This window comes from Pseudomonas rhodesiae (assembly GCF_007858255.1).
In the GTDB taxonomy this organism is placed as follows: domain Bacteria; phylum Pseudomonadota; class Gammaproteobacteria; order Pseudomonadales; family Pseudomonadaceae; genus Aquipseudomonas; species Aquipseudomonas rhodesiae.
Genome location: NZ_VFEU01000019.1, coordinates 1 through 56294, shown reverse-complemented (window position 1 = coordinate 56294; position 56294 = coordinate 1). Strand labels below are relative to the sequence as shown.

Sequence of the window (56294 nt, the reverse complement as noted above, 5' to 3'; positions counted from 1 at the left end):
AAGTCCACCACCATCCGCTGCCTCAACCGCCTGGAAGAACACCAGCAGGGCCGCATCGTGGTCGATGGCGTGGAGCTGACCAACGACCTCAAGCAGATCGAAGCAATCCGCCGCGAAGTCGGCATGGTGTTCCAGCACTTCAACCTGTTCCCGCACCTGACCATCCTGCAGAACTGCACGCTGGCGCCGATGTGGGTGCGCAAGATGCCCAAGCGCAAGGCCGAAGAAATCGCCATGCACTACCTGGAGCGCGTGCGCATCCCGGAGCAGGCCCACAAGTTTCCGGGGCAACTGTCCGGCGGCCAGCAACAGCGTGTGGCGATTGCCCGGGCACTGTGCATGAAACCGAAAATCATGCTGTTCGATGAGCCGACTTCGGCACTGGACCCAGAGATGGTGAAAGAAGTACTCGACACCATGATCGGCCTGGCCGAAGACGGCATGACCATGCTCTGCGTAACCCACGAAATGGGCTTTGCCCGCACCGTGGCCAACCGCGTGATCTTCATGGACAAAGGCGAAATCGTGGAACAAGCGGCACCGAATGACTTCTTCGACAACCCGCAGAATGATCGGACCAAGTTGTTCTTGAGCCAGATTCTGCATTGATCCTGCGGTAATGCTTGAAGATAAACCCGGCCTTGGCGCCGGGTTTATTTTTGCCTGTCGACCGTGTCAGGACGCCTGAGCTGAAAGCTGTTGCGCGTCTTTGGCGATGAGCAGCCGGTTAAGATCTTCGCCAACGTTGAGCGTCTCTATCTCCGCCAACAGGTGGGGATGTTTATCCAACAAGCGCATCAGGATGAGTAATGGCTCAGGTGGAAACACCTCGGCCCTTTCGTACCGGGAAAATGCGTTGTGGCCGCGGCCAATCAACAGCCTCACAGCCTCCTTTTGGGTCAGATGTAATTTGCGCCGAATTCGCTTTATTTCGGCGGCAATGACTTTTCGCGCATCGACCAACAGTTGATCACTGGCAGTGGAATAACGCTCTGCACTGTCGGTGTCCATATCGAACTCCCTTTCATGGCAGACCTGGCATTCCCAGCCGGCGATATCAGGAATCTTGCGCAGCATGCCGCGGGTATTGATCGTGAAGGTGCGACCTTCGAAATGCTGCATGCCTTCAGCAGCGCCGCAGTTCACGCATTGTCGGGTTTTCATAAAGCTTTCTCCTTGAAGGAGATTACCGGCGGCCCACCGCTTGGACGGTAGGTCACTTTGATGTAAATCTCCGTGCCGTAAATCTTGATCAGATAGACGTCCTGCCATATCCGATGGTCTGCGTATGTCGTCATTGACTTGTACAACATTCGAGCTTCCAGAGCGCAAACGGCAAGTCGCATCTGACCGAGGCTCAACTCCAGCTGCCGCCCTCCCTCTCGGGCGCTGGCGGTGAAAGCGCGCGCACCTAGCCGGATGACCTCTTCCTTGACTTGAGCCAAATCGTAATGAGGTGTGTGCTTTTCCATAAGACACCTAAGTTGATAATTACCCTTTAAGGGTAATTTTACCAATCGAAAATTTTGCTTCGTTTTCCGCCCATTCACCCTAGTGCGTTGCCTTTGTAGGTGAGTCCTAATAGGCTGTAGGAAAATTCATCCTATGATTGGACGAAAGCGCAAAATCCATGACAGACATCGCCCCACTGATTAAACGCTCGCTGGTCGACCAGGCTCTTGAACAGTTGCGCCTGCGCATCGCTCAGGGCGTATGGGCTGTCGGCGAGCGCTTGCCCACCGAGCCGGAGTTGTCCGCCGAGCTGGGGATCAGCCGCAATACCGTGCGTGAAGCCATGCGGGTGCTGGCGTTTTCCGGGTTGATTGAGATCCGCCAGGGAGACGGCAGTTATCTGCGCTCGATGACTGATCCCTTGGGGGCGATGCGTGCGTTGTCCCACTGCACCTTGGCGCAGGCGCAGGAGACCCGGCAGATCCTCGAAGTGGAGGCCATTGGTCTTGCGGCGCAACGCCGTACCGAGCAAGACCTTCAGGGGTTGCATCAAGCCCTGCGCACCAGCGCCGCGCTGTATCACGGTGACCTGGAGGCCTATATCCACGCCGACCTGGTGTTCCACACCCGTCTGGTGGATGCCGCCCACAACCCGGCGTTGAGCGAGTTGTACCAGTATTTTTCCGCCATCGTCGGCGCCCAGTTGCGCCAGACCCTCAGTGTTTCACCACGCCGCCAGGCGGTGTTCGACCTGCACAGCGCCTTGCTTGAAGCGGTGGAGCAGCAAGACCCGGAACGCGCCAAATCCCTCTGCCGACAGTTGATCCATGAACCCTGAAGCCCAACGCACACCCGAACTCGAAGAACTGCTGATCGATGCCGAGGCCGATGACGACGAGGTCCAGCACACCCCGCCGCAGGTCAGCCGCCCGTGGCTGTTGCTGCTGGGCCTGGTGCTGGTGGCGTTGAACCTGCGCCCGGCGTTGTCGAGCATGGCGCCGTTGCTCAGCGATGTGTCGGCCAGCCTGGGCTTGTCGGCGGCCAAGGCCGGTTTGCTGACCACTTTGCCCGTGCTGTGCCTGGGGCTGTTTGCGCCATTGGCGCCGATTCTGGCGCGGCGATTCGGCGCCGAGCGCGTGGTGCTGGGGATCGTGCTGACACTGGCCGGTGGCATCATTCTGCGCAGTGCATTCGGTGAGGTCGGGCTGTTTGCCGGCAGCCTGATTGCCGGGGCGAGCATCGGCATTATCGGCGTGTTGCTGCCGGGCATCGTCAAGCGTGATTTCGCTCGCCAGGCCGGGGCCATGACCGGCGTGTACACCATGGCGTTGTGCCTGGGCGCCGCGCTGGCGGCGGGGGCGACAGTGCCGCTGAGCCATGTGTTCGGCGACCGCTGGAGCATGGGCCTGGGCTTCTGGATGGTGCCGGCGGTGGTGGCGGCGTTGGTGTGGTGGCCGCAGGTCGGGCAACGACACGGCGCCCATCGCGTCGCGTATCAGGTCAAAGGCTTGCTACGCGATCCGTTGGCCTGGCAGGTGACCTTGTACATGGGCCTGCAATCGTCCTTGGCGTACATCGTGTTTGGCTGGCTGCCGTCGATTCTGATCAGCCGCGGCCTCAGCGCAACCGAGGCCGGGCTGGCGCTGTCCGGCTCGATTATCCTGCAATTGATCAGTTCGCTGGCCGCGCCCTGGTTGGCCACTCGTGGTCGCGACCAGCGCCTGGCGATCGTGGTGGTGATGCTGCTGACCCTCGGCGGGTTGTTCGGTTGCCTCTATGCGCCGCTGGACGGTCTGTGGGGCTGGGCGATCCTGCTCGGCCTGGGCCAGGGCGGCACCTTCAGCCTGGCGTTGACCTTGATTGTGCTGCGCTCGCGGGATGCCCACGTCGCCGCGAACCTGTCGAGCATGGCTCAGGGTTTCGGCTATACCCTGGCGTCCCTCGGCCCGTTTGCGGTCGGCCTGGTGCACGACTGGACCGGCGGCTGGAGCGCTATCGGCTGGATTTTCGCGGTGATCGGCCTGGGCGCGATCATTGCCGGCCTGGGCGCAGGGCGTGCGCGTTATGTGCAGGTCACCAGCGAGAAACGCTAGAGATAGATCACTTCCAGAGTCGCCGAGCCGTCGAGCAGGGTGTCGGTGCTCAGGTCCAGGTTCTGCCGTGCGTCGATCACCGCTTGGACCTTGACCGTGCTGATCAGCTCCTGGATCGCCGAAGGCCCGGCGGTGCTGCCCTGCCTGGCGGTAAAGCCCAGGTAGCTATTGGCGCCGATATCGATGGGGTTGAGGTTGGCGGTGCGCCAGGCCAGGCCGCCGGTGGTGGACTCGGTGCCGTACACCGTCACGGTGCTGTCCACCAGCGTGTTGCGGGGGTCGAAGGTCATCGAGTAAAGCCCAAGCCGGTTGCCGCTGTTGTCCAGTCCTAGCCCGTAGTAAATCTCGCTGTTGACCGTTGCGGTGCCCTCGCGATTGTCGCGCATGCGCAGCGCAAAACGACTTGGCGCCGTGCAGGCGATGCTCACTTGCAGGTGTTTGGTCGGCAGCCGCGTGCTGGTCTCCAGGTTCAGATCCTGCTGGGACATCTTGCCGTAGTCGATCAGCCCGCCGCCGGACAACTGAGGGTCGCAGGCGGTGGGCGTGACCACGCCTTTGACCGTCAGATCGACGCTGGAGGCGGCCTGGGTGTGGGCCGTGGCGGTCAATAACAGCAGGCTGTAAAAAACGATGGGATAAGCGTTCATGGCGTCAATTCCAGAAGTTAGAGGTAGATGATTTCGAGGGTGCCGGAGCCGTTGATCTGCACCACCTGACGCAGATCCAGGGATTGGGTCGGCGCCAGGTAAGCCTTGATGCGTAACGTGCCGCTCAGGTGCTGGATCGCTACCGGGCCTTGGGTGCTGCCCGCCAGGTGGGTGAAGCCCATATAGCTGTTGGCGGCGATGGGGATCTGCCGCGCACTGGCGCTGCTCCAGGCGGCGCCGTTGCTGGTGGAGTCGGTGCGATACAGCGCGCCGTAGGCATCGGCGGAAAAGTCCTCCGGGTCGATGTTTACGTAGAAGCGGCCGATCTTGTTCTGGCTGCCGTCGCGGTCCAGGCCGTAGGCGGTCTCGTCGGTGCCGCCGGTGGCCGAGCCTTCACGGTTGTCGTGCATGCGCAAGGCGAAGGGCACGGGCGCGTCGCAACTGACGGTCATTTGCAGGGTGCGGGTGGGCAACGGGGTTTCGTTTGTGACGCTCAGGTCCTTGGCCAGCAAGGTGCCGTAATCCACCAGGCCGCCGTTGGACAACTGCGGCGTGCACGCCACCGGCGCGAAGTGCGCGCGCAGGGTCAGTTCACGGTAACGACCGCTGCGCTGGGCCTCGAACGTCCCGTTGACCTCCCAGGTGGTGGCGTCCCGCACGTAGGTTGCGGCCCTGTCCGCCCAGGCGCTGAGGCTCAGTTGCAGGGAAAAGTTTTTGCCCTGTACCACCGCGCCGCCTTGCACGGGTGCCACCAGGTGGCCAGTGCGCCATGTCAAGCGCGGGCCAACCACGGCTGGCGGTTGCCCGGCCACGGGCATCAAGCCCAACTCCACCGACCGACCATCCACTACGCCGTCACTGAGTTCGAGCGCGTAGCTGCCGTGTTCGGTGAATTGCAGACGTTCGGCACTGGCGGCGAGGGCGCGATAGAACACACTCAGGTCCTGCGCTTGCGGGCACGCAAGGGTCAGGCGCAAGCGGCGCTCGCCGAGCAGGCGCTGGGGTGCGCTGTCGGTTTGCGCCAGGCGGTTCATCAGGCCCAGGTCCAGCAGCGATTCGCTGAGGGTCAACTGGCACTCGTCGTTGGCCAACGCGTTGGCTGTGGCGCCGACAATGAGCAGCGATGCGGCCGTCAACTGCCGCAGCAGGCGAATAGGGGGCATGGTTACGGTCCTCATGATGGGGTACAGCGCGCGAGTGCGGTTTCGAAATACACCTCGGGATCGCCCTCATCCGGCAGCTCGAACTGCAAGCGACAACGGCTCAAACCGGGGGCACTGACCCACAGGCTGGACGAGGCCAGCACATTGGGCAGAAATACCTGGCCGCCGTCCTGAACCAAGGTCACGAACTCGCCGTTGGCGGTGCTGACACTGGCGCCGCGAGGCAGCAACACGCCCTGTTCAGTGCGGGCGGTGAGCAGCACGCGACGGGTCAGGCTCACGCCGAACTCCACGCGGTCCACGGCGCCGCGTCCAGCCGCGAGCATCGCCAGGCCGTTATTGATATCGGCATTGCGCGGCAGCGAACGGGTTTGCACTTCCACCGGGCTGCGGCCATAGGGGCTGATCTGGGGGACCACGGCCTGGCCTTGCCAGTCGGTCCAGACCGGGCCGCTGGGGGTGCTGAGCTTGATGCCGCTGATGTCGCCCACCGAAACCAAGGCAAAGGTGTCACGCACCGGATAGGGTGACAACGTGACCCCGCCGCCATGCACCACCACGCCACCGCGAGCGCTGCCCTGATAGCTCGAACGCTCGGCATCGGAGCGGCTGTAACTGACGTCCAACTGGCTGTAGCGGGGCAGGGCCGAAAGGCCGAGGGTGGTTTCCACTTGTTGGTCGCGGGTGTCGTGTTCGGCGCTGACGCGGTAGCTCAGTTGGTCGTCGATCTGCTCGTTCACCCCCACGCCGGTACGGTGCTCGCCCCCTGAATTGCGCACCCAGGCCCGCACGCGCCGGTTATCCCCCAAGGGCAGGCTGACGTTGAAGTAGAACGCGTTGTCCTGCTGTTGGCGCCCGCCCATCTGCCACTCGGCACTGGCCGATAACGATACGCCGCTGACGCTGGTGCCCCAGGACACCAAGCCCCGGCTGCTGCTGTCGCCGTCGAAGTTGCTGGAGCGCGACACCCCGGCACTGAATGCACCCAGCCACGGATGCGCCCAGCCCAGGCTGGCGCTTTGTTGGTCGCGATAGCGCGAGCGGCGCTGCTGGGTGGTTTCGGCCTCGTAGGTGGCCTCCTCCAGTTCGCGATAACCCGGCGTGCGCCAGGCGTTGGCCACGCTGAACGACCATTGATCGTTCAGGCGCTGGGACCACGACAGGTCGGTCTGCACCCCGCGCACCTGATCCCGTGCATGCGTGTCGGCCACTTGGCTGGCCAGTTGTACCTGGCTGTCCAACCCCGGCAACCAGCCCAGGCTCACACCGGCGGCGCGGTATTCACTGGCGGCCAGCACGCCGCTGCCCAGCGACAGTTGCGGGTGTACGGCACCGGTCCAACCGGCGCTGACCACCCAGGGATCGTCTCCCTGGGCATCGCCGATGTTGCGCACGCGCCCCGCCGACACCGAGTAACCCGGCGCCGGCAACCCCAGGCCAAGCATGGCGGCCGGAACGGTAAAGCGCCGTTCGCCACCGTTGCTTTCCTTGACCGTCACCTCGACGTCGGAGCGCGAGTTCAGGCGCCGCACGCCCGTCAAGGAAAACGGCCCGGCGGGAACTACCGTGGAGTGAATCAACGTGCCGTTCTGGCGCACTTCGACTTGGGCCGGGCTGTTGGCGATACCGTCGATGGTCGCGCCCTGACTCTGCTCTTGCAGCGCCTGCTCGGTCAGGACCTGCACGCCGGTGATCTGCGCGCCGGGCAATACCGGGTTGTACAGATTGACCTGCCCCGCCTGCAGCACCGCCTGGTGGCTGGCAAAGGTGCGCTGGGCATAGGCCTCCAGGTGCGTACTGCGCGAGAGGCCGTCCTGCCAGGTCTGCACCTGACGGCTGCGTACGATCCAGTCGCCGGCATTGAAGCCGACTTCGGTGTTGGCCGAGCCGAAGCGGCTGTCGCTGTCGCCGAAGCGGTTATAGAACCCGGTCAGGTCGTAATTGAGCAGGCCGGCCACGCCACCGGTTTCATAGCCCGAGACATCCTGTTGTAGCGGGCGCAGCGCCTCGGTCGGCACCACCAACGCCACCGTAAGCGTGGCTGGGTCCGGTTCCACCAGGCTTTGGGGATACTGTGCGAGAAAGTCGTGGCAGGGACCGTTGTCGTCAGGTAGGCGCAGGTTGGCGGCGTCCAACAAGGCACGGTCGAAGCACAAGGCACCTTGTTGATCGAAGTTGACGTCAAGCCGACCGCGGTGCTGGCCGTTGACCCGCAGGCTGACGGCATGCCGCCCTGCGGCAAAGCGCGGAGCTTCCAGCAGCAGGCTGGCCAGGTGCGGGTCAATCCCGCGTTGCCGCAGGGTGGTGGCATCGAAGCCTTGGCGTGCATCGGCGCTGGCGGCCAAGGGTGCCAGCGTACAGGCCAGCAGCAGCGTGATAGTGACGGGCACAGTGGCGCCGTCACGGTAACTCAATACTGTTTTCACAAAGGGCACTCGAATGATGGACGCTGGAGCGTCCTGGTGACGGTCATCGAGCCGTCACTTCGATGCAGGCGGTAACCGCCTGGGGTTGTTCGTCAGGTAATCGGTGCTTCGTAGGCCGCCACGGCAAAGCCGTACACCGTGGCCGGTTGCAGCCGGACCTTGGTGGCCGGACCACCGCTGGCCGGCACACTCAGGGTTTCCCCCGGCAGCACATAGGTGCGCGGCAACATCGCCTTGCCGTCGCCGGGCAGCAGCCGCAGCTCCTGGGCCAGGCGCACCACATAAGGGCTGGTATTGCGCACCTGCAACGTATTGCCGTGCTGTGACCACGTCAGCTCAGTCCAAGGTGTGCGATTGGGCGCCAAGCCCTTGGGATGAATGATCACCGGCAGGTTCTGGCGCACCGTCACACCCACCCGGGCATGCCCGGCTTGCGTGGCGGGGCGGCCCTGGGGCATGCCTTCGAAAATCGCGCGTTTGAGGCGCTGGGTGAGCAGCGGTTGCTGGCTTTGCAGGATGAAGCGCACCAGTTGCGATTTGGACGGCTCCACCCGCGACAGCGGCGGCGTGACCACCAGCAAGGGTTCGGTGTCTTCGGGGATGTCTTGCAACGTGACATGCAGCAGCGCCAGTTGGCTGTCGGTGTTGGTGACCGACACGGCGGCTTCGCCCTCGGCTTCGTGAACGATCACCACGGAGGTGTCCGGGACCATGCCGTCAGCCCGTGCGCCCGTGCCGCCGAGCAGCAGCGCCAGGGCCATAAGGCAGGTTGCGGGGTTGAGCACTGTGGTCATGAGAGGGTTTCCATAGAAGTCAGAGGTAGCGCAGGTCCAACACCACGGAGCCATCGAGCGGCACTGCCTGATCCAGGGTCAGGTACTGGGTCGCGTTGATGGACGTGTCGATCTGGAGTTGGGCGCTTAACTGGCCGATGAAATCGGGCTGGCGATCCCCAACCGGGGCAAAGCCGATATAGGTTTTGGGCCAGGCTTCGGACGCCGGGCGCCAGGTTTCGCCGCTGTCATCGGAGGCCAGCACTTGCAAGGCTTGGGCGTCCCCCACCGGGTTGCGATATGACAGGGCCACCGAGCCCAGGCGCTCGGCCGGGGCATGGATATTTCGGCCCAGGCCATAGAGCACATCAGGGTCCAGGGAGGATTGCGCTCGGTTGTCGAGCCCCACCAGGGCGAACAGCATCGGCCGGCCGCACTGCACATGCAGTTGCAGTACGCGACTGGGCAGCTCGGTGACCACGTCGTCGCTGAGGGTATGGGAAAGAATTTTGCCGTGGTCGATCACGCCTTCGTCGGACAGCGTCACCAGGCAGGCGTCCGGGGTCAGCCGACCGGTCACGGTGACGTCCACCTTCGATGCGGCGTGGGCCGCAGCGGCGCTGGTCAGCCAAAACACGATCACCGCAGTGCAGGGGTAGGTGTTCATCGATTGCGCCATTGGCCGAGGCAAGCTCGGCAGATCCGAAAAAAAGCCCATGCCGCACGCGTCAGCCAGGCATGGGCACCCAGGGTTACAGGTACTTCACTTCAAGCGTGGCGGAGCCGTCGATGGTGACCTCGTTGCTCAGGTCCAGGCCATCGGTACGGGCGATCACGGTTTGCACTTCCAGATCCGTGACCAGTTCCTTGACCGAGGCCGGCTGGCTAGGGTCGGCCATGGTAGCGATCGAAACGTACAGGCCGGCGTCCCAGGCGTTATCGCCGTACCAGGTATTGCCGCCATCGCCGGAGACAATCGACTGCATCTGCGCGCCATCGGCGACCGGGTTGCGCACGGTCAGCAGAAACCAACCCAGTTTCTGCGTGCCGTTTATCAGGCCCAGGCCGTAATTGGCGGGAGAGGCCGATGAGCCGGCACGGTTGTCGACGGAATGCAGGGCAAATTGAATCGGTGCATCGCAGACGACCGCCATGGTCATGGTGTGGGTGCCGATCAGCGTTGGGTTGTCCGGGCGCAGGTCCTTGGCGGAAATCTTGCCGTGATCGATGACGCCGCCCCGGGTCAGGCTCGGCGTGCAGGCGCTGGGTACGATCAGGCCCTTGACGGTCAAGTCGACCGTGGACGCCGCATAAGTGGCGGCAGAGCCGAGCAACAACAGGCCGGTGGCGAGGGGAGTGAGCAGGCTTTTCATCGGGAGCGAGTTCCTTTCGAGTCAATGGGCAGTTAGAGGTAGTTGAGTTGTACGGTGACGTGACCGTCGATGGGCACCTCATCGATCAGCGTCAACTCGTCTGCGGGGGCAACCCGCGTGAATAATCTGAGATCGGCGTTAAAGTCCTTCACCGCAATGGGCGCCAGTTGGCCGGAATCGCTGGCGACCGCACTTTTGAATGCGTAGCTCAGGATGTCGCTGGGGCTCCAGGTCACACCGTCGCTGGATATCACCATCCTCACCACGGCGCCATCGGCCACGGGGTTGCGCACGCGGAAGGCCACGCCGCCGAGTTTTTCGTCATGGGGCGTCATGCCCAGGCCATGCCAGTGTCTGGGGCTGGCGGAAGTACCGGCGCGGTTGTCGATGGTATTTAAGGTAAAAAACGTCGGCCCCTCACACATCACGCTCAGGTGCAGGGACTGGCCCGGCAAAGAGGTGTAGTGATCCGAGTTAAGGTCCTTGGCGGTCATTTTTCCGAAGTCGATTTCGCTGCCGCCGGACATCAATGGCGCACACGCGCTGGGGGTGATGCTGCCCTTGACGGCGAGGTCGGTGGAGCTGGCGGCGAACGCCGGCGGTACACACAGCAGTGTCAGCAGGAGCCGGTAAGCAAAGGCTTTCATGGGCACAGAGTCCTTTCGGGAGAGGTCAACGCAGTGTTGAGTGGGTTACAGGTACTTCAGCTCCAGCGTGGCGGAGCCGTCCAATGCCACGTCGTTGGTCAGAGTCAGGTCGTTTGCCGGGGCAATCGCGGTGTTGAAGACGAACTCTGCGGCGGCATTTTGCAGGGGATGGGGGAGCCAGCCGATTTGGGCGTCGAGGCTGCCGAAAGCCACCAGCATGCCGGGGATGATCGCCTCGTCCTCATCCACGGGCGACCATCGGTCCGTCGTGTACTGCCCCAACAACGTCGACGGAATATCCGCCACAGGATTGCGCAGCGACAGGAAATAACGGCCCAGTTTCTCCGTGGTGCCGTCCACCAGCCCCAAGCCATAAGCCCCGGAGCGGGTCGAGGTGCCTACCCGGTTGTCGACGGGGTGGATGGCAAAGAGCGTCGGCGCTTCGCAACTCACCGTCAGTTGCAGGGTTTTGACTTCCAGCACGGTGTGGTTGTCGGGGGTCAGGTCCTTAGCCGAGATTTTTCCAAAGTCCACGGCCCCAGGCAGGCTGGGCGTGCAGGCGCTGGGGGTGATGGTGCCCTTGACGGTCAGCTCCACGGAGCTGGCTGCAAACGCGGATGAGGCACTGGCGAGCAAGAGGGCGGCACCCACCAGGTTTAACGACGTGTTCATTTCAGGTTGTTCCAATACAAAGTCGGTGGTTGGCAAGCATGTCGGTTTCCAGGCGCCGCGGTGCGGTCGTCCGTTCCCAGTGATCGGGGTGGGGTGCAATCTAGCGACGGGGCACAGGAGGGGGAATACAACTATTACGAGAATGATCGAGCGGCGGACGTGTGTCGGATGCTTGTCGGAATAGGTTTGTCGAATATGTAGGAAAGTTGGTTTTTTCGTAGTTTTTGCATCGTCATGACGCCACCCATGGAGATAGCGTGACGTCGCGATAAGTAGTCATGTGAGTGTTTCGACTCTGTTTGCCTGGCTGCTACGTCAGCGCTGTCGGTTTGTTGCGAATGCCGCGCGCTGCAAAAACGACCGCAACCATGAGGTGACCATGGAGACTGACGTATCTTCGGACGCAGTGCTTTCCCGTGAATTGACACCTTCGACCGAGCCGCCCCGCCATTGGCGGCACCTGAAGGTCCTGGTGGTGGAAGACCATGCGACATACCGCGTCTTGATGGGGTGGCTATTGAAAAAACTCGGCTTGGGCCACCAACTGGCAAAAGACGGGCAGCACGGTTTGGCGGCCCTGGCCGAGACCCCGTTCGACCTGGTGATAAGCGATTGCCAGATGCCGCAGATGGACGGCTACACCATGAGCCGCGCGATTCGCCTGCGCGAACATGCCAACGCACAGCGGCGGGTGCCGATCATTGCCCTGACCGGCAACCTGGTGCATGACGACCCACAGCGTTGTCGAGAAGCTGGCATGGACGCCTGGCTGGTCAAGCCGTTGACCCTTGAACAACTGCATGGGGTGTTGGCGTGCTGGTTACCGGGGCCGTCCGATGTGGTGCCGGTGCTGCCCAAGACCACGGGCTGGCCGACCCGTGCGGGTCTGATCGAAGCCTTCGGGGATGCGCGGGTTGTCGACCAGATGCTCGTCAGCCTGCTGCGCGAAGCGCGGGAAGACACCCTGATGCTCGACCATGCACGCAAAATCCGCGACGCGTCGTTGACCGCCGAAAGCCTGCACCGCCTGGTGGGTAGCCTGGCTTTTCTGGGCATGGCCGAGCTGGAGCTACGCGGCATGAGCCTGATCGAGCGGGTGCATGCCGAGGGCGTGGTGTTGAATGAGGCGCACCTGGACGCCTTCCAGGCCGACCTACGTGCTTACCTCACTTACTTGGGCTCATTGTGATGCCCGCAGACATTTGTAGGGAAAGGGAAGGCTGTGTTGAGGGTAATAGCTGTAGGTATTTTCTTTTTATTTTGTAGGCCCAAAAGCGGCGGCTATCAAACATTGATCGTGAGGAAAAACGCCGAGACTTCTGCGGTTGTTGAGGGATGGCGGCGGGGGTATTTTGCGCGGAATCTAGTGGCCATCATCTGTGGGTATTTATGCTTCGCGTAATCATTGCTGACGATCATCCCATCGTACGCATCGGGCAGAGAGTGGTGATCGAGGCGAATGGACGGTGCAAAGTGGTGGGCGAGGCCGACGGTCCCGATCAACTGCTGCGTGTGCTGGCGACCACACCCTGCGATGTGCTGGTGACCGATTTCGCCATGCCTGGTGGCCAGCAGGCGGACGGCTACGGTTTGTTGAGCCTGCTGCACCGCCAGTACCCGACGTTGCCGGTGATCCTGGTGACCATGTTTGCCAATATCGCCACGTTGCGAGCCTCCTTTGCCCACGGCGCGCGGGCTATCGTGGCCAAAAGTGCGTCGGCCAAGGAGCTGCCGCTGGCGATCAAGACCGTAAGCGCGGGCCAGACCTTTGTCAGTGAATGCCTGCGGGCCCAGCTGGTGGAAGCCGGGCCGGGTGACCAATCGCGACAGCCGCAATTGTCCGAAAAAGAGCGTGAGGTGGTACGCATGCTGGCCAGCGGCATGACCGTCAGCCAGATCGCGGCGCGGGTCAATCGCAGTGTGTCCACCATCAGCAAGCAGAAGAGCACTGCCATGAACCGGCTGTGCATTTCCACCGACGTAGACCTCTTCGCCTATGCCCGCAGTTGCGGCATGGTGCCCTGAGGCGGGCTATTGGCGCGGTGAATGTCAGTAGCCTTGGCGGCGCGGGCGGCTTATCGTGCGGCTATCTTTTTTGCCGTCGACGGAGCCTGCCCATGAGTGATGCCCACAACGCCCTGATCACCGAGTTCTATCGCGCGTTCCAACGCCTGGACGCCGACGCCATGAGCGCCTGCTACAGCGACGACGTGATCTTCAGCGACCCGGCGTTCGGTGAGCTGCGCGGTCGGGACGTCGGCGATATGTGGCGCATGCTCACCACCCGCGCCAAGGACTTCTCGCTGACCTTCGACCAAGTGCGCAGCGACGACACCCGCGGCAGCGCCCATTGGGTGGCGACCTACCTGTTCAGCGCCACCGGCAACACAGTGGTCAATGATATCCAGGCGCGTTTTGTGTTCCGTGACGGCAAGATCTGCGAGCACCACGACCACTTCGATCTGTGGCGTTGGTCGCGTCAGGCCCTGGGCACCAAAGGTCTGTTGCTGGGCTGGACGCCGCTGGTGAAAAACGCCGTACGCGCCCAGGCACGCAAAGGTCTCAAGGCATTCCAGGCCAGTCGTTGATAAGCTGGGCGCTCTTCTGGTTGACCGACTCGATCCGTGACGACTCTCACCGACCCCAAACCCTGGTTCGTTTACCTGGTGCGCGCCGCCAACGGCGCGCTGTATTGCGGCATCAGCAATGACCCGATGCGCCGCTTCGCTCAGCATCAAAGCGGCAAGGGCGCGCGGTTTTTCCAGTCCAGCCCGGCGGTGGCGCTGGTGTACACCGAGCAATGTGCAAGCAAAGGCGACGCCTTGCGTCAGGAACGGCTGATCAAAAAACTCAAGAAGAGCGCCAAGGAGTGCCTGGCCGCCAGTGGTGCATAGATTCGACTGATGGGTTCCCATCACGGCATCGCCACCCATTGCGCGCTAAGCTGGCAGCTCAACCTGACAACTGGACCCTGGCATGTCTGAGCTCATTCTTCACCACTACCCCACCTCACCCTTTGCAGAAAAAGCTCGGCTGCTGCTGGGCTTCAAAGGCCTGTCCTGGCAGTCCGTGCTGATCTCGCCGGTGATGCCCAAACCGGACCTGACCGCGCTCACCGGCGGCTACCGCAAGACTCCGGTGTTGCAGATCGGCGCCGATATCTACTGTGACACCGCGCTGATCGCCCGACGCCTGGAGCAGGAAAAAGCCGCGCCGGCGCTGTTCCCCCTCGGCCAGGAAATGATCACCCAGACCTTCGCCACCTGGGCCGACAGCGTGGTGTTCGCTCACGCGGTGAGCCTGGTGTTCCAGCCGGAATCGGTGGCGGTGCGCTTCGGCAAATTGCCGCCGGAAGCGATCAAAGCTTTTATGGCCGACCGCGCCGCGTTGTTCAGCGGCGGTTCGGCGAGCAAGCTGAGCGCCGACGTGGCCAAGCATCAATGGCCAGCTATCATGACGCGCCTGGAGCAACAGTTGCAGCGCGAGGCGGGGGATTTTCTGTTTGGCGAGCCGTCGATTGCCGACTTCTCCCTGGCCCATTCGCTGTGGTTCCTCAAAGCCACGCCAGTCACAGCACCCCTGGTGGACGCCTACCCGGCAGTGTCCGCATGGCTGGGGCGCGTGCTCGGTTTCGGCCACGGCACGCCCAGCCAGATGACCGCCGAACAAGCGCTGGAGATCGCGCGCAGCTCCACCCCGGCGGCGTTGCCGGACGAAGCGTTTGAAGACTTGAACGGCTTCCATCCGGGCCAGGCGGTGACCATCAGCGCGATCGACTACGGCGTCGACCCAGTGGCCGGCGAGCTGCTGTTTGCCGGGCGCGAGGAGCTGATCCTGCGCCGTAGCGACGAGCGCGCAGGCACTGTGCATGTGCACTTCCCGCGCTTCGGTTTCCGTATCCAGGCGCAGTGAATGAAATTATTTATCCACAACAGGTGAGGTAAACCATCCGCCCATCCGTGTAGTGCTTGAAACTGCGATCAATTCGCATTAACAGCGTTTTCTACACGGGTTCTCACAGCATGAAGTCGATGGCGGGCGGTTGGGTAAAACAGTGGCTGGGAGCCTCGGTACTGGCGGTATCAGCGGTGGCTTTGCTGCCGTTGAGCGTGGCGCGGGCGCAGGAGCAGCAAAGCGCGCAGTTCGACTTTGCCCTGGCGGCCAAACCGTTGCCCCAGGCGCTCAGCGATTTCAGCCGTGTCACCGGAATCAGTGTGATCTACACCGATGAAGCGCCCTATGGCTTCAGCGCCCCGGCAGTGCGCGGGCAGATGAGCGCGACCCAGGCCCTGCAACGCCTGTTGGGCAACACCGGCATGACCTTCCGCCAGATCAACGCCCGCACCCTGGCCCTGGAACCCGTACCCACCGAAGGCGCACTCAACCTGGGCGCCACCACCATCAGCGGCATTGGCCAACTTGACGACAGCACCAGCTACCAGCCGCCGCCCACCAGCTCGGTGATGCGCTCGCGCGGTCTATTGCTGGAAACCCCGCAAACCGTCAACGTGGTGCCGGCCCAGGCGCTGCGCGATCAGACCCCGCGCAACCTGGATGACGCCCTGGCCAATATCAGCGGTATCACCCAAGCCAACACCCTGGCCAGCACCCAGGACGCGGTGATGTTGCGCGGCTTTGGCGACAACCGTAACGGCTCGATCATGCGCGACGGCATGCCGGTGGTGCAGGGCCGCGCGTTGAACGCCACTGCCGAGCGGGTTGAAGTGCTCAAGGGCCCGTCGTCGCTGCTGTATGGCATCCAGGACCCGGGCGGCGTGGTGAACATCGTCAGCAAAAAGCCTGAATTGACCCCATCCACCGCCCTGACCGTGCGCGGTTCCACCTTCGGCGACGGCAAGAACGGCAGCGGCGGCAACCTCGACACCACCGGGCCGTTGGGCGATTCAGGGCTGGCCTACCGGTTGATCGTTGATCACGAAGATGAAGACTACTGGCGCAACTTCGGCACTCACCGCGAATCGCTGGTGGCGCCGTCCCTGGCGTGGTACGGCGATTCCACTCAACTGCTGTTCGCTTATGAGCATCGTGAGTTTCTCTCACCGTTCGACCGGGGCACGGCCATCGATCCCAAGACCAACCATCCGTTGGATATCCCGGCGACCCGCCGCCTGGACGAGCCGTTCAACAATATGGAAGGCCGCTCCGACCTGTACCGCTTCGAAGCCGATCACGATCTGAACGACGATTGGAAAGCTCACTTCGGCTACAGCTGGAACCGTGAAACCTACGACGCCAGCCAGGTACGCGTCAGCGCGGTGAATGCCAATGGCACCCTGACCCGCCGAATGGACGGCACCCAGGGCGCAATTACCACCGACCGGTTCGCCACCGCCAGCCTCGAAGGCAAGGTCAGCGTGCTGGGCATGCAACATGACCTGGTGTTCGGCCTGGATGACGAGTACCGCAAAATCTACCGCGCCGACCTGATCCGCCAGGCCTCGCGGGGCACGTTCAACTACAACAATCCGGTATACGGCAACGAAGTGGCGGGCAGCACCGTCAGCGCCGCCGACAGCGCCCAGACCGACCTGCTGCGCAGCGACTCGCTGTTCTTCCAGGATTCGATTCACCTGACCGACCAATGGATTTTCGTAGCCGGTGCGCGCTACCAGATGTACGACCAATACGCCGGCAAAGGCGTGCCGTTCAAAGCCAACACCGATGGCAACGGCCAGGCCTGGGTGCCGCGTGCCGGGCTGGTGTATCGCTATACCGATCAACTGTCGTTCTATGGCAGTTACACCGAGTCGTTCAAACCCAACTCCACCATCGCCGCCTTGGCCGATGGCAGTACGCTCACCGGCGATCTTACGCCCGAGCAGGCCAAGTCCTGGGAACTGGGGGCCAAGCTCGACATTCCCGGGCGCATCACCGCCAGCGCGGCGTTGTTCACCATCGACAAGCGCAATGTGCTGGTCTCGATGGTTTCCGGCCCGAACACGATCTACAGCATCGCCGGCCAGGTGCGTTCCCGTGGCCTGGAACTGGACGCCACTGGCCAGTTGAGCGACCAATGGAGCGTGATCGGCAGCTATGCCTACACCGACGCTGAGGACATCAAGGACAACGACCCGACCCTGGAAGGCAACCGCTTGCAGAACGTCGCCAAACACACCGGCTCGCTGGCGCTGGCCTACGACTTCGGCAGCCTGTTCGGTGGCGATCAACTGCGCATTGGCGCAGGCGCGCGCTACGTGGGCGAGCGGGCAGGGGACGCCGCCAACGACTTCACATTGCCGGGCTACACCGTGGCCGATGCTTTCGCCACCTACGACACCAAACTCGACGGGCAGAAGGTCAAGTTCCAGCTCAACGTGAAAAACCTGTTCGACCGCACCTACTACACCTCGGCGGCCAGCCGCTTCTTTGTATCGCTGGGGGACGCACGGCAGGTGTCGGTGTCGAGCACGCTGGAATTCTAAGGCTGGTGGTGGGCGCGTTGGCTGCGACAATTCCATGTCCCCCAGCAGCTTGCTCCACCGGCCCGCTCGCCACGGGCAGGTGGAGCTGTTAGCGTTGCCGCCACTGAAGATTTTGCGGAATTCGACACTGATGCATGTTGGACGATGGCTACCCCTGCTGTGCTTGAGCGTTTTCATGGGCGGTTGCGCGAGCGTTTCGCCAACCTCCACCCCGGCCATCCTTGACCATCTGATGGCCGACCCGGCCTTCAATGGCGCCACGGTCTCCTTGATGGTGCGCGACGCCCGCAGCGGCAGCACCCTCTACCAGCACAACCCGCGCACGCGCCTGGTGCCGGCCTCCAACCTCAAGTTGTTGACCACTGCGGCGGCGATGGATGTGCTGGGGCCGCAATACCGGTTTTCCATCCAGGTACTGAGCACCGGCAGCCGCCAGGGCGAGCGGCTGGCGGGCAATCTGTACGTGCGCGGCTTGGGCGATCCCACCGTGCAGTTCGCCGATTACCAGGCGCTGGCGGCACAGTTGGCCAGCGATGGCGTGCGAGAAGTGCAGGGCGATCTGGTGTTCGACGACACCTGGTTCGATGCCGAGCGCCTGGGCGTCGATTGGGCCCAGGATGACGAAAGCACCTACTACGGTGCGCAGATCTCCGCGTTGACGGTGTCGCCCAACACGGATTTCGACGCGGGTACATTGATCGTCACCGCGAAAGCGCCCGTGGCCGTCGGCCAACCGGTGAGCGTTACCGTGAGCCCGGCCACCGACTACGTGCAACTGAGCAATCGCGCCATCAGCGGCCCCGGCAACACGTACGGCATTACCCGCCAGCACGGCACCAACCTGCTGCAACTGAGCGGTGCGCTGGCCCCCGGCAAGCAGAGCCGGCAGTGGGTGAGTGTGTGGGAGCCGACCCAACTGGTGGCGAACCTGTTTGAACAGGCGCTGGCTCAGCAGGGCATCAAGGTGCAGGGCCGGCGCGTGATCGGTGGCGCTACGCCCGCGACGGCCGCATTGTTGGCCGAACATCAGTCGGCGCCGTTGCAGGAGTTGATCACGCCGCTGCTCAAACTCTCGAACAACAATATGTCCGAGGCCCTGCTCAAGGCCATGGGCCGCAAGACTGCGAATGCGGGCACCGCCGCGGCCGGCGTGGCGGCAGTGGCGGGCTTTATGACACGCCAGGGGCTGGACCCGGCCAGCCTGAGCCAGGTGGACGGTTCGGGCTTGTCGCGGCGCAATCTGGTGTCGTCCCTGACCTTCACCGAGCTGCTGCTGGCCAGCGCCAGACAACCCTGGTTCGACGCTTGGTATAACGCACTGCCGATTGCCGGCAATGCGGACCGCATGGTGGGTGGCAGCCTGCGCTATCGCCTGCGCGGGACGGCGGCGCAAAACAACCTGCATGCCAAGACCGGCTCCATGGCCGGCGTGTCGTCATTGAGTGGCTATATCACCGACGCCGACGGCCGGCGCCTGGTGTTCTCGATGGTCAGCAACAACTACCTGGGCAACGCCGCGCCGGTGCGCGCCGTGGAAAATCGCGTGGCCCAGGCCCTGGCCCAGTGGCGGGACTAGTTCAGGGCTGGTAGCCCATGCGCCAGCTTACGGCCCGGGTCGCCGCCAGTAATTGCTGGGCCGCCGGGCCGTCTTCATCGGCGTGGAACAGCGAGGTAGGGCCAACCACGGTCATTACCGCCGCCACCTGGCCGATGGCGTTGAACACCGGTGCCGACAAGGCGTCCACCCCCGGCATCAGCAAACCATGCACAAAGTGCAGGCCACGCTGGCGGATCTGTTCGCAGGCCGTGGCGTAGGCTTGATCGTCCGCCAGGGCGTGGGCGATGCCCGCCTCGATCTCCTGCTGGCGCAGCTCCACGGTTTCCCGCGAGGGTAGGTACGCACTGAACACCAGCCCGGTGGACGAACTGAGCAGCGGCAACACCGAGCCCAGTTGTGTCACCACCGTCACCGCGCGCACCGCCGGCTCGATCTGCACCACGGTCGCGCCCTGATTGCCCCACACCGCCAGAAAGCAGGTCTCGTTCAGTTGGTCGCGCAGTTCCGCCAGGGGCAGCGCGCCGACTTTCAGCACGTCCATGCTGCCCAACGCAGCCAGGCCCACGCGCAACGCTTCGCGGCCCAGGCCGTAATGGTTGGTGGCGGCGTTTTGTTCGGCGAACCCCGACGCGATCAATGCTTGCAGGTAGCGATGCACTTTGCTCGCCGGCATCTGCACATGCTCGGCCAGGCGCGACAGCGAAGTGGCCGGGGATAGTTCGGCCAGGGCCTTGAGAATATCGGTGCCCACTTCGGCCGAACGGACTTTTTGTTTACCGGTGTCGCGGGGCTTTTCCATGGAGGGGCGGGGTTCCGAAAGATGAATGGGCGTCTTTATAGCTTGACGCTCGATAGTGATCAAATTACGTTATGCGTAACTGGATTACGATAAAAACAACTTCCGCTCAGAGGACGATCCATGACCCTCGAATACCTGTCGGGCTTCGGCAATGAATTCGCCAGCGAAGCCCTGCCCGGCGCCTTGCCGGTCGGCCAGAACTCCCCGCAAAAAGCACCCTACGGCCTGTACACCGAACTGTTCTCCGGCACTGCGTTCACCATGACCCGCAGCGAAGCCCGACGTACCTGGTTGTACCGCATCCAGCCGTCGGCCAATCACCCAGCGTTCGCCAAATTGGAACGGCAATTGGCCGGCGGTCCGTTGGGTGCGGTGACGCCCAACCGGCTGCGCTGGAACCCACTGGATATGCCTAGCGAACCGACCGATTTTATTGATGGTCTGGTCGCAATGGTCGCCAATTCGGCGTCGGATAAACCCTCGGGTATCAGCATCCACCACTATCGCGCCAATCGCTCCATGGAGCGGGTGTTCTTCAACGCCGACGGCGAATGGTTAATCGTCCCCGAGCAGGGGCGCCTGCGTCTCGTCACTGAACTGGGCGTGCTGGAAGTGGAACCGCTGGAAATCGTGGTGCTGCCCCGTGGCCTTAAATTCCGCGTCGAACTGCTGGACGCCCAGGCCCGCGGCTACATCGCCGAGAACCACGGCGCGCCGCTGCGCCTGCCGGACCTGGGGCCCATTGGCAGCAACGGTCTGGCTAATCCACGGGACTTCCTCAGCCCCGTCGCCCATTACGAAGACTTGCGGCAACCGACGACGTTGGTGCAGAAGTTTCTCGGCGAACTGTGGGCCTGCGAGCTCGACCATTCACCGCTGAACGTGGTGGCCTGGCACGGCAACAACGTGCCGTACAAATACGACCTGCGCCGCTTCAACACCATCGGCACCGTCAGTTTCGATCACCCGGACCCGTCGATTTTCACCGTGTTGACCTCGCCCACCAGCGTAAACGGCCTGGCCAACCTCGACTTCGTGATTTTCCCGCCGCGCTGGATGGTGGCCGAGAACACCTTCCGTCCGCCGTGGTTCCACCGCAACCTGATGAACGAATACATGGGCTTGATCCAAGGCGCCTACGACGCCAAGGCCGAGGGTTTCCTGCCCGGCGGTGCGTCGCTGCACAGCTGCATGAGCGCCCACGGCCCGGATGGCGAAACCTGCACCAAGGCCATCAATGTGGAACTGGCGCCGCACAAGATCGATAACACCATGGCGTTCATGTTCGAGACCAGCCAAGTGCTGCGTCCCACCCAGTTCGCCCTGGACTGTCCGCACCTGCAACCTGCTTACGACGCGTGCTGGGCCTCGCTGCCCGTCACCTTCAACCCGAATCGGAGATAACCCATGACTCAGCCCACCCCTGCCCGTAGTTGGGTAGCGTCCGCCAACGGTCACGCGGATTTCCCGCTGCAGAACCTGCCGCTGGGCATCTTCAGTCGCAATGATGAGCCCCCGCGCAGCGGCGTGGCGATTGGGGATTTCATCCTGGATCTTCACGCAGCATTGGACGCATTCGACGGCGAGGCCCGTCGTGCCGTGGAGGCGACTGCCGGCGGTCAACTGAACGGGTTGTTCGCCCTGGGCCGCGGCCCACGCGTGGCCCTGCGCGAGCGCCTGCTGGAGCTGCTGGCCGAGGGCAGCCCGCTGCAAGCCCGCGAGGCGCAGGTGCTGCACCGCGCGGCTGATTGCCAACTGCACCTGCCAGCCAAAATCGGCGACTACACCGACTTCTACGTTGGTATCGAACACGCGCAGAACGTCGGCAAGCTATTCCGCCCCGACAACCCGTTGCTGCCCAACTACAAGTATGTGCCGATCGGCTATCACGGCCGCGCCTCCACCGTGCGCCCCTCGGGCGTGGCTGTGCGTCGCCCCAAAGGCCAGACCCTGCCTGCCGGCCAATCCGAACCCACCTTCGGCCCCTGTGCGCGGTTGGACTACGAGTTGGAACTGGGCATCTGGATCGGCCCGGGCAACGCCATGGGCGAAGCGATCGCCATCGGTGACGCGGCCGAACATATCGCCGGTTTCTGCCTGCTCAACGACTGGTCGGCGCGGGATATCCAAGCGTGGGAATACCAGCCGCTGGGGCCGTTCCTGTCCAAGAGCTTTATTACCACCGTCTCGCCCTGGGTGGTCACGGCTGAAGCGTTGGCGCCGTTCCGCAAGGCTCAACCGGCACGCCCCGAAGGCGATCCGCAGCCGCTGCCGTACTTGCTGGATCAACGCGATCAGGCCGGCGGTGCTTTGGATATCGAACTGGAAGTGCTGCTGACCACGGCCGCCATGCGCGAACAAAACCTGCCGGCCCATCGCCTGGCCCTGAGCAACAGCCTGCATATGTACTGGACCGCCGCGCAGTTGGTGGCCCATCACAGCGTTAACGGTTGCCAACTGCAGCCTGGCGATCTGTTCGGTTCGGGCACCTTGTCCGGGCCGCAAGCCAGCCAACTCGGCAGCCTGTTGGAGATCACCGAGGGCGGTAAAAAAGTGATCGAGCTGCCGTCCGGCGAAGTGCGTAAATTCCTCGAAGACGGCGACGAAATCATTCTGCGTGCGCGCTGCAACCGTGAAGGCTATGCCTCCATCGGTTTTGGCGAATGCCGTGGCACTGTGGTCGCAGCGCGCTGAGGAGGGCGGGGGATGGAACTCTATACCTATTACCGCTCTACTTCGTCGTATCGCGTACGCATCGCTTTGGCGCTCAAGGGGCTGGCGTTCACGGCGGTGCCGGTCAACCTGCTGGTGCCGGCAGGGGGCGCCAACCGCCAGCCGGCGTACCTGGCCATCAACCCGCAGGGGCGCGTGCCGGCCCTGCGCACTGACGACGGCGACCTGTTGATCCAGTCGCCGGCGATCATCGAATACCTCGACGAACGTTATCCACAGATGCCGCTGCTGAGCCAAGACCTGGCGACCCGCGCCCACGAGCGTGCGGTGGCATCGATCATCGGTTGTGACATCCACCCGTTGCACAACTCCAGCACTCAGAACCTGTTGCGCCAGTGGGGGCATGACGACACGCAGGTGCTGGCGTGGGTCGGGCACTGGATCAGCCAGGGCCTCGGCGCGGTGGAGCAACTGATCGGTGATCAAGGGTTTTGTTTTGGCGACCAGCCAGGCATGGCCGATGTGTTTTTGATCCCACAGTTGTACGCAGCCGAGCGGTTCAAAGTGTCGCTGGCCGATTACCCGCGTATCGGCCGTGTTGCGGCCTTGGCCAGGCAGCATCCGGCGTTTATTCAAGCCCATCCCGCCAATCAACCGGATACCCCTGAGGCCCCGTAAATCCGCTGTGCGACACCCATAAAAATAAAACAGGTACCTTGCGATGCACACTCAGATTGCCAGCTTTCGCGCGGCGCTCGACGCCCGTCCGGTGTCGCGCTTCCAGTGGTTGATCCTCTTGTTGCTGGCGTTGCTGCTGGTGACCGATGGCTACGATGCCCAAGTGCTGGGCTACGTAGTGCCGGCGCTGGCCGCGGACTGGGGGCTGGAAAAAGCCGCGTTCGGCCCGGTATTCAGTGCCAACTTGCTGGGGTTGACCCTTGGCTCACTGCTGGTGACGCCACTGGCGGACCGCTTTGGCGTACGCCGGATTCTGTTGGCCTGCGTGCTGATCTACGCCAGCCTCACGGTGCTGATGGTGTTCGCCGACTCGCTGACGACGCTGATGGCCGCACGGTTTATCTGCGGGATCGGCATGGGTGGGGCGATGCCCAGTGCCATGGCCTTGATGTCGGACTATTCGCCACCGCGCCTGCGCACCCTGATGGTGACCTTGGCCGCGTGCGGCTTTTCGTTTGGTGGCGCGGCGGGTGGGTTTGTGGCTGCAGGATTTATTGAGCATTACGGGTGGGAGGCGGTGTTCCTGGCAGGCGGTGTTACGCCGCTGCTGCTGTTTCCGTTTCTGGTGTGGCTGCTACCCGAATCCTTGCCGCGATTATTGCGGGACGCGCCGCCTTACTGGCGTCTGCAGCGGGTCACGGCGCGCCTGTTGCCCGACTGGCAACCGCCGCTGGCAAGCACCGCCGATGACCAGCAGGCGCGGGGCAGCCAATTGACGGTGGTTGAGTTGTTTCGCAACGGTTACGCCCGCCCGACCTTGCTGATCTGGGCAACCTTTTTCGTCAGCCTGATCCTGCTGTATTTCATGATCAGCTGGCTGCCGTCGTTGCTGTTGGAAAGTGGCCTGGCACTCAAGCAGGCGAACCTGGTGACGTCGATGTTCCTGTTTGCCGGCACCTTGGGTGCCATCGGCATGGCCTGGTTTGCCGACCGCCTGAAAAATAAAGTCCGCCTGCTGTGCGGCGTGTTGTTCGCGGCCGGGCTGTGCACCGTGCTGTTGGGCTTGAACCACGATAATCCGCGCTACTTGGTGGCGTGCGTGTTTGCCGCCGGCTTCTGCATCATCGGTGGGCAACTGACGTTGAATGCCTTCGCCAGCAACTTCTACCCGGCCCACGTGCGCGCCACCGGCACGGGCTGGGCACTGGGAGTGGGGCGCTTCGGCTCGATCCTCGGGCCGTTGCTGGGCAGTCTGCTGCTGGCAATGCAGGTACCGGTGCAGCAGATTTTTTTCTTCTGCGCGATTCCGGCGGTGATGGCCGCGTTGTTGATCATCCAGGTGCGCTCGCCACAAAAAACCTCGCGCCTTAACTAGAAGCCAACGTGTTGGTCAATGCACCACCGTGTTGGGCGGCAGATGCCCCAACCGCTCGGTCAGGCGCAGGCGTTGGATCGGGTCTTCGCTGAGCAGCAGCGCATGCTCCAGATCGAAGCGTTCGGCGTTGGGGCAGTCCAGGCGTTGATACAGGCTGGCCCGTGCCAGGTAATCGGCGGCGCTGGCATTGCCCAGTTCCAGCACGCGCTCGGCGTCGATCAGCGCCGCCAGTGGATCGTCACTGGCCAAGTGCAATTGGCGCAGGTTGCGCGACAAGCGTTGGAGCATCGAGCGCGGTTCGGCGGTATGCAGGTGTTCGGCCTGCAACTTGAGGTTGGGGCCATATTGGCGTTGCAGCAGTTCGCGGCAATCGTTGGTGTAGAGGCGCCGACCGCCGCAGGGGTCCAACAAGTGATCAGCGCCGGGGACGCGTAGCAGGAAGTGCCCTGGGAAGTTCACGCCGACCATGGGAATGTGCAGGCGCCGCGCCAGTTCCATGGCAATCAAGCCCATGGCCAGAGGCTGCCCGCGTTTGCGCAGCAGGACTTTATCCAACAGCGCGGCGGCGGGGCGCAGGGGCGTGAAGTCATCCTGGGCAAACCCCAGATCGTTCATGCGCCGCAGCAGCGGTTGGCCCAGTTCATCCGCCGGCAGCACGGGCATGCCTGCGCTTACCTGTTGTTGCAGCAACCCCAGTTCTTGCAGGATCTGCAACGGTTGCACCGTCGCGTCATGTTCGGCGGCAATCCACAGCGCGGCCTCGAACAGTGCAGGGGGCGAGCGTTCCAGGCAGGCGAAAAAGGCTTGGCGGGGCTTCATTGCATTCTCCGGCGGATGCCCCCGTTTTAGCCTTGCTGGGAATTTTCGTCCAGTGACTTAAGAAAGATCCTGCGCGCTTATGTCGCAGAACCTACAAAATCGGACGACTTATTCCAGCGCACTTCGGCAGTTTTCTGCTGCAAGCCTATACTTGGCGACACAAGAAGTGATTCGGGAGCTCGACGATGTTTGCTCTCATGCACCGCACCCGCCTTGAATCGCTGCACCTGAGCATCGACCCGGTGACAGGCTTGAAGGCGGTCATAGCTATTCACAACAGCCGCCTGGGGCCCGCCCTGGGCGGCTGTCGTTACCTTGCCTACCCCGACGACGAAACGGCCGTGGCCGATGCCGCGCGCCTGGCCCAAGGCATGAGCTATAAAGCCGCCCTGGCCGGGTTGCCGGTAGGGGGTGGGACCGCGGTAATCCTGCGGCCCGCCCATGTGGAAAGCCGCGCGGCGCTGTTCGAAGCCTTTGGGCGCTGCGTGGAACAACTGGATGGCCGCTACATCACGGCCATCGACAGCGGCACCTCGGTGGCCGACATGGATTGCATCGCTCAACAAACCCGTTTCGTCACCAGCACCACCGCCGCCGGCGACCCTGCGCTCCACGCCGCCATGGGCGTGTTTACCGGCATCCGCGCCACGGCCATGGCGCGCTTGGGCAGCGACAACCTCGAAAGCCTGCGGGTGGCCATACAAGGCCTGGGCAACGTCGGCTACGCCCTCGCCGAACAGCTGCACGCCGCCGGCGCCGAATTGCTGGTGAGCGATATCGACCATGGCAAGGTGCAACTGGCCATGGAGCAGTTCGGCGCACACCCCATCGCCAACGACGCCTTGCTCAGCACCCCCTGCGACATTCTTGCGCCCTGCGGCCTGGGTGCGGTGTTCAACCGTACCAGCGTGGGCCAACTGCGTTGCGCCGCCGTGGCTGGTTCCGCCAGCGCCCAACTGACCAACCTGCAAGTGGCCGATCAGTTGGAGGGGCGCGGCATTCTTTATGCGCCCGACTATGTGATCAATTCCGGCGGCCTGATCTACGTCGCGCTCAAACACAGCGGCGCCGAGCTGCCCACCATCACCGCGCACCTGTCGAACATTGGCTCACGCCTGACCGAAATCTATGCCCATGCCCAAGCCGAAAAACGCTCGCCCGCACGGGTAGCGGACGAACTGGCCGAGCGCCTGCTCTACCAATGAGCGGCGATTAAAAAGGCCCTGAATCAATGATTCAGGGCCTGTTCAATTCGGGCTTTATTCCGCCGGCGGGTTGAGCAACTCGGACAACGCGTCCGGCTGACTCTTGAATGCCTTGGCAAATACATCGCGGTTCTTCGCCATGTAGATCCCGGCTTCCTCGACCTGCTGCTCGCTCAAGGACGGCACGGCTTTTTGCAACACTTCTGCCAGCAACTCAGCGAGTTCAAGCATTTTGTCATGACGGTCAGCTTCGGCTTTATCCATGATTTATCTGACCTCAAAGTGCCTAGATAGCGGGGGGATGAGAGCTCCGCAGCCCCGCGTCCCGTCAGACCTGCGACGTAAGGTCTTGATTAGTCCAGTCAACTGGTTTACGTTAAAAATGTGCCAATGTAGCACCGTAGGTTGTTAGATAGTTGGCAGACGACGGAGTTATCCGCGGCCCAGCATCTGTACCTTTAAGACATAAACTAATGTCAAGGTGCGGATATATGGGCGGCAAAAATATATTTATACGTTTTTTGTTTGAAATTCTCACCGGTTATCAATTGCTGTCCGTGCTAGTTGATTATAAGTCAACTAGCTGTCTTAAGTTAAGATCAAACTACTCGATTGGGGATGGCTTATTAAAGTCGCTTTGGTCGCAGGCTGATAAAATTCATTCGAAGACAACTTCTGCAACTGATGCTGAAGGAGATGTCTCATGCCTGGACTAACTAGAAGAACTAAATCAGTTAGGACTGTAGGGTTAGAGTACAAGGTTCTTAAGTTTTCACATCAACACGTAGCTAGGTACCAGTTGGTGGCAGTAGAAACGTTTGTACCTTGTCTTAGCGCTAGTCTGTACGAAGTAGCGTATTCAATGGGTAATCGTCGCTATAAGGCGAGTATTCGTACAGTGCTCTACCACGTTGCCTTTTTATTCACATGGGGAAACATAACTGGGCTCGATATCGAGCGCATGCTGCTTGAGGGGAAAGGACTAGATTTTAGATGTGTAAGAAAATTTGCCAATTGGCTTGAGAAGATTATATCGCCGCCGGTTGATGGGACCCAGATAAACAAATATGTTTGTAAGATCTTACAAAGCTGCAGCACTTTCTCAATTTGGTTTGTTGAGAACTATACACCTTTGTTTGCTACCGGTATTGACGTCAATGTTAGCTATATTCGTTTAATTGAAAGCCATAAGAAAGTTTGGTCTAGTGTAATGGTGAGCGGCAGAAAAGAGCTAATCGCGCATGACCTGACGGACGATGAATTGAAAAAAATAGAGGGGTTTTTAGTAGGGCAGCTTTCAAGTGCGAACGTGACTCGCGGCTTGAATCTAAGAAACTACATCATGTGGCGCTTAGTTAGAAGGTTTGGATTAAGGCTAGGCGAGTTGTTAGCATTACGCCTAGTGGATATTGATCTGACTGGTTTATATCCTTTTTTGGAAATTATCCGCATAGAGGATAGAGGGGCAGATTATTCTGATCCGCGAGCTCCCAATAATCCACTTGTTAAAACTTTTGGTAGGCGGCTTTATTTTAGTCCTGGTGATGAGGGGATGATTAGAGCCATTGAGGAGTATGTAGATACATATAGAGTTAAAAGAAAAATAAAAGGAGGGTTTACAGCTTATCTAGACCACGAATTCCTGTTGATCTCTCACGGTAACGCCTCGCTGGGTAATCCACTATCCTGTTCAGCGGCAAATAAAGTCGCTTGCATGATTAGCAATGAGTGTGTCAAAGCTTTTCATTGGCATCTCGTACGCCACGCTGTGTTCAATAGGCTTTACGAAGCTGCAAGTTTGCTAGAGAACAATTCTACGGAAATAGATCACGTAGTTTACATGGGAGGATGGAGTAGTCCTGACTCATTAAAAGGTTATGCTCGGCGCGCGATTCGGGATAAGGCAAGAAGGGAGTTGATGAGGTTAAATTTTGAGGGGTAAGCAATGGGTATTGAAGTCAATGATTCTGGTGAATTTGAAGATGAAGTCGGGCGGCTATACGTAAGATGTAATGCTGATCCGAGTAGTCCATTTTTCATTGATGTGACGACAGATTATGTTGAAGCGGTGTGGAGAAGGGCTAGATATTCTATTGATCTAAGCAGATACCAGCTCCCAGTAGTAATTATTGAGGTGGTCAAAAAGTACCTAGTGCACAAGCTTGAGTCGGTTTGCCCTAGAATCCTGAGCTCAGTGCACGCGGGGATCTCTTGCTTGGAAAGGCACTGGCAACCTTCATGGAAGGACTTTTCAGATATGTCTCTCGGGAAATTGTTGAGCGTTATGACATCATCCCATGCGGAGGCGACCGAGTTTCGAAGGTTCTACATTTACGCTGCTTTTCAGGGGTTGGCAGGTGCGGACGAGATTCATGCATTGGAGTTAGAGGCTATAAGGCTTAAAAAGCCTCACCCAACTTTAAGGATACTGGAATGGCACGAGACGCGCGGGGCGCTAACAAGCTCCGAAATTGAAGTGGTTCGAAAAGCAATGATCATTTCTGCAGAGGGGGAATCCACGGCGGATTTCACCTCAAGGCTGTTTACTTGGATCTCGTTCGAAACATTAAAGAGACCTATCCAGTTGCATGAAATGTTCCGTGATGCATTGTGGGTACCCGATTCGATGGCAGAAGGGGGCCAATATTTCCTTAGAATGCCTAAGGCAAAATATCAAACAGGACAGGCGTCAGAGCTTTGGCCCATAACTACTCAACTTGCTAATGCCATTCTCGAGTACTCCTCATCTCCTAAGGTTAAGGCGTTACAGGAAAGGACTGGGAGGTTGTTAGTGAGTTCAAGGGAGGGAGAATCATCAAATTTTGGACGGGCGATAACTGGCTGGTGTAGCAGATTAAAGCTGATCAGTCCGCGTACGAATAGGCCTCTAATCTTGACACCCTATAGAATCCGACATAGCGGAGCTACACAGATGGCCGCCCAAGGCGCGTCTAGGGACGAGATACAATATGTACTTGAGCATGACTCCGTGCATGCAGCTGATGCTTACATTGACTGTTTGGCTTCTGAGTTTTGCCCGTTGTTGGAGCGAGCAAACAGAAAATTAGGTGGGATATTCTCAGAGTTAAATGGTTTATTTTTCGCCGGTCAGCTTGGGCATAAGAGTTCGGGGATGCCTATATTGATACCGGTCGTAAATCAGCCAGCTATAGTAGGGGAATGTGGCAAGTCCGGATCTTGTGGGCATCATCCATTTTTTAATTGTTACAATGGTTGTAGGTATTTCATTGCCTGGCGCAACGCAGACCATAAAAAATCTTTAGATTACCTAGAGTCTGAATTAGAAAGATGGGGTAGAGCTGAGGGTGGAAAGGAAAGGAGTAAGATACTGAAAGAGCTGGAGCGCGTATACCAAGCGGTTAACGATGTTATGGCTAGGATCAATAGTGGGGAATGACGAAGATGGATATTCACTCAAAGTTGCGTGGTCATGGCCTCCCAGAGCCTTTGATAAATTTGGCAGCATCACTTGTTGAGGGGTTAAAGCCTTCAGTCGATTTTTTTTGTGATGAATGGAATATTCTCGACTGGGTTGAACGCCCTGGAAATCTGTCGCAATACAATTTGAGATTTTGCCGTATTAGAAATGACGAGCTTAGATTAGTTGCTAAAGTGTATATAGCAGCAAAGCGAGTCCAAGCGGGTGTAACCGCTGATGGTGCATTCGCCTCCATCGAGGCATTAGTTAGGCTTGATTTGGAAATGGGTAGTAAAGAAATCTCACGATTGAATCTATTGGATTTTAAAGCGGTTGAAAGGACCTACGCAGAGCGCGGGGTGACCGGGAAGATTTCAACTTTAACAACACTTCAGGGCTTTGCTAAATGGATGCAGAAGCGAATTGGTTTAAGGGTAATCTATGATGCTCCAAAAGGCAGATGTAAGTATGGCCGGCATGGAAGTGAAGAGGGAAGAGAGCGAAAGTTCCTACCTACAGAGGTGATTAGAGATTTATTCGGATTGGCCACTCATCCAGAACTTTCTTTTCGGGATAGATTTTATATTAGTGCGCTAGTGATTAACGCAGCTGTGGGCGGTAGAATCAATGAGCTGGCATGTCTTCCTGTAGATTGCTTGATACAGCAAGAGGGGAAATGGGTTATAAAAATATTTCCCGAAAAGGGAGGGCGATTGTACTTCCGACCATTTCCGCAAGATTTATACCCAGCAGTACGCGCAGCGGTAGAATTTATCACTGAACATACTGCGGAAGGGCGTCGTATTGTTAAGAAAATGAGATTGAATCCAGGGGTGAATTGGAAGGAAGTAAAAAAAACGCCTATTAGTTTGAAATATTATGCGCGTAAGTTTGTCGCGAAATGGGTGAGCGAATTCGATTTGTATACGCCGCGAGGGGTTTATTATCAATCTACAGGGCAATTTGTAGATGTAATTCAGTTGGTTGGACGCCTCGGGCGTGTGTCTGAGGTCGCGGCATTTCTGGGTGCCTCTACACGAACAGTTGTCAAGTTGCTTCAATGTCAGAAAGCTATGAATTCTAAGATATTTATGTATGAGAAAGCTTGGAATGAATATTTGCCTTTGACTTCAAATGTATATAAGTGGCGAAGCAGGTTGAGGCGCCACCCTCATGCTATATCGTTGCAGCGTCTTGAGGCATTTTGTGAAGTTACCTTCAATCCATCATGGATGCGTGAGATTGTTGACGATATCCTTGATGAGGCTTTGTTGTGTCAGCTTGAGAATAAAACTTTTCCATTTCAGCCTGATTTTGAGTTCGAATTAAACTTTGCTCGAAAAATTCTGCCTACGATCCAAAAGAATGGTGTGGCAATTCTAGAGCCGGAAAATTCATTATTCATTATCCCGCGGAATTTGTTGACATTTTCTAATGCTAAGAGTGATAGGGAATTTAGGAAGGTTTCGGTTGGTATGTTTCAAGGGTGGCTTGATGGTACATCAAGAACTGAAGAGTCATTATTTAAGAAATTTAATGTCCTCGATCCTCGTACCGGTGAAGTGGCTGAGTTTTACTGGCATGATATTAGGCATTGGCTCAATACTGTCTATAAGCAGGGAGGTTTATCTGATGTTCAGGTGAACCTGATCCTAGGACGTTCAGACCTCACGCAGGCTCAGGTTTATGATCATACACCAGCTTTAAGCAGATCATTGATTCTGCAGGATATGATTGAAAGTGTTAGGCAAGATAGAGCTGTGGGGGTTATTCAAACAACTTTCAATAAACTTAGAATTGAAAATCGTCAAGCCGCAGAGGAATATCTTTCAGCAGCCATTCGTGTGGTTAATCCAATGCCACATGGAGCGTGCGCTCACAACCTTGCGTTGAAACCATGCCAGCACAGTCTGTCATGTTTGGCGAAGGGGACAAATGGCAAGCCTTGCGAGGATTTAATAGTGAACGTTCAAGATGATGCGCAGCGTCTGGAAATTGAAAGATTGAGCCGAGACGCTAACTTAATAAAGAATCATATCTTAACTGCTGGAGGGGAGTTGAGTCCGCAATACCAACATTTCAAAAATATTGAACTGTCGGCTGATTTTCTGTTGAATGAGATTTTTAAAAAGAATTAATATATCGGGGGGCTTATGCAGCTCAGAGGTGAGCGTCTAAAGGGGTATCTCAATTCTAAGATTTTGGAATTGATAAGTGTTCGCCAAAAAGAAATTGGAGGATATGTTTATAGCCAAAAAGAATTTTCTAAATACGCAGGAGTTTCTAGAGAGACAATCAGGAAATATCAATCTGAAATTGACGCTTGCTTGCGGTCTTGTCTAGTTTCAAAGATTAATCATGATGGCGATGCTAAATACAGGAATCTTCAAGAAAAGAATCATAAGCTTCAGCGTGAAGTTGTTATGGTGCGGACTATGTATGAAGCGATTCGAGTTCAATACATTGACCTTATCGAGGCAATGCTAAGTCACTCGATTGATATTAGTATCTTGATGGTAAAACCTGTTGGCCCCGGAGAGCTAGATCGTACTGGTGGGAATTGCGTTTTATGTGGTGGATCTCTAGATTCCACTGTCTGATTGGTAGTTTTCCAATCGGCAACCCAGAGCGATTTTTGCGATTAATGGCTGGATTGTTGGCTTTCGTTGCCCCGTTCCGCCACGACCGTCCTATCAGTACTCTGAGTGGATTGCGTATCACTAAATTTCTCGTGGTCTGGTCTCCTTGACTCCGGGTCAATGGGTGGTGCTTGTTGGTTTGACATGCTTATTGCGAAGATAAGTGCTGTTGGAATTAAAATTTAACTGTCAATGTAGTAGGCGCTGGATAATCAGTCGAGCTGTTTCCAAGGCTAGGCGGTTGGTCGCTTACCGCTTCTCAAGAACATAGCCCACGCCTCGGAGCGTGTGGATAAGCTTCGTCTCGAAAGGATCATCGATCTTGGCTCTGAGCCTTCGAATCGACACCTCTACAACGTTTGTATCGCAGTCAAAGTTCATGTCCCAAACCTGTGAGATGATCTGCGTACGGCTCAGTACCACCCCCGTGTTGCGCATCAGGTAGTGCAACAGTGCAAACTCTTTTGTAGTCAAATCGATGCGCTGGCCATCCCTGAAGGCTCTGTGACGGCTCTGGTCGAGTTCGAGGTCAGCTACACGAATTATCTCGACGGATGCAGGGTGGTCAGACCTGCGCATCAAGGCGCGGACCCGGGCCAGCAGTTCTGGGAACTCAAATGGCTTGATTAGGTAGTCATCTGCACCGTTCTCCAGGCCCCGAACCTTATCTGCTAGGCGACTTCTAGCCGTCAGCATCATGATACGAGAAGGGCAGTTTTTACGTCGCAACAGTTCAAGCACCTGCCACCCATCCATCTCCGGCAGATTGATATCAAGGATGATCAACTCATATTCGTGCTGCTTGGCCAGGAATAATCCATCTGAACCGGTATGGACGCAATCTACAACATAACCGCATTCAGTAAGGCCTTGACGCACATACTCCGCAGTTTTTACTTCATCCTCAATTACCAGAATTCGCATGGGATTTTGTCTCGACATCACTGAGCAATTAACCGCGCACGCGCGCCGACGTTATTGAAATGAATGGTAAATCAAAAAGAGTTGTCTGGGGGCTAAATTACGGATTTGTAATTTCTAGGTAATATATTTGATAGTCTGGCGTTATATCTTGTCGCGGTTTGGGTTTGACAGATGCGAGCCCTCTCTCCAATAGGTGATTTGACCTTATGAAGTGCTGGGTTATTCTATTCTTTGTTCTGGTTTCATTCCGTTCAGATGACGGCGAAGTTCCCCTCATTGAGGAGGCTGGACATTGGTGTAGCCATGAGCTGCATCGACATGCGATGCATGAACTCGAACAACTGCTCGAATTTTAGATAAAAAAAGGCGCCCAAAGGGCGCCAAATATTCACCTTTTACCAAAGGAGCACTTAAGCCACTCAAGGTGAATGCGTAATGCACGTTTTTCTGAGGGGCCAGTTCATGGAAAACTGATCCGATCAGAGAATTACAGAATAGAAAGCGGGTATTCAATGATCACGCGAGTTTCATCAAGGTCCGATTCGAAAGCAGTGGCACGCGTGGTAGCTTGGCGCAACCGGAAGGACAAGTCTTTAGCCGGGCCGGTTTGAACGACATATTTCACCTCGACGTCACGCTCCCAACGTTTTTGATCGGTGAGCGGATTGCCGTTGTCGTCGGTACGCATGTAGAACTGGTTGGCGTTCGAGTAGTCTGCGCCCGAACCCCTTGCGTAGCGGGTCATGAACGTCAGACCAGGAATACCGTAGCTGGTGAAGTTAAGGTCATAACGCATCATCCAGGAGCGTTCTTTCGGCGAGTTGAAGTCGCTGTACTGGATCGAGTTGTCTACGAAGATTGAGTCCGACTGACGCAGGTAATCAAAATCGTCATCGCCATTGTTGCGCTGGTGTGACAGGGCCAAGGTGTGGGCGCCGTAGCGAACACCGACCTTGGCACTCCAGATATTGTTGTCGAACTCGCCCAGTCGGCGTTTACCTTCATCCACGGCTTTGTAGTAGTTGAACCCACCAATCAGCGCGAGGTCATCGCTCAGTGGGTAGGCGAAGCTGGTACCGGCGTAGTACTGGTTCCAGACATCTTTCAACTGGCTGCCGTAGACACTCACGGTCCAATTGTCGTTGATCGAGTAGTCACCGCCGCCGTAGCCGATCCAAGGCGAGTTGACCGGGCCGCCATAGAAGGTAACGAAATTGTCGTTCAGGTTACTGGAAACCGGTTGGCTCATTGCATGCAGTCGACCACCTTGCAGGGTGAGGCCCTGGATGCTGCTGTTCTCAACGGTCACGCCGCGGAAGCTTTCTGGCAGGAGGCGCGAGTCGCCCGCTGCGACGACCGGCGTCGATGGGAATACATCACCCACTTTCACCACGGTATCGAACAAGCGGATTTTGGCCGCTCCGCCAACCTTGGTGTATTCATCACGCGCCTCACCCTTGTTATCAACGGGCAGCACGTCGAAGGAGCTACGGCCGCCGTTGCGACCGTCGCCGGTATCAAGCTTGAGGCCGATCATTGCAAAGGCATCAACACCAAAACCGACGGTACCCTGGGTAAAACCAGAGTTGAATTTGGAAATGAGCGCGTGCGCCCAGGCTTCGGAGTAGCCGTTGGTGTTGCCCTTACCACTGTTGTAAGTGGGAGCCGAACTGTCGCGATTATCACGATTGAAGTAGAAGTTGCGGTTGAGCACTGTAAGGCTGCTGCCCTCAATGAAACCTTCTGGTTTGTCTTCAGCTTGAGCAGAAATTGCATAGCTTCCAGACAGCGCAGAAACTGCCGCCAAATACAGTGGTACTTTGATTTTCATCTGATGCTCCTTTGATTTACGGCAGTTTTTATTATGTGTACCGACGCGGGTGTCTTTATATGTTCTGACCCGGCGGCGCGCCTATGAAGAGCGCCGAGCTCATATTTGCAGGCCGAAGATAACGGGAGGGTGATAGGATAATTACAATTTCGTCATCTACAGGTTATCCGGGTGCCTAGCACCGTGTGTTAGCCATCTCTCTCGGATGTAATCAAATCCTGGGTTCGACTGAATTTCTCAGTGTTTACGGGCATTACCCACTTTTCTTACGAAATTGTAATTTTCTAGCCACCCCTCTGATAGCTACCGCTCTTTAGAGTGCCATCACCTAATCCAGTGGGGCTTGGCAGCTGTTTCGGCGTTCTCGCCAAGCTTTATCGAAGTTTGTGCACGAGGACCATTAAAGTGCCCCGGTATATCCGCAATGTCTTTCCTAAGACCTCAATCTCACCCTGGAAGATAGCCGCACTCTGTGCGGTCATCTCCGGGCTGATGGCACCTGCTGCATTTGCCCAAAGCATCAGCTTGCCTCAAGCGCTTTCGACGGCGATGGATGCCAACCCTGACATGGCCGCCGCCCGTCAGGAGATTGGGATCGCAGATGGGGCACGCAAGCAGGCAGGGCTTATCCCCAACCCAACAATCTCGTACGACGTAGAAGACACCCGTCGCAGCACTAGCCAGACAACTGTGACGCTCAGCCAGACCCTGGAGCTGGGCGGAAAGCGGGGCGCACGTGTTGACGTCGCCACCTATGGCCAGACTGCTGCACAGCTGGAGTTGGACCGTCGAGTGAACGCTCTGCGCGCCGAGGTCGTTCAAGCCTTCTACGCAGCATTGCGAGCGCAGACTGGCCTAGATCTAGCCAAGCAATCTCTGGAGCTGACTGAGCGTGGTCTGCGCATTGTCGACGGCCGCGTTCGCGCAGGTAAATCCTCCCCAGTAGAGGCTACTCGTGCTCAAGTACAGTTGGCCGAAGCCAAGCTGCAGGTCAGACGCGCCGAAACGGAGAAAGCGACCGCTTACCAGCAGCTAGCTCAAATTACGGGGAGCTCGGTCACAGTATTCGATCGCCTGGATTCGCCGACCCTCTCCCCAGGTTTGCCTCCGGACGCTGAAGAGCTGTTGTCGAGGCTCGATCAAACTGCGGAAATGCGTCAGGCCGTGGTGCAGATCGACAAAAGCGATGCGTCCCTCGGCTCAGAGAAAGCTCAGCGAATCCCAGACCTCACTGTAAGCGTGGGTAGCCAGTACGACCGCTCCGTACGTGAACGGGTCAACACTGTAGGACTGTCCATGCCATTGCCGCTGTTTGATCGTAATCAGGGCAACATTCTTTCCGCTTCTCGACGCGCAGATCAAGCCCGAGACCAGCGCAACGCAGTTGAGCTGAGGCTGCGTAGCGAAACCCAAACCGCAGTAAACCAGTGGGCGACCGCCATGCAGGAGGTCGAGTCCTACGACAAGACCATTCTGCCGTCCGCACAGCAGGCTGTGGAGACCGCAACTCGCGGTTTCGAGATGGGCAAATTCGGCTTCATCGAAGTGCTGGATGCCCAGCGCACCTTGATCGTCGCTCGTGGCCAATACCTCGATTCGTTGGCAACAGCGACCAATGCGCGTGCGCAGGTGGAAAGGGTTTATGGCGATGTCGGTTCGACTGCCGGCGTTCGTTGAACGGGCCAGAAATTTTCTTCGGCGCTCGGCATAACACGTCGGTGCCTATGATCAGCAGGAGTAGCAATGGATAACAAACGCAAGATCGCCCTCGCGGTCGCCGCTGTGGCAGCCCTTGGATTTGGCAGCCTTGCCTGGAACAACAGTTCCGGAGAGCAGGCCGCCAGTACCGTCGAGCACGGCGCTAACGATGGCCATGGCGATGAGAAGACGACCGCATCAGCCGCCAAAGAGGAGGGTGATGAGGGTCATGGTGCAGAAGGCCATAGCGAAGAGGGTGGTGAGGAAGAGGGCAAGCTGACCCTGAGCGCTGAACAGATCAAGGCAGCTGGGGTAGTCCTGGAGTCTGCGGCCCCCCGTGACCTCGGCACCGTTGTGACTTTCCCGGGGGAGATTCGTTTCGACGAAGACCGGACTGCACATGTTGTCCCTCGGGTCCCTGGCGTTGTTGAAAGTGTCCAGGCCGACTTGGGCGAAGCCGTTAAGAAAGGCCAAGTCCTCGCAGTGATTGCCAGCCAACAGATTTCTGACCTGCGCAGCGAACAACAAGCCGCACAGCGACGCGTAGAGCTGGCCCGCGTTACCTTCGACCGTGAGAAGCAACTGTGGCAGGACAAGATCTCCGCCGAGCAGGATTACCTGCAGGCACGCCAAGCGCTGCAAGAAGCAGAGATATCTCTGGCCAATGCCAAGCAGAAGGTCGGTGCCATCGGCGCTTCGGTCAATTCCGTAGGCGGCAATCGTTACGAGCTTCGGGCACCCTTTGACGCCGTGGTGGTAGAGAAGCACCTGACCATGGGTGAAGTCGTCAGCGAGGCGACTAACGCTTTCATCTTGTCCGACCTGAATCAGGTGTGGGCCACCTTCGCTGTCCCTCCCACTGAACTGGGCAAGGTGGTGACGGGCCGTGCGGTAAAAGTTTCATCGCCCGACATGAACGTCGAGGTCGACGGCAAGGTGGGTTATGTAGGCAGCCTGCTGGGTGAGCAAAACCGTGCAGCGACCGTTCGCGTTACCTTGACCAACCCTGACGGCGCCTGGCGTCCAGGTCTGTTCGTGAACATCGCCGTCACTTCTCAGACCGATCGAGTGGCTGTGGCCGTTCCTGAAGGCGCCGTGCAGACCGTTGAAGACAAACCCTCGGTATTTGTGCGCACCAGGGAAGGCTTTGACACTCGGCCGGTAAAAACGGGCCGCCGTGACAATGGATACGTGGAAATCATCGACGGCATCCAAGCCGGCGCCCAAGTAGCAGCCAGTGGCAGCTTTACACTCAAGTCTGAGCTCGGCAAAGCGTCTGCCGAACACGGTCACTGATGCGAACTGACAGGATGATTTCTCATGTTTGAACGTATCATCAGATTCGCCATTGAGCAGCGCATCGTTGTAATGATCGCTGTTCTGATCATGGCCGGCATCGGTATCTACAGCTATCAGAAGCTGCCCATCGATGCGGTACCCGACATCACTAACGTCCAGGTGCAGATCAACGCTGCTGCGCCTGGCTATTCGCCATTGGAAACTGAACAGCGGATCACGTTTCCAGTTGAAACGGCCATGGCCGGTCTCCCGGGCCTTCAACAGACCCGTTCCTTGTCTCGCTCTGGCCTGTCTCAGGTCACCGTGATCTTCAAGGATGGCACTGACATCTTCTTTGCCCGCCAGTTGATCAACGAGCGGCTGCAAGTTGCGAAGGAGCAGTTGCCAGAGGGCGTTGAGGCTGTCATGGGTCCGGTATCCACTGGGCTTGGTGAAATTTTCTTGTGGACCGTTGAAGCTGAGGATGGTGCGGTCAAGGAAGACGGTACACCGTACACCCCAACCGACCTGCGTGTGATCCAGGACTGGATCATCAAGCCGCAGCTGCGGAACGTCCCAGGTGTGGCCGAGATCAACACCATCGGTGGTTACGCCAAGCAGTTCCTGGTCGCGCCGGATCCGAAGCGCCTAGCTACATACAAACTGACCCTCAATGATCTGGTCGCAGCGTTGGAAAGCAACAACGCCAACGTCGGCGCCGGTTACATCGAGCGTAATGGTGAGCAGCTCCTCATCCGTGCGCCAGGGCAGGTCGGTAACATCGAAGACATCGCCAACATTGTGATCACCAGTGTCGATGGCGCACCGATTCGAATCAGCAACGTCGCTGACGTTAGCATTGGCAAAGAGCTCCGGACGGGGGCTGCCACCGAGAACGGTCGCGAAGTCGTACTCGGCACCGTGTTCATGCTGATCGGTGAAAATAGCCGTACCGTGTCTCAGGCTGTTGCCGCCAAACTGGCTGACATCAACCGTACCCTTCCAGAAGGTGTGGTTGCCGTGACGGTCTACGACCGCACCAACCTGGTTGAAAAAGCTATTGCAACTGTGAAGAAGAACTTGGTGGAAGGCGCGATTCTAGTAATCGCCATTTTGTTCCTGTTCCTCGGTAACATCCGTGCTGCACTCATCACCGCGATGGTGATCCCGTTGTCCATGCTGTTCACCTTCACCGGTATGTTCAACAACAAGGTCAGCGCCAACCTAATGAGCTTAGGCGCACTCGACTTCGGAATCATCGTCGACGGTGCCGTGGTAATTGTAGAAAACGCGATCCGTCGACTGGCTCATGCGCAACACAAGCATGGCCGTATGCTCACCAAAGCTGAGCGCTTCCATGAGGTCTTCGCTGCTGCGGGTGAAGCTCGCCGGCCACTGATCTTCGGTCAGTTGATCATCATGGTGGTGTACCTGCCGATCTTCGCCCTGACCGGCGTCGAGGGCAAAATGTTCCACCCCATGGCCTTCACCGTTGTGATGGCGCTGCTGGGTGCAATGATCCTCTCCGTCACCTTCGTTCCGGCAGCCATCGCCATGTTCGTCACTGGCAAGGTCAAGGAAGAGGAAGGCGTGGTGATGCGCACTGCGCGGCTGCGTTATGAGCCGATTTTGAAGTGGGTCCTTGGGCATCGGAACATCGCGTTCTCGGCCGCTGTAGTCCTGGTCGTGCTCAGTGGTGTGCTTGCAAGTCGTATGGGTAGCGAGTTCATTCCAAGCCTCAGTGAAGGTGACTTTGCGATGCAGGCCATGCGCGTGCCAGGTACGAGCCTGACCCAATCCGTAGAAATGCAGCAACGCCTTGAAAAGGCTGTGATTGAGCAGGTCCCGGAAGTAGAGCGGATGTTTGCGCGCTCGGGTACAGCCGAAATCGCATCCGACCCGATGCCGCCTAACGCCTCCGACGCCTACATCATGCTCAAGCCTCAGGATCAGTGGCCCGACCCTAAGAAGCCTCGCGATGAGCTGATTGCTGAAGTGCAGAAAGCCGCAGCCGGTGTCCCAGGCAGCAACTATGAGCTGTCCCAGCCCATCCAGTTGCGTTTCAACGAGCTGATCTCGGGCGTACGGAGTGACGTCGCAGTGAAGGTGTTCGGCGATGACATGGACGTGCTCAACAACACGGCCAACAAGATCGCTGCAGCGCTCAAAGCGGTACCGGGCTCTTCGGAGGTCAAGGTTGAACAGACCACCGGCCTGCCGGTGCTGACCATCAACATCGACCGCGAGAAAGCCGCACGCTACGGCCTGAACATCGCGGATGTACAGAACTCGATCGCCATCGCTGTCGGCGGTCGTACGGCCGGCACGTTGTATGAAGGCGACCGTCGCTTCGACATGGTGGTGCGCCTGCCTGAGACCGTACGTACCGACGTAGCAGGTATGTCCAGCCTTCTGATCCCTGTACCGGCCAATGCATCTCAAGGTGCCAATCAGATCGGCTTCATCCCGCTGTCGCAGGTCGCTAACCTGGACCTGCAGCTGGGTCCGAACCAGATCAGCCGCGAGAACGGCAAGCGTCTGGTGATCGTCAGCGCCAACGTCCGGGGCCGCGACCTGGGGTCGTTCGTTCAAGAGGCAACCGCTTCGCTTGATGCCAAGGTGCAGATTCCTGCTGGTTACTGGACCACCTGGGGTGGCCAGTTCGAGCAGCTCCAATCGGCGGCCAAGCGTCTGCAGATCGTGGTTCCGGTGGCCTTGCTGCTGGTCATGACCCTGCTGTTCCTGATGTTCAACAACCTGAAAGACGGCATGCTGGTGTTCACCGGTATTCCATTCGCACTCACCGGTGGCGTCGTGGCGCTGTGGCTGCGGGACATCCCGCTGTCGATCTCGGCTGGGGTTGGCTTCATTGCACTGTCCGGCGTCGCGGTACTGAACGGCCTGGTGATGATTGCCTTCATCCGCGGATTGCGAGAGGAGGGACGAACGCTTAGGCAGGCCGTCGACGAAGGCGCGTTGACCCGACTGCGACCTGTGCTGATGACAGCCCTGGTGGCGTCCCTGGGCTTCATCCCGATGGCCTTGGCAACCGGTACCGGTGCAGAGGTTCAGCGGCCACTGGCGACAGTGGTGATTGGCGGGATCCTGTCCTCCACCGCGCTGACTTTGTTGGTGCTCCCTGCCCTGTATCAATGGGCACACCGCAAGGATGAAGACGGTGATGAGGCCGAAGTGGTTAGCTGATAGCCACTAAAGAGAAGCCCACAACACACGTTGTGGGCTTTTTTGTTTTATATGAGCCAGATGCACTTACCTTTCAAAATTGTAGGTTTCTCGTCATGCCAGTGATGCCTATGCGTTGCTAAAGTTACGCCCGAGAAGATTTGAATTTGAGAGGTTATTATGAAAAAGCTAATTATTGCTGCTGCACTTGTTGTTTTCTCGATGGCTTCGCAGGCCAACACTTTCTCAGAAAGCAAGCAGCTGCAATATATCAACGACCACCAGACCGCTGTGGCGAAGTATGCCGAGAAAAATGGCAAGCCGATGCCGGAAATTCAAGATTACAAATACGGCATGAAAATCGATGTGGCGAAATTCGTGCGCCAATCTCAAGACCCCCGCACCTGCCAGGTCTACCCACGGTTGATGAGCTTCGAGGACTCCCAGGGTACGCTCAAAACGGTTCGCTACTCCATGTACTCGCAATGCATCAACAATAAGTAGTGAGCGCTTTGAATAGAATAATTAATGAATTCATAAATGCCAGGCAGAGCCTGGCATTTTTTATTTCCCCTGCGTGCCTTGTTAAGAGCGTCACTCTTAATGATCAGCCCTCGGGCAAGCCGTGAAATAGATTTCAGCTAATCAATAGCGATACCCCAGAAGGTACGAGTTATGAAAAGTTTGCTTGAACGCCCCGACGACCAAGCGGGGCACGAAGGCCACAGCCATGAGCATGGGGGCATCTTCGGCATGAACACCGAGTTGGTCTTCGCACTGATCTGTGGTGCGCTGCTCGGTGCCGGAGTTCTGGCCGGAAAGCTCGGGCTGATCGACAGGCTGCCGCTAGTTCTGTACGTATCTGCCTACGTGTTCGGTGGATGGTTCACCACCAAGGAGGCGATCAGCAATATCCGCCAGAAGCGCTTCGAAATCGACACGCTGATGCTGCTCGCCGCAGCGGGGGCCGCGAGCATTGGCGCCTGGGCAGAAGGTGCACTGCTGTTGTTCCTGTTCAGCCTGGGGCATTCACTGGAAAGCTATGCGATGGGCAGAGCCAAGAAAGCCATCGAGGCACTTTCCAAGCTCGCCCCTGCCACCGCCATCGTGCGGAGCACAAACGGCACGAAGGAGTTGCCTGTAGAACTCCTCGTGCCTGGCGACATTGTCATCGTACGCCCCAATGACCGTTTGCCGGCCGATGGCTTTGTGGTCGTAGGCTCTTCAAGCATCAACCAGGCTCCCGTGACTGGTGAGAGCGTCCCGGTGGACAAGCAACCAGTCGCTGATGCCGCTCTTGCCCGCAGCAAGCCGGATGCCGTGGATGCTGTGTCGAAAGTCTTCGCCGGCACCATCAATGGCGAAACCCTGATTGAGGTCGAAGTAACGCGTCGCTCCACGGAAAGCACCCTGGCGCGGGTCATCAAAATGGTCAGTGAAGCCGAGGTCAGAAAGTCGCCGACTCAACGCTTCACAGACCGTTTCCAAAGGGTGTTCGTCCCCTTGGTCCTGCTTCTGGTGGTAGGGCTGATGTGTGCTGGCATTTTCATCGATGAGCCATTCCGTGATTCGTTCTACCGTGCCATGGCGGTCTTGGTCGCAGCCAGCCCGTGTGCGCTTGCGATTGCTACACCCAGCGCCATTCTTTCCGGCATCGCCAGGGCTGCCAGAGGCGGGGTACTGATCAAGGGCGGTGCTCCGCTCGAAGAACTCGGTTCTTTGAATGCCATGGCCTTCGACAAAACCGGCACCCTGACCGAGGGGCGTCCCCGCATCACCGATGTGATACCGCTAGCCGGTACCCAGGTTCCGGACCTGCTGGCCGTCGCTATCGCAGTGGAGTCTATGAGCGACCACCCACTCGCCGCAGCTATCGTGCGCGACGGCGAGGAGATGATTGGTAGCAGGGGCAAATACCAGGCCAGGAACCTGAAAAACCTGGTTGGCCGCGGCGTACGCGCTGAGCTGGATGATCAGTTCGTCTGGATTGGCAAAGTCGAGATGTTCGGTGCCGACGCCATTCCGGCCCTTAGCAAAGCCGCCCTAGAGGCAGCAGAGCGCCTGCGCCAGTCGGGCCGCACTACCATGGTGGTGCGCCGTGCTGACAAGGATCTGGGGGTGATCGGCTTGTTGGACACCCCCCGAGAAGGAGCGAAAGAGGCACTCCAGAAACTCAGGGAAATGGGCATCGACCGCATGATCATGATTTCCGGGGACCACAACCGCGTCGCCGAAGCAGTGGGCAGGCAAGTCGGCCTGGACGAAGCGTGGGGAGATCTGATGCCAGACGACAAGGTACAGGCGATCAAGAACCTTCGCCTCAGCTCCCAAGTCGCCATGGTGGGCGACGGCGTGAATGATGCGCCTGCCATGGCCCATTCGAGCGTAGGCATCGCAATGGGGGCGGCAGGCTCCGATGTCGCCTTGGAAACGGCCGATATCGCGCTGATGGCAGACGACATCCGGCAGCTTCCCTTTGCGGTCGGCCTCAGTCGTCACACCCGCTCGATCATTCGCCAGAACCTGTTCGTCAGCCTCGGAATCGTGGCCATCCTGGTTCCCTCCACCATCATGGGCTTGAGCATCGGCGCTGCCGTTGCCATTCATGAGGGTTCCACGCTCCTTGTCGTGTTCAATGCCCTTCGCCTGTTGGCTTATCGTAAAGACGCCTGATCATTGAACGAAGCGCACAAAAAAGCCGGGAGTGCACTGAGCGCTCCCGGCTTTTTTGTGTCACCTGATTGGGGAATCAGAACACGTATTGTAGGCGAGTGATGAAGGCGTTGCCTTTGTCGTCGCCGACAGTGTTTTCGTTGTTGTCTGTGCGCACGTTGATGTAGTTGGCACTGACTTTCACCGCCTCGTTGACGTACCAGTTCACGCCGACCGTGTGGCTCTTGGCCTTGCGTTCATCGGATTGGTCCGCGGTGGCAACCAGATTGCCATCCTCGACCTTGATATCGTCGAAGCGGTAGAAAACTTCCCAGGCGCCCAGATCTTTGTTCTGTGGCTTGATGGTGTCGAATTTCGCGCCGTCGAGCTTATAAATTCGCGGTTCGCCGGTCAGCGTGTACGCCATCTGTGCGTAGTAACCCGAAGCCTTCATGTCATTGGCGGACTGATCAGCCTTCAGCTTGCGGCGAAGGTACTCAGCTTGAACGGAGAATGGACCCGTGGCCCAGGCGCCTTCAACGCCCCAGACCGAATCGTTGTCCCAAAGGCCTTCTTGCGCAGCAGCACCACCGAACAGCATGCGATTGCCGTTGGTTCCCGCATCGCCGCCGCCGTTGGTGTCTACACCGCGAACGCCCAGGCGCGAGCGTATACGGGTGTCGACGGCGCTGTCCTTGAGGTCGCGATAGGCATACTGGGCACCGACATGCAGGACATTACCGTCAGAGTGCAGCGGTGCGAAAACACCACGCACGTTGTAGCGCTTGGTGCTGTCACCGTCGGAGTCGTTGTTGGTTTCGCTGAAAACGCTACCCGACAGGTAGGCCATGTCAGCGATGGTGCTGGTCGCCTGAACACCCATGCCGGCGTTGTCGTTGATCCAGTCGGCTACGTCGTAGGAGAGGTTTCGCTCCATGGCAGTTGTCCACTTCGAGCTGGTTGCCTTCTCAAGACCGAAATCGGTGTAGAAGCGGCCGAAACGCAGCTGGACTGGGGCGAAGCCGGTGTACGTCAGGCTGGCCTCATCAAAGTAGCCATCGGAGTCGTTACCAGTGTTGCGGGACAGGTCATAGTTGACCTGGTATTTCCAGTCTCGGTACAGAGTGCCGCCGAACTCGATGTAGGCGCGACGGAAGTAGGCCGCATCTGCGGTATCGCCGTTCTTGGTGAAGACACCGTCGAATCGGCCATAGTCGGCCTGAACGCGACCGCCCAATTTGAAGCTGAATTCCTTGTCGGTGGTAGAAAGTTCAAGACCGCCCTTGGTTTTTAGAACTAGGTCAGCTCCGTCGGTAGTGACTGTTCCGGAAAATGCTTGCGAGGAAAATGTGCCTACTATTGCAGCGACCAACAGCTTTTCCCGCATGTTCGAAGAACGGATCATTGCTTGCCTCTCGTGTGTTAAGTGCTAGCAGCCGACAGATTGTTTCGCCCTGTGCCGGCCGTTATTGAATCGCCCCTAGTTTCGTAGACACCTCCAAGCCTTAAAATGAGGCCCATTAGGAGGTGCCATGAGCAACCAGCGTTATCCCGAAGAATTCAAAATCCAGGCGGTCAAGCAAGTGACCGAAAAGCAGCTTCCTGTCTCGGAGGTGGCTGCACGATTGGGTGTGTCTGTGCACAGCCTCTATGCCTGGGTTAGGCGCTACACCAAGCCTCAGGAACAGCGCGTTGAGGAGGATGATCAGAGCGCTGAGGTTCGTCGTCTACGTGCCGAGCTGAAACGGGTGACGGAGGAGCGAGACATCTTAAAAAAGGCCGCCGCGTACTTTGCCAAGGAGTGCGGCTGAAGTACGCCTTTATTAAGCAGCAAGCGGGTCATTACGCGATTCGACGGCTTTGCCTGACGCTCAAGGTTCATCCCAGCGGCTACTACGCGTGGCTATCAGAACCAAAATCTGCGCGAGCCAAGGACGATCAGCGACTGCTTGGATTGATCAAACACTCCTGGCTGGAAAGCGGTGGCGTTTATGGCTATCGAAAGATCCATGATGACCTGCGAGAGGTTGGTGAGAGCTGTGGCCGTCACCGGGTGGCTAGGTTGATGCGCCTTGAAGGTTTACGTTCTCAGACTGGGTATCGACGGAGGCCTGGAAAATACGGCGGTAAGCCAGCCGTTGCCTCACCGAACTTACTGAAGCGCCAATTCGATGTCAGAGAACCCAACAAAGTTTGGGTCACAGACATTACCTACATCCGAACATATGAAGGCTGGCTGTATTTGGCCGTGGTGCTCGATCTGTTTTCACGCCAGATCATTGGTTGGTCAATGAAGTCGCAGATGACCAGCGACGTAGCCATTGATGCACTGCTGATGGCGGTTTGGAGACGTAAGCCGAAGCAAGAGGTGATGATCCACTCGGATCAAGGCAGTCAGTACAGCAGCTCAGACTGGCGAAGCTTCTTGAAAGCTAACAACCTGGTAGCCAGCATGAGTCGTCGAGGTAATTGCCACGACAACGCTGTGGCGGAGAGCTTTTTCCAGTTGCTGAAGCGGGAACGGATCAAGCGTAAAATCTACACTACACGCCAGGATGCTCGAGATGATGTGTTCGATTACATCGAGATGTTTTACAACCCAAAACGACGCCACAGTTTCAACAATCAGCTGTCACCGGTAGAGTTTGAAAAGCGTTACGCAGCGAGCCTTGAGAGTGTCTAGAAAGCCCGGGGCGATTCAGCTTGCACACAAAAAAGCCCGTCAATTGACGGGCTTATGCATGTCTGCGCTGGTTAAGCAGCAGCCATTACAGGTTCTTTAAACTGGGCTTCGGGAAAGTGAAGGTGGAACCACGTGAAGTTCTCTTCGGTTACTTCCACGCTCGCCGAGCCCTGATGCAAGCTCATAATCGACTGAACGATGGCTAAGCCTAGACCGGTACCGCCCTCACTCCGTGCTCGGCTCTTGTCCACTCGATAGAAACGTTCAAACAAATGCGCATGGTGTTCCCTCGCGATCCCCCGGCCCGGGTTGCCGACACTCAATGTCGTACCGCTCGTACCGTGTTGCACCTTCACGTAGACCGTGCGGCCGCGTGGGCAGTAGCGAATAGCATTTGACACCAGGTTCGAGACGGCCCGTTGAATCATGAGACGATTACCGCGCACTACGTCCTCATTGCCAGAGATTTGCAGCTGGATCTCGCCTTCTTCTGCCGAAATGCTGAAGAGATCGCATACACGCTCAACCTCGTCGACCAGCGACACGGGTTCAAACTCCACCATGGATGCTGGGTGACTGACCTGAGCCAGGAACAGCATGTCGGAAACCATCCGGCTCATGCGGTCCAGCTCTTCTGTGCACGATTCCAGCACTTCCCGGTACTCTTGAAGCGATCGTTCTCTGGTCAAGGCAACCTGGGCCTTACCCATCAGGTTGGAAAGCGGTGCACGCAACTCGTGAGCAAGATCGTCAGAGAATTGAGAAAGCTGCTGCACACCGTCATCTAGGCGAGCCAGCATGATGTTAATGCCGTCAGCGAGCTCTTTAAGCTCTGAGGGCATTCCATCCGTTGGCAGGCGATGGTCCAGGCTCTCGGTGGAGATTTTCGAGGCAACTTTCAAGAACTTGGTCAGAGGTAGCAGTCCGCGGCGCACGGTCCACCAAGCGATGGCCAAGATCAATGCGAGGATGACGGGCGACATCATCAGGGCCCAGGTCAGCAATGCATCGAGCAGGGCCTCACTGGATGACTGGTCCATGGTCATGTAGACGCTGACTTCGGTTCCATCGGCTAAGCGCATGATACGAGAAGCGCTCAACAGTGGGCGGTCCTGGGTATCACGCCATTCATGCTCTTTAGGCTGCGCAGCCGGCTGGAACTTGTGCACCTCCAGATTGACCTGCTTTGAGCCTATCGAGAGCAAAGGTACCTGCTTTGTTGATGTATCGAATATGCTCACGTACAGGTTGTTATGGCCCATGACCAAATCAACTAGCTGGTGCGCATCCGCGTTGACGCCGGAGATATCGTTGATAGTGGACAGGTTGTGAGCCATGCCTGCCATCTTCACTTCTAGGTCTGCTCTGGCATTTCTTTCCAGCGCTTGACCCACCATCAAGTAGCCAAAGGTCGCGAACAGAAGCAGTAATGCTGCGCTCATCAACCCGACTTTGAACCCTAGCTTTGCAGCCAGGCTGAACGGACTCATGCGCGTTCCTCGAAAACGTACCCAACGCCACGAAGCGTATGAATGAGCTTGGTTTCAAACGGGTCATCGATCTTTGAGCGCAATCGCCGGATCGCAACATCGATGACGTTGGTGTCGCAGTCAAAATTCATGTCCCAGACCAGAGAGATGATCTGGGAACGAGTCAGCGCTTCACCCGTCCTGCTCATGAGCAGGTGCAGGAGCGCAAATTCTTTTGTGGTGAGATCGATGCGTGTGCCACCACGGAAAACTCGATGGCGCACGGAGTCGAGTTCCAGATCGGCAATCTTCAGCGAGCTCTTCTCGACGAGTTCATCGCCACGTCTCTGGAGAGAACGGATGCGAGCAAGCAGCTCGGGAAACTCGAAGGGCTTCACCAAGTAGTCATCCGCGCCGCCATCCAATCCCTTGAGCTTGTCGTTGATGCGACCACGGGCTGTGAGCATGATGATGCGGACCCGGCTGGATTTCCTGATGGTTTCCAGCAGATCCCATCCGTCGATACCTGGGAGGTTCACATCGAGGAGAACCAACGAATAGACATTGACGTTGAATAGGTGAAGGGCATCAACACCGTTGTGCACAATGTCTACGACATACCCGCTTTCGGATAGGCCCTGCTGAAGATATTCCGCAGTTTTAATTTCGTCTTCGACAACTAGAACGCGCATGACTTATCTCAAGGTGTGAAGAAGGAATTGGCCAATCCGCCAAGAGGTTTGCAGGCTGTTTAAAGGTTCGGCTGAGTGCATGGCATGCGGTAGTCGCTACCTCTGTCCATACGCCGTGGTCACCTGAGGACGCTTGAATCTTAACGCGAAGAAGCTGGCCGTGGCGAAATCCTACAAATTTGTAATGTAGCCGTAAGATTGCTGACAGTCATACCGGCATACCCTTTGAGCTTAGCGGATTCAGCGGCCTTCAGCCGGTTGAGCACTCAGTAGCTGGCATGTGAATTCGGTCGTAAAAGGCGGCATTTCTGCCAAGCCGTTCTGTTTTGCCAGGAAAATTCCTTGGGGAGCTACCAAGAGCTCGTTGCCAACCACCGATCAGTGGCATCGCAGGATGCGCTGCGCTGCGCGCGGCTATGATTTCTTGATCCGTCGAAAGTGCAGATAATTACTTTACAATCTATTACATGTCCAAATTGTAATTTCACAATCATCTTGTCGTTAGCCGCCTTTGCTAGTTTTAGTACAGCACACAGGCAGCGCTGCTTTGGAGTCGTCTCATCCGGAGCAGCATGGCGGGAGTAACGAAACCCTGCTCACGCCAATGCATTCACCTTGGAACCATACGCTCCTTTGGTAAGGTGAATTTTAGCGCCCGCCGTGGGCGCTTTTTTATTAATGGACTTCTCATGAAAACCACTAGATCTGCAATTGCCGTATTCATGCTCTTCTCTGTGCTGTCGACAGATGCTCTAAGTAGCGTGCAGATCAATGAGGATCTTGAGCAGTCTGCTCGGCAGGCTACAGAGCGCTATGCACAGAGCGTGAAGAAGCCCATGCCAGAGCTTGAAGACTACACCTATGGCATGAATCTGGACGTTGGGAAGTTGGTGTACGTGTCGCCCAACGTGCGGTACTGCGGCAACGTGAAAAGCATGATGGCCTACGAGGACTCGAAGGGCGAATTGCACATGGTTCGCTACCTGGTGAAAGGCGAGTGCGTTAATAGTCGGTGAGCGGCCACCCACTTGCTGCCCCCGGCGCTTAGCTCACAGCAACTCGATGCCAAAACGACGTAGCAGCAGAGCAAAGCCCCCAAAACTTACCATGGTGATGATGATGCTGATGATAAGCGTCGGCCAAAAGTCCAGTTTGGGCAGCAGCACCGGAAAAGTGATAAACATTGGCAGGGTTGGAAGGACGTACCAGAACGTATACCAGGCATGATTAGCTATCTTTTCCATACTCTGGTTTTCCAAGTACAGCCAGATCAGCGTCATGACCGTGACCAGAGGCAGAGCGGCAACTAGGCCACCCAGCTTGTCGCTACGTTTTGCCAGCTCTGATACTAGAATCACTATTCCGGCAGTGACTAAGTACTTCGTGATGATCCAAGCCATTGCTGAACCTCCTACGGGCACTCGAGAGAGTCTGTCGGAATCTTCCCAAGGCGCTCACGAAGTGCTCCTGCCGTTTTGACGCCTATCATTCCCGATCTTTCCTTTACAACACCACTCTCTCTGTTTGAAGAGTGGTGCGTTGACCAGGTGGTTACCAACCGATCAGTGCGACGGTAACGGCATGCTCTGGTGGAAAGCTGCGCGCTCGATCTGAATGGTGCAGTGGTGGATTTCGAACGCATCGCTGACCGCTTCCACGACGCCCGCCAGCACGGCATCTCCATCTGCTGTGTCACCCACTACTACGTGCGAAGTCATCACGTTGCTGCCGCTACTGACGGCCCAAACGTGCAAATCGTGTACATCAGTGACGCCATCAACGTTGCGGATGGTGGTCTCGATTGCCGCGACGTCAAGCCCCCTTGGGACACCCTCCATGAGGATGCCCAGGCTCTCGCGAAGCAGCTGCCATGTCCGCGGCAGTACCCAGAGGCCGATTGCAACAGCGACAATCGTGTCGACCCAGGTCCAGCCAGTGAAGCGGATAATGAGAGCCGCGATGATTACGCCCAACGATCCGAGCATGTCGCTCCAAACTTCGAGGTAAGCCCCTTTGACATTGAGGCTCTCGTTGCTGGCAGATGCCAGAAGACGCATCGAAATAAGGTTGATGATCAGGCCAGCGATCGCGATCCACATCATCGCGCCAGTGGCGATCTCCGTCGGCATGAAGAAGCGTTGGTAGGCTTCGTACAAGATGTACATTGCCACCAGGAAGAGCAGGACTGCGTTGAGCGTGGAGGCCAGGATCTCCAACCGCGCATAGCCAAAGGTTCGTTTTTGATCCGCCGGCCGCTTGGCTATCTGGAGCGCAATCAGCGATATCGCCAAGGCGGCGGTGTCAGTGAACATGTGAGATGCATCCGACAGCAGCGCCAAGCTGCCGGTTATCCATGCACCGATTACTTCAGCAATCATAAAGCTGCCAGTCAGGGCCAATGCCATGACTAGCTTCTTCTGATGTCCCTCACGTACTGCTGCACTGCCATGATCATGATTCGATCCCACGTATTTCTCCTTGCGCAGGGGGGTGGTCGCGTTGGCTTACCAGGGTGGCCAGGCGCTAAGGCGTGGCTTGGCCGCACTGGCTGCAGAATTTCGCTCCTGACGTCAGCGAGGAGCCGCAGGCCTTGCAGCCACTCGATAGTGGTGTTCCGCAGTTTAGACAAAAGCGCGCAGATGGGGCGTTAGCGGTCCGGCACTGCCTGCAAGGCTGCAGATCAGTGATTGGGGCTTGGGATATTGCCCGCCCACTGTCAATTACCCGGTCATTGCCGTCGCAGCTCTGCTGCTGGTCATAGCGGTCATGCCGATCGCTCCCGTGCCCACCACTGTGGTGCTTACCACCGCCGTGGTTTCCCCGGCCGTGGTGGCCGCCCAAGATGTTCTTGAAAAAGCTCATGGTGTTCGTCCCTCATTGATAAGTGACATAAGCACGGGCAAAAGTTAAGGAAGTGTTCTGCTCGCGAGAAAGACTTCTAAATTGAAGTAAAAGTTCAAAATGAGCGTACGACAAAACAAGCCCATTTTGTTTATGAAATTTAATTTAATTCGCTGGGTGGCACTAACCACACAGCAGTCGAACGTGTCCGATTTTTTATCATAGCCTGGTCGATCACAATCAAAAAAGCCATTGCTGCGATTCTGACAGCATTGTAATCACGAGGTCATCGTGTCGTTATCGTGTTCCGGAAATAATGCGCCTAGCGAGAGTTTACTTCTCATTCAATTCTTTTGCCTCAAACATCCTAAGCGCCCTTAAGCCATAGGGCTCGGGGTCTCTGGCGCTCCGCACGCCCACCTTCGCACAGTATCTGTCGATGGTTTGCCTGGTAGCTACCGAGGATTCCATAGCCATGCGTCATGGATCAGCAGCCTCCTAGAGTTTGATAATGACACCTTCGAAATCCATTGTTCACACCCTGTTCAGTAGATTGATCTTTGCTATTCGCAGTACTCGACAAAAAGGCATCAGCACCAATCTGCTCATCGGGCTGGTAACTCTTTGGTTGTTGCTATTTACGAACGCTGAGCTTTGGCGTGTTCTTACGCGGCTGATTTTCAATGCCGATGAAGTTAATTGGCTGCTCGCGAGTAGCCTGCCAGTTGTTGTGTTTGCTTGGGTGTTTACCATACTCAGTCTGCTGTCATGGGCACGGCTCGCCAAACCGCTACTGTGCCTGATCCTGATCAGTGCGGCTTTCGCCAGCTACTTCATGAATGCTTACGGCATCGTCATTGATTACACCATGTTCACCAACGTCGTGGAGACCGACGTCAGTGAGGTCTCCGAGCTACTGAACTGGAAGCTCGGCCTCTGGGTGGCAATGGTAGGGGGATTGCCCGTTTACCTGATCAGTCAGGTGCCGCTCCGACGTAAGCCCTGGATCAAAGCGTTGGCCAGTAGACTCATTGTCCTTTCGCTTGCCCTAGTCACCCTTGCCGGCATTGTGCTGAGCCAATACCAGTCTTATGCGTCCTTGCTGCGCAACAACCGGGAGATTCGGCTCATTCTGGTTCCCACCAACCTGTTTGCGGCCAGTCATGGCTACCTGAAACGTCAGTTGGCCACGCCGAAAGAACTGACCACCATCGGTACCGATGCAGTAGTGAAAAGGCAGGGAGCAGCTCGCAAACCCAAGCTGCTGGTGCTGGCAGTGGGGGAGACAGCACGCTCTGCCAACTTCTCCCTCAATGGCTACTCCCGTGATACGAATCCGGAACTGAAAAAACGCAATGTCATAAGCTTCTCAAATGTGAGTTCCTGCGGCACCGCCACCGCGGTATCACTGCCGTGCATGTTCCTGGACGTCGGCAAGGATGAGTACAAGGACGGCTTGGCCAAGAGCCGAGAAGGGCTACTCGATGTGCTTCAGCGCGCAGGCATCAGCGTAATGTGGACTGACAACAATTCGGGCTGTAAAGGGGTCTGTGACCGGGTGCCTAACCACAAGGCTACCCAACATGCGGATGCTCAGCTGTGCACCAGCGACGAGTGCAAGGACGGGGTGCTGCTCTCGGAAATGGAGGACTTCATCAACCGTCAGGAAGGCGATGCTGTCCTGGTGCTCCACTACAAAGGCAGCCACGGCCCAGCCTACTACAAGCGATATCCCTCGCAGTTCAAGAAATTCGAGCCGGTCTGCGAGACCAATGAGCTCGACAAATGTAAGCAGCAGGAGGTGATCAATGCCTACGACAACTCGATCCTCTACACCGACTACGTAACGGCCGGGCTGATCGACATCCTGGCTGCGAACACCAAATTCGACACTGCGCTCATGTACGTCTCGGATCATGGGGAGTCACTGGGAGAGGGTGGCCTCTACCTACATGGGCTGCCCTATGCGATGGCCCCGGACGAGCAAACCAAGGTGCCAATGGTGCTCTGGATGTCTGACTCTATCGCGAAGAGCGAACGGCTGAATATGGGCTGCTTGAAAGCCCAGACAAACTCGCCATTGAGCCATGACAACCTGTTCCACACGGTGCTCGGGATGATGAGCGTCCAGACATCCTCGTATCGCTCAGCCCTAGACTTCACTGCCCCTTGCAAGCCCTTGGCCGGAAGCACGTACTCCGGCCTCTGAATGCTCGAAGTGCGATTGAAATACTCGCTCGTATCAGCTGCAATATTCAATTGGAGAGCAGAAAAGTCAGTTGAATCTGGTTGCCCAGGTTTTGCTCGCTGTGAATGTCGACCTTGCCACCGCAGTGTTCCACGATCCGTTTGTACCGCGAGCGATGCGCCTGCAGTGTACGTTCAAGCAATTCGGGCCAATCAAGCGCATTGACCAGTGTTGAGACCTAGGCTGGCATCTCGGTTGCTGCCGTTCTAGTCATGGGTAACCTGGGTCGCAGCAGGTGGCGACTGAGCGTAATCGACCTATGAAGCGGCCGGTCGACAACGACCGCTGTGGGTCGAAAGCTGCCTTAGGGCTGGGCGTCTGCATCACTAATTGGCTTTAGCACTATGCTCCCGCCTATCAGCTGTATGCTCAGGGAATCACCGATTTTGAGACCCATGCGTTCGAGGATATCGTCCGGGAGGTCAGTGATGACATCCCCAGTACCATCACCTGGTTCTTGGCATTTCAAGGTTGTCCGCACGGATTCATTCATAAGGGGCGGCTCCTTATGAGCTGATGGGGAAGCCTCCATCCTACGCCCACTTGCCCCCTACTGGCAGCATTCGACCCACTGCGAAGGCTGGATGTTGGAGCCAGCACCGGCAAGCTCTGCTTTCGCAAGTATGAAGGAGTTTAGTGATAATCCTGCTTCCGGCTGGCGGCGATGGCGCTGACAACTCAGCTTAGGGCCGTGTCTGCTTGAGGTCGCAAGCAGCCAGTCGCTAATGACCGCGCTATCGAACCACTGAGCACCATCCGAGACAGAGCTTTGTTTACCGCGGAGCGTGAGCCCGTTCGCTCGAATACCTTCCTAACAAAGGGGCTTCCCCTTAGGCATACGCTTGATGCGGTTCGAGTTAGATCCTGCGATAGACACAGCTAATCCTATGTCAGACGAGATGTAGACAGGTCCTCTGGCATGGAACCCAACGGCGTTAAGTGTAGACACCGTGTTCAATTCGTCCTAGGAGTGTCACAACTTGCTGGTAGCCCGATCGAGTCACCAAGGTGCTGCAAGGTGACTGATGCCTTAGCCCGATTGCTGGCTTGTACAGCCATTGCGCGGCAAGCACTCGACTGCCAAGCACCAGCGTTGCCAGATGCACGATTTCTTCGCACCTGCCCTTGAAGCTTCGGTGGTCGATGCTCCAGCACCCCTGCGGCGAGCATGGGCACAGCGCTAATATCTGAGGATCCTTCATTTGCAAACCTCAAAGGTGAAAGCCTATCTCTCAACCGGCAATTCGGCCAACAGGTTCCATTCCTTTGCCGGCATGTGCTGCTATGTCGAGAAACCTTCCTTGCGTCTGTACCCGCCTTCGCAAAAGCCTTCGGGCGTCGTCTTCATTTTCCGACTTTATACGCCACTTATCAGTCTTTACCTTCCGTCGGCCCTTCATTGCCTCTCCTCTTCCACGTAGGTAGCGCCCAAGATCAAACCAGCCGCAGGGTCAGATCGCGCAGACTTTGGTTGCATCCGATCGGACATCTCAGTCCATGCTGAAGGGGGACAGGCGCCCCTCCTCATCGGTCCGATGGCGTCACGCTTAGCTCCTCACGAACGCGCTCAATGATTGAATCCAGAGTGGCATCCTTGTCCATAAAAAGGTAGCACTGGGTCAAGATCGTCAAAGGATGAACATTCATGACAGAGGCGAGCCCATGCACCATTTCGAGGGTAGGGCCCTTTCCTCCGGCTTCCAGTTGACTAAGGTAGGTTTGGCTACTGTGGCCGCCGAACTCTTCTTGGCTGAGGCTACGAGATTTCCTCAGCAACCTCATGGCCTTACCAAATGTAGTGGTCTAATGAAACCGGACACCCATTTAGGCGAGAATGCTCGCCAGATCGAGGTGCCAGATGACCAAACAACGCCGTTCCTTTTCCGCTGAATTCAAACGCGAGGCTGCTGACCTCGTGCTC

General features: G+C 57.8%; 51 protein-coding genes (1 of these 51 running past the window's edge). 27 read left to right on the top strand and 24 right to left on the bottom strand.

The window, feature by feature from the left end; genetic code table 11:
- A protein-coding gene (locus tag FIV35_RS21860) for an amino acid ABC transporter ATP-binding protein (protein WP_034096008.1) crosses the window boundary here: on the top strand, positions 1-609 show its 3' portion. Its footprint begins 156 nt before the window's first position; 609 of the gene's 765 nt are visible here — the last part of the coding sequence; its start codon lies beyond the left edge, outside the window; it ends in the stop codon at positions 607-609.
- A gap of 66 nt (positions 610-675) precedes the next feature.
- Here the strand turns inward: FIV35_RS21860 and FIV35_RS21855 are convergent, their stop codons facing one another.
- Positions 676-1164, bottom strand: a complete 489-nt coding sequence (locus tag FIV35_RS21855) for a type II toxin-antitoxin system MqsA family antitoxin (protein ID WP_034137047.1) — start codon at positions 1162-1164, stop codon at positions 676-678.
- Entirely contained in the window at positions 1161-1472 is a 312-nt protein-coding gene (locus FIV35_RS21850; RefSeq protein WP_034137048.1) for a type II toxin-antitoxin system MqsR family toxin, read from the bottom strand. Before FIV35_RS21850 ends, FIV35_RS21855 begins: the two co-directional genes overlap by 4 nt.
- 158 nt (positions 1473-1630) lie before the next feature.
- Between FIV35_RS21850 and FIV35_RS21845 the strand changes: the two genes are divergently transcribed.
- Positions 1631-2290, top strand: a complete 660-nt coding sequence (locus FIV35_RS21845) for a FadR/GntR family transcriptional regulator (RefSeq protein ID WP_034137049.1) — start codon at positions 1631-1633, stop codon at positions 2288-2290.
- A complete protein-coding gene (locus tag FIV35_RS21840) occupies positions 2280-3545 on the top strand; it encodes a CynX/NimT family MFS transporter (protein WP_034111844.1) in 1266 nt (421 codons plus the stop codon). Before FIV35_RS21845 ends, FIV35_RS21840 begins: the two co-directional genes overlap by 11 nt.
- On the opposite strand, the gene FIV35_RS21835 is transcribed toward FIV35_RS21840, so the two are convergent.
- The 8 genes from FIV35_RS21835 to FIV35_RS21800 form a co-directional block, all read right to left on the bottom strand.
- Entirely contained in the window at positions 3542-4192 is a 651-nt protein-coding gene (locus tag FIV35_RS21835) for a DUF1120 domain-containing protein (protein ID WP_034137050.1), read from the bottom strand. The two genes, FIV35_RS21840 and FIV35_RS21835, sit on opposite strands and share 4 nt — an antisense overlap.
- 17 nt (positions 4193-4209) lie before the next feature.
- Positions 4210-5355 (bottom strand): DUF1120 domain-containing protein, encoded by a 1146-nt coding sequence (locus FIV35_RS21830; RefSeq protein WP_052198919.1) that lies wholly within the window; start codon positions 5353-5355, stop codon positions 4210-4212.
- A gap of 11 nt (positions 5356-5366) precedes the next feature.
- Positions 5367-7781 carry a fimbria/pilus outer membrane usher protein gene (locus FIV35_RS21825; RefSeq protein ID WP_146375061.1) on the bottom strand — a complete coding sequence of 805 codons (2415 nt, stop codon included), beginning with the start codon at positions 7779-7781 and terminating at the stop codon, positions 5367-5369.
- 92 nt (positions 7782-7873) lie between these two features.
- On the bottom strand, positions 7874-8575 hold the full coding sequence (locus FIV35_RS21820) for a fimbria/pilus chaperone family protein (RefSeq protein ID WP_034096013.1): 702 nt from the start codon (positions 8573-8575) through the stop codon (positions 7874-7876).
- A 19-nt stretch (positions 8576-8594) separates the two neighbouring features.
- A complete protein-coding gene (locus FIV35_RS21815; RefSeq protein WP_052198920.1) occupies positions 8595-9221 on the bottom strand; it encodes a DUF1120 domain-containing protein in 627 nt (208 codons plus the stop codon).
- Positions 9222-9306: 85 nt separating this feature from the next.
- On the bottom strand, positions 9307-9927 hold the full coding sequence (locus tag FIV35_RS21810) for a DUF1120 domain-containing protein (protein WP_034137051.1): 621 nt from the start codon (positions 9925-9927) through the stop codon (positions 9307-9309).
- A 32-nt stretch (positions 9928-9959) separates the two neighbouring features.
- On the bottom strand, positions 9960-10574 hold the full coding sequence (locus FIV35_RS21805) for a DUF1120 domain-containing protein (protein WP_034137052.1): 615 nt from the start codon (positions 10572-10574) through the stop codon (positions 9960-9962).
- Positions 10575-10619: 45 nt separating this feature from the next.
- Entirely contained in the window at positions 10620-11246 is a 627-nt protein-coding gene (locus FIV35_RS21800; RefSeq protein WP_034096016.1) for a DUF1120 domain-containing protein, read from the bottom strand.
- Positions 11247-11625: 379 nt separating this feature from the next.
- Between FIV35_RS21800 and FIV35_RS21795 the strand changes: the two genes are divergently transcribed.
- The 7 genes from FIV35_RS21795 to dacB all read left to right on the top strand — a co-directional run bounded on the left by FIV35_RS21795 (position 11626) and on the right by dacB (position 19265).
- Positions 11626-12435 carry a response regulator gene (locus FIV35_RS21795; RefSeq protein ID WP_034137096.1) on the top strand — a complete coding sequence of 270 codons (810 nt, stop codon included), beginning with the start codon at positions 11626-11628 and terminating at the stop codon, positions 12433-12435.
- 200 nt (positions 12436-12635) lie between these two features.
- Positions 12636-13271 (top strand): response regulator, encoded by a 636-nt coding sequence (locus FIV35_RS21790; RefSeq protein WP_034096018.1) that lies wholly within the window; start codon positions 12636-12638, stop codon positions 13269-13271.
- A 92-nt stretch (positions 13272-13363) separates the two neighbouring features.
- Positions 13364-13834, top strand: coding sequence for a nuclear transport factor 2 family protein (locus FIV35_RS21785; protein WP_034096019.1), 471 nt, complete (start codon positions 13364-13366; stop codon positions 13832-13834).
- A gap of 36 nt (positions 13835-13870) precedes the next feature.
- Positions 13871-14140 (top strand): GIY-YIG nuclease family protein, encoded by a 270-nt coding sequence (locus tag FIV35_RS21780; RefSeq protein WP_034137053.1) that lies wholly within the window; start codon positions 13871-13873, stop codon positions 14138-14140.
- 82 nt (positions 14141-14222) lie between these two features.
- A complete protein-coding gene (locus FIV35_RS21775; RefSeq protein WP_034137054.1) occupies positions 14223-15158 on the top strand; it encodes a glutathione S-transferase family protein in 936 nt (311 codons plus the stop codon).
- 110 nt (positions 15159-15268) lie between these two features.
- Positions 15269-17689: a TonB-dependent siderophore receptor gene (locus FIV35_RS21770; protein WP_034137055.1), complete on the top strand. Its 2421-nt coding sequence runs from the start codon at positions 15269-15271 to the stop codon at positions 17687-17689.
- 130 nt (positions 17690-17819) lie between these two features.
- Positions 17820-19265, top strand: coding sequence for a D-alanyl-D-alanine carboxypeptidase/D-alanyl-D-alanine endopeptidase (gene dacB, locus FIV35_RS21765; RefSeq protein WP_034137056.1), 1446 nt, complete (start codon positions 17820-17822; stop codon positions 19263-19265).
- Between the two features lies 1 nt (position 19266).
- Here the strand turns inward: dacB and FIV35_RS21760 are convergent, their stop codons facing one another.
- Positions 19267-20046, bottom strand: a complete 780-nt coding sequence (locus FIV35_RS21760) for an IclR family transcriptional regulator (RefSeq protein WP_034137057.1) — start codon at positions 20044-20046, stop codon at positions 19267-19269.
- 120 nt (positions 20047-20166) lie between these two features.
- Here FIV35_RS21760 and hmgA point away from each other — a divergent pair, with 120 nt between their 5' ends.
- The 4 genes from hmgA to FIV35_RS21740 are packed head-to-tail and all read left to right on the top strand — an operon-like array spanning position 20167 to position 24772.
- Positions 20167-21450: a homogentisate 1,2-dioxygenase gene (gene hmgA / locus FIV35_RS21755; RefSeq protein ID WP_034137058.1), complete on the top strand. Its 1284-nt coding sequence runs from the start codon at positions 20167-20169 to the stop codon at positions 21448-21450.
- Positions 21451-21453: 3 nt separating this feature from the next.
- Positions 21454-22740 (top strand): fumarylacetoacetase, encoded by a 1287-nt coding sequence (gene fahA / locus FIV35_RS21750; protein ID WP_034137059.1) that lies wholly within the window; start codon positions 21454-21456, stop codon positions 22738-22740.
- A gap of 12 nt (positions 22741-22752) precedes the next feature.
- Positions 22753-23397: a maleylacetoacetate isomerase gene (gene maiA, locus FIV35_RS21745; RefSeq protein ID WP_034137060.1), complete on the top strand. Its 645-nt coding sequence runs from the start codon at positions 22753-22755 to the stop codon at positions 23395-23397.
- A gap of 43 nt (positions 23398-23440) precedes the next feature.
- Positions 23441-24772, top strand: a complete 1332-nt coding sequence (locus tag FIV35_RS21740; RefSeq protein WP_034137061.1) for an MFS transporter — start codon at positions 23441-23443, stop codon at positions 24770-24772.
- 15 nt (positions 24773-24787) lie between these two features.
- Here FIV35_RS21740 and FIV35_RS21735 read toward each other — a convergent pair whose 3' ends face one another.
- Positions 24788-25591 (bottom strand): SirB1 family protein, encoded by an 804-nt coding sequence (locus tag FIV35_RS21735; protein ID WP_034137062.1) that lies wholly within the window; start codon positions 25589-25591, stop codon positions 24788-24790.
- Positions 25592-25776: 185 nt separating this feature from the next.
- On the opposite strand from FIV35_RS21735, the gene FIV35_RS21730 reads away from it, so the two are divergent.
- The gene (locus FIV35_RS21730; RefSeq protein WP_034137063.1) at positions 25777-26796 is read left to right on the top strand and encodes a Leu/Phe/Val dehydrogenase; all 1020 of its coding nucleotides are present in this window, start codon (positions 25777-25779) and stop codon (positions 26794-26796) included.
- A gap of 54 nt (positions 26797-26850) precedes the next feature.
- Here the strand turns inward: FIV35_RS21730 and FIV35_RS21725 are convergent, their stop codons facing one another.
- The gene (locus FIV35_RS21725) at positions 26851-27060 is read right to left on the bottom strand and encodes a YebG family protein (RefSeq protein WP_017734297.1); all 210 of its coding nucleotides are present in this window, start codon (positions 27058-27060) and stop codon (positions 26851-26853) included.
- 439 nt (positions 27061-27499) lie between these two features.
- Here FIV35_RS21725 and FIV35_RS21720 point away from each other — a divergent pair, with 439 nt between their 5' ends.
- From FIV35_RS21720 to FIV35_RS21705, 4 genes are read left to right on the top strand one after another with little or no spacing between them, the layout of a single operon-like run.
- Entirely contained in the window at positions 27500-28738 is a 1239-nt protein-coding gene (locus FIV35_RS21720; RefSeq protein ID WP_069553525.1) for a site-specific integrase, read from the top strand.
- Positions 28739-28741: 3 nt separating this feature from the next.
- Positions 28742-30214, top strand: coding sequence for a site-specific integrase (locus tag FIV35_RS21715; RefSeq protein WP_080761392.1), 1473 nt, complete (start codon positions 28742-28744; stop codon positions 30212-30214).
- Positions 30211-32373: a hypothetical protein gene (locus FIV35_RS21710; RefSeq protein ID WP_115147434.1), complete on the top strand. Its 2163-nt coding sequence runs from the start codon at positions 30211-30213 to the stop codon at positions 32371-32373. Before FIV35_RS21715 ends, FIV35_RS21710 begins: the two co-directional genes overlap by 4 nt.
- A gap of 15 nt (positions 32374-32388) precedes the next feature.
- Positions 32389-32835, top strand: a complete 447-nt coding sequence (locus tag FIV35_RS21705; RefSeq protein ID WP_125923840.1) for a hypothetical protein — start codon at positions 32389-32391, stop codon at positions 32833-32835.
- Positions 32836-33123: 288 nt separating this feature from the next.
- Here FIV35_RS21705 and FIV35_RS21700 read toward each other — a convergent pair whose 3' ends face one another.
- Positions 33124-33798 (bottom strand): heavy metal response regulator transcription factor, encoded by a 675-nt coding sequence (locus FIV35_RS21700; protein WP_034137066.1) that lies wholly within the window; start codon positions 33796-33798, stop codon positions 33124-33126.
- A 487-nt stretch (positions 33799-34285) separates the two neighbouring features.
- Complete coding sequence (locus tag FIV35_RS21695) at positions 34286-35629, bottom strand: OprD family porin (protein ID WP_034137067.1); 1344 nt, start codon at positions 35627-35629, stop codon at positions 34286-34288.
- A 405-nt stretch (positions 35630-36034) separates the two neighbouring features.
- Here FIV35_RS21695 and FIV35_RS21690 point away from each other — a divergent pair, with 405 nt between their 5' ends.
- The 5 genes from FIV35_RS21690 to FIV35_RS21670 all read left to right on the top strand — a co-directional run bounded on the left by FIV35_RS21690 (position 36035) and on the right by FIV35_RS21670 (position 44461).
- Positions 36035-37306 (top strand): TolC family protein, encoded by a 1272-nt coding sequence (locus FIV35_RS21690; RefSeq protein ID WP_139273552.1) that lies wholly within the window; start codon positions 36035-36037, stop codon positions 37304-37306.
- Between the two features lie 66 nt (positions 37307-37372).
- Complete coding sequence (locus tag FIV35_RS21685) at positions 37373-38623, top strand: efflux RND transporter periplasmic adaptor subunit (protein ID WP_034137069.1); 1251 nt, start codon at positions 37373-37375, stop codon at positions 38621-38623.
- 24 nt (positions 38624-38647) lie between these two features.
- Positions 38648-41809, top strand: a complete 3162-nt coding sequence (locus FIV35_RS21680) for a CusA/CzcA family heavy metal efflux RND transporter (RefSeq protein ID WP_034137070.1) — start codon at positions 38648-38650, stop codon at positions 41807-41809.
- A gap of 159 nt (positions 41810-41968) precedes the next feature.
- Entirely contained in the window at positions 41969-42292 is a 324-nt protein-coding gene (locus tag FIV35_RS21675) for a DUF2790 domain-containing protein (RefSeq protein ID WP_034137071.1), read from the top strand.
- A gap of 171 nt (positions 42293-42463) precedes the next feature.
- Positions 42464-44461 carry a heavy metal translocating P-type ATPase gene (locus tag FIV35_RS21670; protein WP_034137072.1) on the top strand — a complete coding sequence of 666 codons (1998 nt, stop codon included), beginning with the start codon at positions 42464-42466 and terminating at the stop codon, positions 44459-44461.
- Between the two features lie 76 nt (positions 44462-44537).
- Here FIV35_RS21670 and FIV35_RS21665 read toward each other — a convergent pair whose 3' ends face one another.
- Positions 44538-45845 carry an OprO/OprP family phosphate-selective porin gene (locus tag FIV35_RS21665; RefSeq protein WP_034137073.1) on the bottom strand — a complete coding sequence of 436 codons (1308 nt, stop codon included), beginning with the start codon at positions 45843-45845 and terminating at the stop codon, positions 44538-44540.
- 127 nt (positions 45846-45972) lie between these two features.
- Here FIV35_RS21665 and FIV35_RS21660 point away from each other — a divergent pair.
- A protein-coding gene (locus tag FIV35_RS21660) for an IS3 family transposase (RefSeq protein ID WP_146375059.1) occupies positions 45973-47123 on the top strand; the annotation gives its coding sequence in 2 pieces (ribosomal slippage) (positions 45973-46207 and positions 46207-47123; 1152 coding nt in all).
- Between the two features lie 71 nt (positions 47124-47194).
- Here FIV35_RS21660 and FIV35_RS21655 read toward each other — a convergent pair.
- Together FIV35_RS21655 and FIV35_RS21650 are read right to left on the bottom strand one after the other, a co-directional pair.
- Positions 47195-48613, bottom strand: a complete 1419-nt coding sequence (locus FIV35_RS21655) for a heavy metal sensor histidine kinase (RefSeq protein WP_034138162.1) — start codon at positions 48611-48613, stop codon at positions 47195-47197.
- Positions 48610-49284, bottom strand: coding sequence for a heavy metal response regulator transcription factor (locus tag FIV35_RS21650; RefSeq protein WP_034138161.1), 675 nt, complete (start codon positions 49282-49284; stop codon positions 48610-48612). Before FIV35_RS21650 ends, FIV35_RS21655 begins: the two co-directional genes overlap by 4 nt.
- 689 nt (positions 49285-49973) lie before the next feature.
- On the opposite strand from FIV35_RS21650, the gene FIV35_RS21645 reads away from it, so the two are divergent.
- Entirely contained in the window at positions 49974-50300 is a 327-nt protein-coding gene (locus FIV35_RS21645; protein WP_034138160.1) for a DUF2790 domain-containing protein, read from the top strand.
- Between the two features lie 33 nt (positions 50301-50333).
- On the opposite strand, the gene FIV35_RS21640 is transcribed toward FIV35_RS21645, so the two are convergent.
- From FIV35_RS21640 to FIV35_RS21630, 3 genes are all read right to left on the bottom strand, one after another.
- Positions 50334-50684, bottom strand: a complete 351-nt coding sequence (locus FIV35_RS21640; protein WP_034138159.1) for a DUF3147 family protein — start codon at positions 50682-50684, stop codon at positions 50334-50336.
- Between the two features lie 162 nt (positions 50685-50846).
- Positions 50847-51752, bottom strand: coding sequence for a cation diffusion facilitator family transporter (locus tag FIV35_RS21635; protein WP_034138158.1), 906 nt, complete (start codon positions 51750-51752; stop codon positions 50847-50849).
- A 55-nt stretch (positions 51753-51807) separates the two neighbouring features.
- On the bottom strand, positions 51808-52146 hold the full coding sequence (locus FIV35_RS21630) for a zinc ribbon domain-containing protein (RefSeq protein WP_080761431.1): 339 nt from the start codon (positions 52144-52146) through the stop codon (positions 51808-51810).
- Between the two features lie 490 nt (positions 52147-52636).
- Between FIV35_RS21630 and FIV35_RS21625 the strand changes: the two genes are divergently transcribed.
- On the top strand, positions 52637-54334 hold the full coding sequence (locus tag FIV35_RS21625; RefSeq protein ID WP_034138157.1) for a phosphoethanolamine transferase: 1698 nt from the start codon (positions 52637-52639) through the stop codon (positions 54332-54334).
- A gap of 343 nt (positions 54335-54677) precedes the next feature.
- Here FIV35_RS21625 and FIV35_RS21620 read toward each other — a convergent pair whose 3' ends face one another.
- From FIV35_RS21620 to FIV35_RS21610, 3 genes are all read right to left on the bottom strand, one after another.
- Entirely contained in the window at positions 54678-54866 is a 189-nt protein-coding gene (locus tag FIV35_RS21620; protein ID WP_034138156.1) for an AbrB/MazE/SpoVT family DNA-binding domain-containing protein, read from the bottom strand.
- Positions 54867-55308: 442 nt separating this feature from the next.
- Positions 55309-55575, bottom strand: a complete 267-nt coding sequence (locus FIV35_RS30370; RefSeq protein WP_080761430.1) for an antitoxin Xre/MbcA/ParS toxin-binding domain-containing protein — start codon at positions 55573-55575, stop codon at positions 55309-55311.
- A 322-nt stretch (positions 55576-55897) separates the two neighbouring features.
- Positions 55898-56155 (bottom strand): helix-turn-helix domain-containing protein, encoded by a 258-nt coding sequence (locus tag FIV35_RS21610; protein WP_034138155.1) that lies wholly within the window; start codon positions 56153-56155, stop codon positions 55898-55900.
- Positions 56156-56294 lie beyond the last annotated feature (139 nt).

What these genes read in the sequence shown, in the direction of transcription:
- FIV35_RS21835 (WP_034137050.1), bottom strand. Translation starts at nt 4,192, where the DNA reads ATGAACGCTTATCCCATCGTTTTTTACAGCCTGCTGTTATTGACCGCC.
- FIV35_RS21845 (WP_034137049.1), top strand. Translation starts at nt 1,631, where the DNA reads ATGACAGACATCGCCCCACTGATTAAACGCTCGCTGGTCGACCAGGCT.
- FIV35_RS21820 (WP_034096013.1), bottom strand. Translation starts at nt 8,575, where the DNA reads ATGACCACAGTGCTCAACCCCGCAACCTGCCTTATGGCCCTGGCGCTG.
- FIV35_RS21665 (WP_034137073.1), bottom strand. Translation starts at nt 45,845, where the DNA reads ATGATCCGTTCTTCGAACATGCGGGAAAAGCTGTTGGTCGCTGCAATA.
- FIV35_RS21770 (WP_034137055.1), top strand. Translation starts at nt 15,269, where the DNA reads ATGAAGTCGATGGCGGGCGGTTGGGTAAAACAGTGGCTGGGAGCCTCG.
- FIV35_RS21710 (WP_115147434.1), top strand. Translation starts at nt 30,211, where the DNA reads ATGACGAAGATGGATATTCACTCAAAGTTGCGTGGTCATGGCCTCCCA.
- fahA (WP_034137059.1), top strand. Translation starts at nt 21,454, where the DNA reads ATGACTCAGCCCACCCCTGCCCGTAGTTGGGTAGCGTCCGCCAACGGT.
- FIV35_RS21800 (WP_034096016.1), bottom strand. Translation starts at nt 11,246, where the DNA reads ATGAACACGTCGTTAAACCTGGTGGGTGCCGCCCTCTTGCTCGCCAGT.
- FIV35_RS21815 (WP_052198920.1), bottom strand. Translation starts at nt 9,221, where the DNA reads ATGAACACCTACCCCTGCACTGCGGTGATCGTGTTTTGGCTGACCAGC.
- FIV35_RS21705 (WP_125923840.1), top strand. Translation starts at nt 32,389, where the DNA reads ATGCAGCTCAGAGGTGAGCGTCTAAAGGGGTATCTCAATTCTAAGATT.
- FIV35_RS21610 (WP_034138155.1), bottom strand. Translation starts at nt 56,155, where the DNA reads ATGAGGTTGCTGAGGAAATCTCGTAGCCTCAGCCAAGAAGAGTTCGGC.
- FIV35_RS21715 (WP_080761392.1), top strand. Translation starts at nt 28,742, where the DNA reads ATGGGTATTGAAGTCAATGATTCTGGTGAATTTGAAGATGAAGTCGGG.
- FIV35_RS21700 (WP_034137066.1), bottom strand. Translation starts at nt 33,798, where the DNA reads ATGCGAATTCTGGTAATTGAGGATGAAGTAAAAACTGCGGAGTATGTG.
- FIV35_RS21850 (WP_034137048.1), bottom strand. Translation starts at nt 1,472, where the DNA reads ATGGAAAAGCACACACCTCATTACGATTTGGCTCAAGTCAAGGAAGAG.
- FIV35_RS21785 (WP_034096019.1), top strand. Translation starts at nt 13,364, where the DNA reads ATGAGTGATGCCCACAACGCCCTGATCACCGAGTTCTATCGCGCGTTC.
- FIV35_RS21810 (WP_034137051.1), bottom strand. Translation starts at nt 9,927, where the DNA reads ATGAAAAGCCTGCTCACTCCCCTCGCCACCGGCCTGTTGTTGCTCGGC.
- FIV35_RS21680 (WP_034137070.1), top strand. Translation starts at nt 38,648, where the DNA reads ATGTTTGAACGTATCATCAGATTCGCCATTGAGCAGCGCATCGTTGTA.
- FIV35_RS21730 (WP_034137063.1), top strand. Translation starts at nt 25,777, where the DNA reads ATGTTTGCTCTCATGCACCGCACCCGCCTTGAATCGCTGCACCTGAGC.
- FIV35_RS21855 (WP_034137047.1), bottom strand. Translation starts at nt 1,164, where the DNA reads ATGAAAACCCGACAATGCGTGAACTGCGGCGCTGCTGAAGGCATGCAG.
- FIV35_RS21760 (WP_034137057.1), bottom strand. Translation starts at nt 20,046, where the DNA reads ATGGAAAAGCCCCGCGACACCGGTAAACAAAAAGTCCGTTCGGCCGAA.
- FIV35_RS21625 (WP_034138157.1), top strand. Translation starts at nt 52,637, where the DNA reads ATGACACCTTCGAAATCCATTGTTCACACCCTGTTCAGTAGATTGATC.
- maiA (WP_034137060.1), top strand. Translation starts at nt 22,753, where the DNA reads ATGGAACTCTATACCTATTACCGCTCTACTTCGTCGTATCGCGTACGC.
- FIV35_RS21650 (WP_034138161.1), bottom strand. Translation starts at nt 49,284, where the DNA reads ATGCGCGTTCTAGTTGTCGAAGACGAAATTAAAACTGCGGAATATCTT.
- FIV35_RS21830 (WP_052198919.1), bottom strand. Translation starts at nt 5,355, where the DNA reads ATGCCCCCTATTCGCCTGCTGCGGCAGTTGACGGCCGCATCGCTGCTC.
- FIV35_RS21640 (WP_034138159.1), bottom strand. Translation starts at nt 50,684, where the DNA reads ATGGCTTGGATCATCACGAAGTACTTAGTCACTGCCGGAATAGTGATT.
- FIV35_RS21720 (WP_069553525.1), top strand. Translation starts at nt 27,500, where the DNA reads ATGCCTGGACTAACTAGAAGAACTAAATCAGTTAGGACTGTAGGGTTA.
- FIV35_RS21805 (WP_034137052.1), bottom strand. Translation starts at nt 10,574, where the DNA reads ATGAAAGCCTTTGCTTACCGGCTCCTGCTGACACTGCTGTGTGTACCG.
- FIV35_RS21620 (WP_034138156.1), bottom strand. Translation starts at nt 54,866, where the DNA reads ATGAATGAATCCGTGCGGACAACCTTGAAATGCCAAGAACCAGGTGAT.
- FIV35_RS21670 (WP_034137072.1), top strand. Translation starts at nt 42,464, where the DNA reads ATGAAAAGTTTGCTTGAACGCCCCGACGACCAAGCGGGGCACGAAGGC.
- FIV35_RS30370 (WP_080761430.1), bottom strand. Translation starts at nt 55,575, where the DNA reads ATGAAGGATCCTCAGATATTAGCGCTGTGCCCATGCTCGCCGCAGGGG.
- dacB (WP_034137056.1), top strand. Translation starts at nt 17,820, where the DNA reads ATGCATGTTGGACGATGGCTACCCCTGCTGTGCTTGAGCGTTTTCATG.
- FIV35_RS21645 (WP_034138160.1), top strand. Translation starts at nt 49,974, where the DNA reads ATGAAAACCACTAGATCTGCAATTGCCGTATTCATGCTCTTCTCTGTG.
- hmgA (WP_034137058.1), top strand. Translation starts at nt 20,167, where the DNA reads ATGACCCTCGAATACCTGTCGGGCTTCGGCAATGAATTCGCCAGCGAA.
- FIV35_RS21840 (WP_034111844.1), top strand. Translation starts at nt 2,280, where the DNA reads ATGAACCCTGAAGCCCAACGCACACCCGAACTCGAAGAACTGCTGATC.
- FIV35_RS21655 (WP_034138162.1), bottom strand. Translation starts at nt 48,613, where the DNA reads ATGAGTCCGTTCAGCCTGGCTGCAAAGCTAGGGTTCAAAGTCGGGTTG.
- FIV35_RS21735 (WP_034137062.1), bottom strand. Translation starts at nt 25,591, where the DNA reads ATGAAGCCCCGCCAAGCCTTTTTCGCCTGCCTGGAACGCTCGCCCCCT.
- FIV35_RS21685 (WP_034137069.1), top strand. Translation starts at nt 37,373, where the DNA reads ATGGATAACAAACGCAAGATCGCCCTCGCGGTCGCCGCTGTGGCAGCC.
- FIV35_RS21630 (WP_080761431.1), bottom strand. Translation starts at nt 52,146, where the DNA reads ATGAGCTTTTTCAAGAACATCTTGGGCGGCCACCACGGCCGGGGAAAC.
- FIV35_RS21675 (WP_034137071.1), top strand. Translation starts at nt 41,969, where the DNA reads ATGAAAAAGCTAATTATTGCTGCTGCACTTGTTGTTTTCTCGATGGCT.
- FIV35_RS21740 (WP_034137061.1), top strand. Translation starts at nt 23,441, where the DNA reads ATGCACACTCAGATTGCCAGCTTTCGCGCGGCGCTCGACGCCCGTCCG.
- FIV35_RS21695 (WP_034137067.1), bottom strand. Translation starts at nt 35,629, where the DNA reads ATGAAAATCAAAGTACCACTGTATTTGGCGGCAGTTTCTGCGCTGTCT.
- FIV35_RS21775 (WP_034137054.1), top strand. Translation starts at nt 14,223, where the DNA reads ATGTCTGAGCTCATTCTTCACCACTACCCCACCTCACCCTTTGCAGAA.
- FIV35_RS21725 (WP_017734297.1), bottom strand. Translation starts at nt 27,060, where the DNA reads ATGGATAAAGCCGAAGCTGACCGTCATGACAAAATGCTTGAACTCGCT.
- FIV35_RS21790 (WP_034096018.1), top strand. Translation starts at nt 12,636, where the DNA reads ATGCTTCGCGTAATCATTGCTGACGATCATCCCATCGTACGCATCGGG.
- FIV35_RS21795 (WP_034137096.1), top strand. Translation starts at nt 11,626, where the DNA reads ATGGAGACTGACGTATCTTCGGACGCAGTGCTTTCCCGTGAATTGACA.